Raw genomic sequence first — 40,569 nt, 5'->3', positions numbered from 1 at the left:
CAGTCCCAACTCACTCATCGCGTACAGGATGCGCCGGTGCACCGGCTTCAACCCGTCCCGCACGTCGGGCAGCGCCCGCTGCACGATCACGCTCATCGAGTAGTCGATGAACGACTCCCGCATCTCGTCTTCGATCATGCGGGAGACCACACGTTCCCTTTTCTGGGGCATCACCATCGGACCCGATCCTCCTCCACTCTTCGTCGCCTTCGGGCGGGGGTAGCTACGGCGCGGCGCGACTCGGCCGGGGAGGCCGGGCCGCTATCTTATTGTTCGGAGATTGGAGCGGTGGAGGCAAGCGGGGTGTGCGTAGCCGGGGCCGGCGGGGCTAACTTTGAAGGATCGGTAGGACCCACCAGGAGGAGGCGACGATGAACCCAACCCTGAAGAACATCGTGGCGGCGGTATTCGGCTACTTGGTGATGGTAGTGGTCGTGTTCGTGGCGTTTACGATCGTGTGGCAGATCCTGGGGCCGGACGGCGCCTTCGAGCCCGGCAGCTGGGACGTGTCGGGAGCATGGATCGCGGCGTCCATCGTGCTCGGCCTCGTCGCGGCCGTGGCGGGTGGGTGGTCGTGCGCCAGGATGGCCCCGAATCAGAACGCCCTCTACATCCTCATCGCCCTGATCGTGGTTCTGGGCGTCCTGTCGGCGCTGCCCGAGGCAGGGCTCGCGCTCGGCCCGCGCCCCGAGGACGTGAGCATGTTCGAGGCGATGGGCTCGGTGGCCCAGCCCCGCTGGGTCGCTTGGCTAAACCCGGTGATCGGCGTGATCGGCGCGGTGTTCGGCGCGCGTCTCGCCGGGCGCAAGGCGTCGGCCTAGCGGGGCCGCGTCGCGGTTCGCGCGGCGCCTAGACCAGCAGCGGGTCGGTCATCACCTCCACGAGGGCGGTACCCTCGTGGGCGATCGCCCGCTCGAGCGCCGTGTCGAGCTGGTCGGTCTCCGTGACGCGCATACCGAGGGCGCCGCACAGCTCGGCGTACTCGGCGAAGTTCGGGTTGTGCAGCGACGTCTGCCAGACGTCCCAGTTCCCCGCGCGCTGCTCCTTGGAGATCTTGCCCAGCTCGGCGTTGTTCAGCAGGACGTGCGTGACGTCCATGCCGTACTTCACCGCGGTGGTGAGCTCGCCCATGTACTGGCCGAAGCCCCCGTCGCCGGAGATCGACACGACCTTGCGGCCGGCGAACGGCGTGTCCGCCTCCTGCGTGGCGGCCCAGGCGCCCAGCGCCGCGGGCAGCGCGAAGCCGATCGACCCCAGGTAGCCCGACATCAGCACGGTCTGCCGGTCGCACTCGAAGTAGCGCCCGAACGAGTAGGTGTTGTTGCCCACGTCCACAGGCATGATCGCGTCGCCGGGCACGACCCGCGTCAGCGCCGCGAACAGCGACGCCGAGTCCAGCCCGCCGCCCCGACGTTCGTGCGAGCGACGTTCCTTCTCCTCGCGCCAGATCCGCCAGCGCTCGGCCACCTCGCCGGTGTGATCGACCGAGCCGGCGCCATCCGCCAGGGCCGCGCGCAGGGCCGCCACCGTGACACCGATTTCGCCCCAGACGGGCACGTCCACAGCGTGGAACTTGCCCAGGATCATGGCGTCGTAGTCGACCTGGATGGTGGGCTTCTTGGGCGTGATGCCGGTGTGGTTGGAGAAGCTCGCGCCCAGCACCAGCAGCGCGTCGGCCTCGTTCATGAACCAGCTCGCGATGGGGGTGCCGCTCCGCCCCAGCACGCCGCAACCCAGCGGGTGGTGGTCGCTGATCTGGCCCTTGCCCTTGAACGTCGTGATCACCGGGCAGCGCAGCGCCTCCGCCAGCGCGACGACGCCGTCCATGCGGAAGCGCGCGCCGTGCCCCACGATGATCGCCGGCCGCTTCGCCGTCCGCAGCATGGCGATGGCCGCCTCCAGCGCGTCGGCCGGCGGCGCGATGGTCCGTTCCGCCACCCTGCCCTCCGGCCCGCCCGGCTTGTCTCCTTCCGGCTCGGCCAGGTTCTGCACCTCGTCGGGGAAGATCAGGTGGCTGACGCCGCGGTTCAGGACGGCGCTCTTGCAGGCCAGGTTGACCAGCTCGGCGTGCTTGCTCGTGTGCAGGACCGTCTGGCTCCACTGCGCCACCTTGCCGAACGCCGCCACCAGGTCCACCTCCTGGAACGCGCCCGGCCCCAGCACCTGCGTGTCCACCTGGCCCGTCAGCGCGAGCACCGGCGAGCGGTCCACGTTGGCGTCCCACAGCCCGGTGAGCAGGTTGGTGGCTCCGGGACCCGCGATGCCCAGGCACGCCGCCGGGCGCCCCGTGAGCTTGCCGTAGGCGGACGCCGCGAACGACGCGGCGCCCTCGTGGCGGATGCCGTAGTAGGCCAGCGCGCCCTTCTCCTCCTGGATCCGGATGGCGTCGGCGAGGCCCAGGTTGGAGTGCCCGACCATGCCCCAGACGTGCCGGATGCCCCAGTTGACCATGGTCTCGGCCATGAGATCCGAGACGGTCCGGACGCGCTCGTCCTCCCGCTCGAAGCCCACGTACACGCCGTCGTCGCGCACCTCGACCGGGTAGGTCGGCACGCCGTCGTCGAAGCCGCCCGGGGCTATGCCGGTGATGGGGTCGAAGTCCCAGCCGTGCCACGGACAGCGCAGGCAACCGTTCTCGATCGAGCCTTCGCCCAACGGGCCGCCCTGGTGGGGACAGCGGTTGTCGAGCGCGGCGTACTGCCCCTCGAAATGCGTCATGCACACGGTCGCGCGATGGCACGTGACCGGCTTGACTCGCCCCTCGGCAAGCTCGTCCAGGTCCAGAGCCTTTTCCCACACGACCAACGCGCTCATCGGCTCTCTATCGCCCCCACCACGAGCGCCAGCAGCCCGTCGATGTCCCGCGGCGGGATCCAGCGCGCCACGACGACCAGGTCGTTGTCGGGGTCCACGTAGACGAGATTCGTGCCGTTGCCCAGGTGGGCGATGGAGGCCTCCGGGGCGCTCGGGTAGCGGCGCTGGCCCTCCTCGCCGGGCCGATTCAGGAAGTAGTTCATGAAGCCGTAGGAGGCGTTCGCCGGACCGGGGGTGGCGGCCATGTCGAACCACTCCTCGGCCAGCAGTTGGCGCTCGCCCCAGCGGCCGCGACGCAGCGTGAACAGCCCGAAACGCGCCTGGTCGCGCGCGCTGATGAACATGCCGCCGCCCCAGTGGCCGCCGCCGCTAACGACCTGGACCTTCTCGCCGTCCAGCGTGATCCAGGAATTCTCGTAGCCGTGCCAGCGCCACGCGGGGGAGGCGCCGATGGGGTCCATCACCCGTTCCTTCAGCACCTTCGGCAGCGCCCGACGCCACACGTTGGTGGCCGCCAGCGCGAGCGCGTTCACGCGCGTGTCGTTGTACTCGAAGACGGTGCCGGGTTCGGCGCGCTCGCGGGTCAGCCAGGTGGAGGCGTCCCGGTCCGGGCGGTCGGCCCAGTCGGGCTTGCCCCACAGCGTCCCCTCCCAGTCCGAAGACTGCCGCAGCATGTCGTCCCACGTGACGCGCCGGTTGTGCTCGGACTCGAACATGGTCGCCGGGTCCGGCTCACCGAAGGCCACGCGGTCGACGCCGGGCTCGCCGTCTCCCGCGGGCACGTCCACCGGCGCCATGTAGCGCAGGACGGGCTCGTCCAGCGCGATCATGCCGTCCTGCCAGGCCAGCCCGACCACGGTCGACAGGAACGACTTGGAGACGCTGTGGGTCATGTCGACGCGCCAGACGTCGCCCCACTCTGCCACGATGTAGCCGTCCTTGACGATCACGCCGGCGGGCCCCCCGCGCACCCTGAACGGGCCGACGCCGTGGCCGAACGGCTCGCGGCCGAAGCTCGCCGCCTGCGACTGCTCCTGGTCGCGGGGCACCGGCGACTCGTGCGCCAGCGCGTAATCGACCGCGGCCTGCACGCCCGCCGGGTCCAGGCCCAGCTGCTCGGGCGTCCTGCGCTCCCAGTCGTCGCCGGGACCCGGTACGTACTGGGCGGCGAGGGGGCCGGCGGTGAGGGCGAGCGCGAACGCGACGCCCAACGACGGCCGCGGCGGAATCCTTGTCATGGTGCCTCTCGAGGGGAATGAAGGCTCAGTACAACGCCGCCAACAGCATCCTGAACGCCTGGTGCGACTGTCCACGGAACGTCACCTCGGGGCCGAACAGCACCATGCGGCCGTCTCCGAGCTGGGCGTCCAGGATCGCGGCGCCGCCGCGCAGCCTTTGCTGCCGCCACGCCCAGCCGCTGCGCAGCGGCGCGCCGGTGTCGAACCAGCCCACCTCGCGTATGCCCGCGGCGCGCGCTTCGGGCCCGACGCGCCACACCGGGCTGCGCCGGAAGAGCGCGCTTATGCGCTCGGGCAGACCGTGGGCGAGCGGGTGCTCGGCGGCCAGGCGCACCCACACGACCGAGCCCGGTACGTAGAACTCGCTTCTGCGCAGGCTCCGTTCCTGGCCGTCATCGCCCACCGTAACCAGGTGGCTGGACAGCGGCAGCGCCGCGTGCTCCGCCAGTCGCTCTGCCGAGCTGCCGACGGCGACGACGGTTCCGCCGGCGCGCACGAAATCGAGGATGCGCGTGACCGTCGTTTCCACGCTGATCGGCCCGAGTCGGTCGTGGTACTCCTCGGGCACGTCGTCGGGATCGGGCAGGTCGAAATCGCCGTCGTCGGGATCCTCCTCGCGGATCAGCCCCGGCGGCACGATCAGGACGTCCGCGGAATCCAGCGCTCCCCCATCGACGTCCGGGCCGAACAGAACGTCGTGCTCGATCCCGAACTCGTCCAGAAGAAAGCGAGTCCAGCCGGACTCCATCGAGCCGCCGTAGCGATCGAGCAGGGCGATACGCGGTCGCTCGAGCGGGGCCGAAAGCGGGCCCGGCGCGGCCGCGAGTCCCGCGAACGAGACGCCCAGCGCGGAGGCCAGCTCCCCCAGACGCCCGTCGTCGCCGTCGAAGGCGTCGATCCAGAAGGCGCCCGCCGCGAAGCCGTCCTCGCCGGACGTCACGCCGCGAATCCGGACGCCGTCCGCCAGCAGGTCGTAGACCGCCGCGAAGGCGTCGTTGGACGAGCGCTCGAGCAGCCAGCCCGCCCTTCCCCCTTCGGCGTGCACCTCGCCAGATGGCAGGCACGGACAACTCCCGGCGACGCCCTCGGGACGAACCTCGTCGGGCAGCTCCTCCAGAGGCAGCGCGTCCGGGAGGCCCTCCAGGACCCGGTCGAAACGCACTCCCATCTGGTACGCCAGCGTCCAGCCGGCGTTGTCGTACGGGGCGACGGGGGGCGCCCCCTCGAACGGGATGTCGTCGGGGTGATCCTGCGGCTCGAACATGTCCAGCACCTGCGCGCGAAAGGCCTGACCGGTGAAGACCACGTAGCTGCCGGCCGGGTAGCTTGCGTCCACTGGTGCGTCTTGGGGGCCGTTGTTGCCGCCGGGAGCGCCGTCGCCGTCGTCACCGGCGTCGGCCACCGGATCCGGGGCGTCTTCCTCCCACGGCATGGCTCCGCCCGGAGGGATCGCGGGCGCGCCGATGGAGGACCCGGGCAGCTCGAAAGGCGCCGTCGCCCGATGGACCGCGACGCCGGTGCGTATCAGCGCGTTCACGAACCTGGTCGCCGTCAGGAAGTCGCCCTGATCGGCGGGGATCACGTAGGCGCGGGGGTCGCGCAGGTCGGGGTGCCGGAAGAACGAGTCGAAGGTGTCCCGGTCGCTCGCCTCCTCGTCGTCGCCGCCGGAGGAGGCCGCCCTGGCCGCCTGCCACCGGTGCGGGTACGCGGTCCAGGTGTCCGTCGCGCCGGCCTCGACCGCGTTCCTGCCCATGCGCCAGATGTTGTAGAGCAGGTGCTCGCGATTGCGCGCGGCGTAGTCCAGCACCGCGTAGTTGGCGGTCACCGAGTAGTCGACCGATTGCCGCATGTGCCACGTCTGCGGCTCGATGGGCAGCGGCGTGTCGTTGGTCTGGAGGTAGCGGTTCCACGCGTACGGGATGTCGATGGGGCCGGGCTCGCCGATGGTCTCGGTGAGGAGGCCGATCATGTTGTGGTAGTACGGCGCGGTGCGTAGCCCGCCGTTCCACCAGGTGGAGTAGCCCGCCGCCGAGCGCATCACGGTCCCCGGCTTGCGCTCGGCCAGAAAACGCAGGTGCATGGCGGATCCGAGCTGGTCGATCCCCAGCAGCACCATCGGATCCAGGTGGTAGTTGGCCGGGCCCCGGAACGGCGGCGCGTACATCACGGTCCCGCGCGGGCCCCTCTGGTGGTGGTTGTAGACGACCTGGGGGTACCACTCCCGATACATCACCCGATTCATGTTTCGCGTTTCGGCCAGGTTGGCCATGTAGAAATCGCGATTGTTGTCGTGTCCGGCGTAGTGCTGGTACAGGACCGGCAGGTCGGACAGCGACCGCTCCTCCTCGTCGTCGCGCCGCATGTACCAGTCGGCGACGAGCTGGTGGCCGTCCGGGTTCGCGTGCACGAACAGGATCACAACCTCGTCGAGGATCCGCATCGTCTCCTCGTCGGTGCGTGAAGCGAATTGGAATACCGTTTCAATTAACTGTTGAGCACCGAGGGTCTCGGTCGCGTGTAGTCCACCGTCGATCCACACCACTGCGCGCCCCCGTTGCGCCAGATTCGACGCATCGGTGGAGTTTTCCACATGCCGGCCGGAGGCCATGCTCGAGGCGATCTGGCGGATGTCATTGAGGCGCAAGTGGTTGGCCGGGGCGGTGACTATGGCCATGAGCTGTGGCCGCCCCAACTGGGTGGCGCCTATGGTGTCCAGGACCAGACGCTCCGAGGCGCCCGCGAGCGCCTCCCAGTACCGGCTCAGGCCCTCGTAATCGACGAGTTGGTAGTCGGCCCCGAGCTCGTGGCCGAAGAACTCGACCGGCGTGGGCACGGCCGCGGCGTCCTGGGCCGCGACGGTGACGGGGGCGAGGAGGACGAGCGGAAGCAGTCCGCGGAGTAAGCGGGGCGACATGTGATACCGGTGGCTGGTCAACGCTCGGGCGAACCCCGCAACCTACACGCGGTCCCTCGCGTCGCCAGCCGCCGGTGGGTGGGCGTCCGGCGCTAGTCCACGGCTGCCTCCGCGCCCGCCAGCGCATCGCGCAGGTCGTCCATCGTCCCGGGGCGGCCGTGGCCCGGCACAATCGTCGTGACGTTCAGGTCCAACTCACCTAGCACACGGGCGAAGTCCCGCAGGGTGGGAGACGGCGCTCGGTAGTCGCCCACGTCCGGGACGGTGAACAGGTCGCTCGTGAACAGGATGCCCTCCTCGGGAAGGTGGACGATGACCATCTCGTCGACGTGCGGCCCCGGCCCCACCTGGTACAGCTCCATCGTCCTCGAGCCGTCCGTGAGCGTCTTGCGCTTCTCGAAGACCCTCAGGCGCTCCTCCACGTCCACGTCGGCGATCGGGTTGGGCTGCAGCGTGTGCTGCGCCTGGGCGAGCGCGCGCACGTAGTCGGCCATCTGGGGGGCGACGACCGCGGTGGCGCCGTTCGCGATGTAGGCGCGAATGCCATTGGTGTGGTCGGCGTGATAGTGCGTCGGAACCACCCAGCGGACCGGCTTCCCGGGGGCGAGCGAAGCCAGAACGGGCGCGATCGCCGGATAGAGCAGGTCGGAGAGCGCCGCCTCGACGATCGCCAGGTGGTCGTCGAATTCCACGATCAGCATGTTGTAGCTGGCGTTGCCACTGGACCAGATCCTCAGCCACCATACGCCGTCGGCCAGCCGGTGTGGCACCCACCACTGGAGGGGCTGGTGCAGCTCGAGATCGGCGGGAGGGTCGAACGCGGCGCCGTCCAATTCGGCGTCGAAGGAGACCTCCGACACGGTCCACGACTCGAGCACCTCACCGGCTCCGAGGACCTCCACCGTATGGGGTGCCATGAGGCCATCCACCGCGCGATAGTCGCCGTAACGCACCTCGTTCTGAACGTCCCCGCGCACGGGGTCGCTACCCACTCGCTCCGCGGCCGTCGGCAGCCAGGTCGCGGGGTCGAGGACCAGCGTGGTGGCGAACCCGTCCGCGTCCGTGAATCCGATGCGCGGCGGTCCATCGCCCTCTCCGGCCCAGCGCAGCGACGACGCCGAGCCGAGCGCGGCGCGCGCCAGCAGCGCCGGCTGGAGCCGCGCCGGGTAGAAGGCGGGAACGACCTTCAGCAGGCTCACGTCGAGCGCGGACACCGGCTTCAGGCCGTTTCGCGCCAGGTCGTGCGCCCAGCCCTTGTCCGCGTCGAACACCCTGCGGAAGTGCTGGTGCAGGCCGCCCCTGAACCAGGTCTCCCATTCGGTGAAGGTCCGGTCCCCCGCCACATCGTAGACGAAGCGCGCTTCGTGAGGCTGCGCCTCGTACTCGCTGGTGGGCGACGCGCTCTGGCCGCGGCCGAAAATGGTGCCTTCGGTCGCGTAGGCCACCGACGTCAGGCCGCGCAGCCGGGCCTCGCCGCCCAGCGCCTCGACCACGTGGCCGAGCGCCGCCCGGGCGCGCTGGTAGCTGCCGAGCGCGTCCCCGTCGGAATGCTGCGCGGCGTCGGCGCCCGGAGGGCCGCCGCACGCGGCGACGGCTAGAACCAAGGTCCCGAGCAGCGCGATGAGCGCAGAATGCTTCGTCCTCATATGTGCGACTCCCCTGCGGATGTGTGAAATGCCTCCCTCCAACACCCGCCCGCGCGCCTGAGTGCGACAACGGGGCCTCGGCGAGTGGTCGCTGGGCTTCGGCGAACCGCCGCCTGGGGGCGTGGCGCGGCGGCGGCATCGAGGACAGCTTCAATGGGTGAAACGACTTCGCACGATCCTGCTCGTGGCTCTGGCGTGGCTGCCCTTCGCCGCGCTTTGGGCGCTTTTCATCCTGACCTACGTGGAGCGCGCGTCCTTCGCCGACGCCGTGGAGTCCGCCGTGAGCGAGTTCGGCGTCGCGGCGCTGTTGGGGATCGGCGTTTGGTGGTTCTCCGGACGCTACGCGTGGCCCGCGTACATGCGGGTGCGGTTCTACGTAGTGCACCTGGCCGCGGCAGCCGCGTACTCGGCGCTCTGGAACCTGGTAGGGTTCGCGATCGAAGCCCTGAGCATGGACACGTCCTTCTGGGGCGCGATCCAGGCGGCGGACGCCCTCGGCTGGCAGTTCCTCCTGGGGTTCATCCTGTACGGGCTCGTCGCGGGCGTGTCCTACGCGCTCCGGAATAGACGCAGGCTGCGCGAGCAGGAGGCCCTGGCGGCGCGCGCGGAGGCGTTGGCCGTCGAGGCGCGCATGCAGGCGCTGCGCGCGCAACTCAACCCGCATTTCCTGTTCAACTGCCTGCATTCGCTGGCGCACCTCATCCGCCAGGACCCGGCCAGCGCGGAGACGGCCGTGGAGCGGCTCGGCGGGCTCCTGCGTTACTCGCTGGACGACGCGGGCGGCGTGGTGACCCTCGCCGACGAGTGGTCCTTCACGCGCGACTACCTGGAGCTGGAGCGGCTGCGCTTCGGCGCCCGACTACGGGTGGAGAGCGACCTGCAACAGAAGGCGCTCGCCGCGTCCGTGCCGCCGTTCACGCTGCAGCCGCTGGTGGAGAACGCCGTGCGCCACGCGATCGACCCGCGCCCCGAGGGAGGCGTGGTGCGCATCACCGCCGGCGTGACCGCTGGACAGCTCAACCTGCGCGTCGGCGATGACGGTCCGGGCGCGGACCCGGGCGCGGTGGAGGCCGCTCCCGGCATCGGCCTGCGCGCGCTGCGTCAGCGCCTGCGCGCGAGATACGGGGGCGCCGCGCGCGTGGCGGTGCTCACCGCGCCGGGCGAAGGCTGCGAGGTGGTGGTGCGGGTGCCACTCGAGGACGGGGATCCGTGAGCGCCCCCGAGACGCCGCTGCGCGCGCGGGTGCTGATCGCGGAAGACGAGCCGCTGGCTCGGTCGCGGCTACGGACCCTGTTGGAGGACGTGGACTGGGTCACCGAGGTCGACGAGGCCGCGGACGGGCCAGCCGCGGTCCGCGCGATCGACGACCTGCGACCCGATCTGGTGTTCCTGGACGTGCGCATGCCCGGCGCCACCGGCCTGGAGGTGCTCGACAGGATCAGTCACGACCCGCACGTGGTGTTCACCACCGCCTACGACCGCTACGCGGTGACCGCGTTCGAGCTGCAAGCGCTCGACTACCTCCTCAAACCGTTCGGGGCCGAACGGTTCGGCTCCGCGATGGAGCGCGCGCGCAGCGCCCTCCTGCGCGAGCGCTCCGAGCGGGCCGCGGGCTCCGGCGCGGCGGACGAGTCCGGGGCGGGCGGAGCAGAGCGTTCGCGCGCCGCCCTCGGCGCCGAACCGCTGCGCCGCCTGTTCGTGCGCGAGCGCGGCCGCATCACCCCTCTGGCGGTCGATCGGATCGAGCGTCTGGAGGCGCGCGGCGACTACGTGCTCATCCACGCCGAGGGCGCCCGCCACCTGGTGCACGTGCGGCTGCGCGACCTGCTGGCCCGGCTCGACGCCGACCGGTTCGTGCGCGTGCACCGGTCCCACGTGGTCAACCTGGACCACGTTGAGGCGTTCGTTCCGTGGGACGGATCGCGGCTCCAGGTGCACCTGAGCAGCGGCGAGCGGGTCATGGCCAGTCGCAACCGTTCCCGCGAGTTGCGCGACCGATCGATCTGACGTCACATACGGACCCCGCCGGCGGCGCTGGACGGCCGGCGCCGCCAACCGCGTATTGTGATTCGATGACCAACCGCAGACCGACCATCGATCGCCGCGACTTCCTCTCGATCGCATCCGCCTCCGTCGGCGCGCTGTCGCTGGGCGCGTCACCCGCCGCCGCGAGCGCCGGCCGGCCCGTCCGCGCGGCGCGCATCGTGGGCGGGGCCTACGCGCTGGTTCTCGGCTCCGCCCAGGACGGCGGCATGCCGCAGGCGGGCTGCTACTCGGCCGCGTGCGAGAAGGCCCGCGACGCCGACCGGCCGCGCCTCGTGGCTTCGCTGGGCGTCGTGACCCGGCCGGGCGGAGCGGGCGTGTCCCCCAACTTCTACCTGGTCGACGCGAGCCCCGATCTGCCACGGCAGATGGACCTGTTGGCGGATCGGGAGCCCGCCTTCCGGGCGCGTGGCGGCGAGCGCCGGCCCTTCGACGGCGTCTTCCTGACCCACGCGCACATGGGACACTACCTGGGCCTGGCCCACCTCGGACGCGAGGCGCTCGCAACCGCCCGGACGCCGGTACACTGCACCCAGCGCATGGCCGACTTCCTGGCGGCCAACGCCCCCTGGAGCCTGCTCGTCGACGAAGGTCGGTTGGATCTGCAGCCGCTCGAGCCCGGACGCGTGCGCCGCGTCGACGACTCGCTGTCCGCCCGGTGCATCCTGGTTCCCCATCGGGAAGAATTCAGCGACACCGTGGCGTGGATCTTCGAGGGCCCCCGGGGCTCGCTGCTCTACCTGCCCGACATCGATCGCTGGAGCCGCTGGGACCGGGACATCGCTCAGGTGGTGGCGGAGGTGGACACCGCCATGCTGGACGGCACGTTCTACTCGGCCGACGAGGTCCCGGGTCGCAGCATCGAAGACATTCCTCACCCCCTGATCACGGATTCCATCGAGAGGCTGAGGGTCCCCGCACGGCATACTCGCGTGATCTTCACGCACCTCAACAACTCGAACCCCGCGCTCGACTCCGCGAGTCCCGAGGCCGCGGCCGTTCGGCAGGCGGGCTTCGAGATCGCCCGCGAAGGGACTGAACTGGAGTTGTGACACGCGGGTTGGCCGCCGTGCTGAACACCCCGCACAACCATTCACCCGCCTCGGATCACCTAGTGATCGAATGAGGCACACGTCGATGGACCTCAGCGATCGCGAGCTGGCGGACCGAGTCCTGACACACGGGGACGAGGTCGCGTTCCGCGCACTCTACCGGCGCCACACGCCGCGGGCGTACGCCATGGCGCTGCGGGCGGCCGACGGCGCCACCGACGTGGCGGACGACGTGATGCAAGACGCGTGGCTGCGCGCCGTGCGGTCGCTGGACCGCTTCGAATGGCGCGCGGCGTTCGGCTCCTGGCTGACCGCGATAGTGCTCAACTGCGCCCGCGAACGTCGGCGCTCCGGGGCGCGCCGTCAGGAGCGTGAAGCAGTTGGCGGCGGATTCGAGGCCGCGCTGGCGGAAGGAGCGCGGGCTACCGCCTCGGACGGGCCGGTGACCCACGCCCGGGTCGATCTGGAGCGCGCGCTGGCAGAGCTGCCTGCGGGCTATCGGACGGTGCTCCTTCTGCACGACGTGGAGGGCTACACCCACGCGGAAATCGGGGAGAGGCTCGGCATTTCGCCGGGCACCTCCAAGAGTCAGCTCCACCAAGCGCGCCGCGCGATGCGGCGGCTGCTCTCGGTAGGGGCCGAGGAGAGAGAAGATGTCGCGAGACACTGAGTCGGGACCGGAGCAGGTCCTGCCGGCGGCGACCCCGCCGCCCGAGCTGGAGGAGCGCGTGGTCGAGGCGCTGTACACGGAGGGGCTGCTGGGCGAGGTAGCGCCCGGCCGGACCGGCCGCGGAGCCGCCGTCGCGCCGCTCGAAGCGACGGGTTGGCGGTGGCGATCGCGCGGCCTGGTGCCGCTGGCGGCGGCCGCCTCCATCGCGCTCTTCGTCGCCGGGTTCGCGGCCGGCCAGTTCACCGGGTCGCGCTCCACCGCCGACGCGATCATCGCCTTTCGCGAGGCGGACTCGGAGGCGACCGCGGAGTTGGTCCAGCGGGCGGGCTCGGCCTACGTGCAGGCGCTGGCCGCGCTCGCCGACCGGACGCAGACGGGCGTCGGTGATCCGGTGCTGGACCAGGGCGAGGCCGCGGGACTCGCGGCGTTGACGGCTGCCGCCGTGGAGCTGACCCGACTCGCGCCGGAAAACGAGAGGGCGCACCAGGTCCTGTCGCTACTAACGGCGAGTCCGGTGGGCCCTAGCGGGGGGGGCGACCCCGCGACGCAGACGGTTTGGTTTTGATCATATGAACGCCGATGGCCGGCGCGGGGCCGGCGAGGAGCAGATATGAACTCGATTCGGACGGCGGCGTTGACCGTCATGACATTCTCGATCGCGCTCGGAAGCGACCTCGCGGGCCAGGATGCGCCGCGTGGCAGGGCAGGCGATTGCGTCCAGGTGCCGTCACTCGGTATCGCTTCGTGGCACATTCGCTCGGGAAACATCCGCACCGACGCCGACGGACGGGTCTGGTATGAGTTCCGGACCGAGCCCGCGGTCGGCAGGGTGCGCCTTCAGGGGCCGGCCGCCGGGCGACTGGCCAGGGGCGACGTGCTGGTGTCGATCGACGGCAGCCTGATCACGACGTCGGCTGCGTGGCGCCGCCTCGAGTCGGTGAAGGCCGGCGAATGGGTCGAGCTTCGAGTGCGTCGGGACGGCGAAGAGCGCGACATACGAATCCGCGCTGACGAGGAGTGCCTGCGGACGCCTCCCGCTCCGCCGGCGCCGCCCCGGGCGAGGTCCGGACGGGCGCCCAGCGCTCCGCCCCTTCCGCCCGTGCCAAGGCTGCCCAACGTGGGCGTCGCGGCGATCGCCCCGGTGCCGCCGGCGCTCGGACAGGATCGTGGCTTTCTGGGCGTCAGCTTTCGCTGCGGCGGGTGCGCGATGCGCATGGTGGAGCCGCCCGGCGATGGCGACGATGCACCTCCCCGCCTGACCTGGGAGTTCTCCGAGCCGCCTGTCCTCAGCATGGTTTCAAGGGACGGCCCGGCCTGGTTGGCGGGACTGCGCGTGGAGGACCGGATCCTCGCCGTGGACGGTGCGAGGATCACCGCCCCGGAGGGGTGGGAGCGCTTTTCGAACATCGAGCCCGGGAAGGCGATCGACATAACGTTCGAACGCGACGGCCGGAGTCGCACCGTATCGGTCACCCCCACCGACTCGCCCCCGGCTCCCCTCGAGAGCTACTCCGCCGCCCGCCTCGCCCCAACGCCTCGGCCGAGTCCGGAAGCACTGCGCGCGGCGCATCGTGCGTACTCGCGCGCCGCGGACGCCTACGTTCGGGCACAGGAAAGCGCTGCCCAACTGGCCGCGCGCGCCAGCTATGCCCAGGCGGCCGAGGCCTACTACAGCGCGCTCGGGAGCGCGTCCGGGATCGCGACGGCCACCTCCGACTCCCCGCTGCGCTACACGGGCGTGATCGGCGATGTGGGAGTGGAGGTACGCGGCGCGCCCGCGAACACATCCTACGACGCGGAAACAGGCGAACTGATCATCCTGTCCGCGGGTAGCTGGATTCGCCTGAAGCTTACGGAGAAGGGAAGCTAGTGTGCCGGCGCGGAAGTCCCGTGTGCACTGAGGCGCAGCGCGGGCCGAATGCCTACGGGACTTCTGCAACGGTACACTAGAGCGAGCCGGCGCTCGCTCCTTGCCACGTACCGGCGGCGCGCGTCTATTCGACGCCTCATGGACACGCGCCGCCCGACCAACCCCGCCGCCGAGGAGATCCTGGGCGGCTACTTCCCGGTCCTGGACCACGGATTCGTGTCCCTCGTCGACTACATGGGCGGGGACGACAGCGTCGAGCAGGCCGCGCGGGTCAGCTACGGGTACGGCACCCGCGCGCGCAGCCAGACGCGGGGGCTGGTCCGCTACCTGCGGCGGCACCTGCATACCACGCCCAGCGAGATGGTGGAGTTCAAGTTCCACTGCTCCATGCCGATGTTCGTGGCGCGCCAATGGGTGCGGCACCGGACCGCCTGCCTCGCCGGAGACACCGAGGTCTGGTTCGATCTTCCGGGTGGCATCGGTAGGCGGGGCCATCAGCTCTACAAGCTGACGCTCGAGGAGCTGTGGGCGAAGTTCCAGCCGACGAGGAACCGAACGCGGCCCGACAAACAGCGGGATCCGTACTTCAAGCGTAGCCGGGTGCGGGGTATGCGGGCCCGGAATCTGAACGAGTCCAGCGGCAAGCTCGGTCACACCAGGGTTGCGGACGTCTTCCGAAACGGCTCTAAGCCGGTGTTCCGCATGCTCCTCGAGGACGGCAAAGCGATCGAGGCTACGGCCGACCATCGCTTCATGTTCGCCGATGGCTGGAAGACCCTTCGCGAAGCCACCGGCCTGCACGAGCATGGCGGCAAGGCGGTGTGGACGGACGGGGAGCACCTGGTTCACGTCAACGGCACGCAGACGTTGGTGCCGGCGTTGTACCGGGACCCGGAGTGGCTACGTCGTGAGTACGTCGAGCGCGAACGCTCAATCGCCAGTCTCGCGGAGCAGTGCTCGTGCTCCTATCACACAATCCGGAAGTGGATTGCGCGGCACGCGCTGCAGCAGCCCGGTCGCGGCGGCGGCAACTTCTGGCGGGGCGGCACAGCGGATGGCCGGCAGTCGATAGGCCGGTGGACCACTCAGCGCGCCGCATCCGTGCACCGGCGTCACGGATGGACGTGCCAGCTCTGTGGCCAGCACCATCCGGAACTGCACTGCCACCACGTCGTTCCGGTTTGGGCCGATGTCGATCTGGCGCGCGACGAGTCGAATCTCACGACCCTCTGCGGCCCGTGTCACCGCGACATCGCCGGCCGGGAGTTGGATCACGTGAAGGCGCTCGGCGGTCCTCCGGTGAAGGCGGAATATCAGCCGCGCCCACGGATCGCCTGGAATCGCCTGACGGTGCCCCGCGTGGTCCGGATCCGTTCATTCGAATTCGTGGGAGTGAAGGAGACGTTCGACCTGGAGGTGACCGGCCCCCACCACAACTTCGTCGCGAACGGGATCGTCACCCACAACAGCATCAACGAGTATAGCGCCCGCTATTCGCTGCTCCCGCTGCTGTTCTACACTCCCGAACCGGAGCACTTCTCGCTACAGAGCCCCGACAACAAGCAGGGCCGGCAGGAAGGCGCCGCGTCGGCCGAGCTTCGACAGGAGGCGATCCAACGCTGGGAGGAGATCCGGCGCCAGGCGAGCGACACCTACGGCTGGCTGGTGGAGAACGACGTGGCGCGGGAGATCGCCCGCATCGACCTGCCCGTGTCGACCTATACCCAGTGGTACTGGAAGATCAACCTGCACAACCTGCTGCACTTCCTGACGTTGAGGGTGGATCCGCACGCGCAATACGAGATCCGGGCTTTCGCCGGCGTGATTGCGGGGATGGTCAAGCGCGTGGCGCCCCTGAGCTACGAGGCCTGGGTCGACTACGGGCTGGCGTCCGCGCCGCTCAGTCGGATGGAGCGCGCCGCGATAGCGCGGCTCGTCGAGGCGGACGAGGACACCGGCTTGCGCGCGGTGTCCGGCGCCGCGCTCTCCGTGGACGAACTCAAGGAGTTGGGGCTGTCGGCGCGCGAGCGCCGCGAGCTGCTCGCCAAGCTCGTCGAGCCCGCCCGCCCCGACTTCGAACTGGACATGTCCTCCATGCGGGACGCCGCCTCGGTGGAGGAGGAGATGAGCCGCGCGGTGCCCTCCGTGGATCGCCCCTCCTGACGTGATCGCCGTCGTCGGCGGCGGCCTCAGTGGGCTCGCCCTGTCACGAGAGCTGGACCTCCGCGGCCTGGACCACGTCGTCCTCGAGGCCGGCGACCGGGCCGGCGGGATCGTGCGCAGCGGACGCGTTCGAGACCGTGTCCTGGAATGGGGGCCGCAGCGCACCCGGCTGACCCAGCCGCTGCGCGAGCTGGTGGCCGAGCTCGGCATCGAGAATCAGTTGATCCCCGCGCCCGACGACCTGTCCGTGTTCGTTTACGCCAGAGGACGCCTCCGGCGGGTCCCCACCACGGCGCGGGAGGTGCTGCGCTCAGACCTGCTGGGCTGGCGCACGCGGATGCGCATGGCGCTCGAGCCGCTCACCGGCGGCCTGCGCCCCGACGAGACGGCGGGCGCCTTCCTGATCCGCAAGTTCGGGCGCGAGGCGTACGACGACATGCTCGGCCCGCTCTACGGCGGGCTGTACGCGTCGCGGCCCACCGACATGCCCGCCCGCTTCGCGCTCGCCCGGACGCTGAGCGAGTTCGGCGTCGGCCGCAGCGTGGTGCTGTGGCTGCTTCGTCGGAGCGGCGAGGTGCCCGCGGCCTGCTCGTTCCGCGACGGCATGCAGACCCTCACCGACGCCCTCGCCCGCAGCGCCGGGAGCCGGCTCGCGCTGCGCGAAGCCGCTGGGACGATCACGCGCGAAGGCGCCGAGCTGGTCGTCGGGACCGCGGGCGGGCCGGTCCGCTGCCGGGCGGTCGTCCTCACGTTGCCCGCGGACGTCGCGGGCGGCCTCGTCGCCAGGCTCGACCCCGAGGTCGCCTCCCGCCTGGGCAGACTCCGGTACAATCCCCTGGCCGTCGTCCATCTGCTCGCCGCGCACGGGGCCGACGCCGACGCGGCCGGCTCCGGCCCGCGGGGGCTCGGCTACCAGGTCTCCTTCAGGGAGCCGCTTGCGACCCGCGGCGTCACCTGGAACGACGCCCTGTTCCCGGGCGCCGATCGCGCCGGGGTGTACACGGCGTACCTGGGCGGCGCGGCTGCGCCGGACGTGGTGGGGCTGCCCGACGACCGGCTGGGGGCGTTGGCCAGCGAGGAATTCGAGCGCGTGACGGGCCTCGCCGCGGAACCGATCTCGGTGGCGCGCACGCGCATGCCCGCCTGGGACCACTCCTGGAACGCGCTGGATGGACTGCGGTGGCCCGAGGGGGTGCACGCGTGCGCGAACTGGGAGTCGCGTCCTGGCGTGCCCGGGCGCCTGGCCCAGGCGCGCGCCGTCGCCGCGAGCCTCGCCGAGACGTTGAAGCCGGGAAGCGGCGCTTCCTAGAGCTCCGGAAGCGGCAGGCTCTCGGCGCGCTCCAGGGACGCGTTCATGCAGCAGGTGTTCGAATCCGGCCTACACCGGCACTGCTGAAGAGGTAGCCCCGCCACTTCCTCGCCCGCGGCGGCGCCGCCGTGCAGGGCGCCCTCGACCAGATCCGCCAGCAGGCCAATGAACGCCGGGTCGGCGTGCGGAACGGGCACCCGGTGAAACGACAGGCCACGGCCCTCGGCCACCTCACGCAGCTCGTGGTCGAGCTCGGCGAGGGTCTCCGACTGCTCGTGCATGAAGCTCACGGGCACGACCACGACCGCGCTCGCGTCCACCTCTTCGATCACCCTGTCGATGTCCGGTTGGGTCCATTCCACGGGACGATTCGAGTGATTCTGAAATCCGAGTTCATATTCTGATACGTGGAGCGAGCTCGCGAGCTGTCGGCAGTGGTCGTGCACGTATACGTCGTAACGACTGCCCTCGCGCAGGTACTTCATGGGCGTGCCGTGGGCGGAGAAAACGAGGCGCGTGCCGGGGTCGGCCAGGCTCAGGCCGTCGCGCTCCAGCACTCCACGGACCGCGCGCGCCCGCAGGTCCGCGTACGCCGGGTGGCGGTGCCAGCCCGAGATGTGAGCGAGCCGCACGTCCCAGCCGGCCGCGTTCACCGCGCCGTCCAGCTCGTCGAGCGCCGCGACGCTGGTGGACGGACCGCACAGGGGGTAGACGGGCAGGCCGACGACGACGTCGACGCCGGCGGCGCGCGCGGCCGATACGGCATCCGCTATGCTCGGGTCGGTGAACTGGTAGCCGAGGTAGGTGGCGGCGTCGTGCCCCCTGCGGCGGAGCTCCTCACCCAGCAGAACGGACTGCTCCCGCGCCTGCGCGTGCAGGGGAGATCCGCCTATCGCCTCGTACTCCTCGATGAGGCCGGGCGCCCGGGCCTCCGCGAGCCGCCTGGCGCGAGCCTCGATCTGCTCGGGCGTGGTGTCGCCGGCGTCGAGGGAGCCGTTCATGCGGAAAATGCGCTCGAGGAACGGCACCACGGCCTCCATCGTGGGCGACTCGGGCTCCCCGAAGTTCAGCACCATTACGGCGACCTTCATGACTCTCCTCCGATGGCCGCTGGCCCCGACGCGACCCGCCCGGCCGGAACCTGGGACGCGGCGGTGCTCTCGTGCACGAAGTCTACCACCGCGCGCACTACCTCCGGGTCCGCGTCCGGGGTAAGCCCGTGACCCACGTTGAAGATGTGTCCCGGCCGCCCGCCCGCGCGGCGCAGCACGTCCGCGGCGGCGGCGAGCGCCGCGTCGCGCCCCGCGGCCAGCGTCGCGGGGTCCAGGTTGCCCTGGATGGCGCGGTCGTGGCCCACCGTGCTCCAGGCCTCATCCAGCGGCACGCGCCAGTCTACCCCCAGCCCGTCGCCGCCCGCAGCCGCCACGAGCGGCAGCAGCGCCGGGTTTCCCGTGGTGAAATTGATGGAGGGCACGCCCGCGGCCGCGAGCCGTTCCAGGATGCGCCGCGTGTAGGGCTGCGCGAAGCGCTCGTAGTCTCCGGGCGATAGGGCTCCCGCCCACGAATCGAAGACCTGCACGGCGCCGGCCCCAGCCTCAGCCTGGGCGACCGCGAAATCGCCCAGGTGGTCCGCCCAGAAGCCGGCCAAGCGGGCCCAGGCGTCCGGCCAGCGCCACATGAACGCCTTGGTCTCGTCCACGTTGCGCGCCTTGGCGCCCTTGATGAGGTAGGTGCACAGCGTGAACGGCGCCGACACGAAGCCGAGCACCGGGACGCTCTCCCGGCTCACGAGCAGCCGGATCTGGTCCATGATGTAGTCCATCGTCGCGCGCGGGTCGTGCGCGCGCAGGCGGCCCACGTCGTCCGGGCCCTCGATCGGCCGATCCACGACCGGCCCCAGCCCGGGGTGGATCTCAACGTCCAGGCCCGCCCCGAAGAACGGCGTGGAGATGTCGTTGTAGAGCACCAGCGCGTCCACCGGGAAGTACTCGAGCGGCAGCCGGGTGATCTCGGCGGCGGCTTCGGGATCGCGCAGGATCTCGAACATGCCGACGTCCCCGCGCAGCTCTCGGTAGCGCGGCAACGACCGGCCCGCCTGCCGCATGAACCACACCGGGGTGGCGTCGACGGGTTCGCGGCGCAGCGCGCGAACAATGCGATCGTTCATGAGACGCGCAGCATCGCGGCGCCGGAAGACCTCGTCAAGGATGCGGCCCGCTTTCGGCGAGTGACTGGCGCGACCCGCGTTCGTTCGTCCCGCTCAGCGGCGGTTTCATCCCAGGCGGGCCAGGATCCGGCCCCAGCACGGCCAACCTCCCCCGACACTTCGCGTCTTAGTGCGCGAGCGCTCCATCTCCGGCGCGCCGGCTACTTCCGTCACCGAACGACACAGAGGACCCATGATCTCGAATAGCTCGAGGCTGGCGCTGGCCGCCGCGGCCGTCGTCGCCCTGCCGCTCGCGGCGCAGTCCGCACCCACCTACCAGAGCGACGAAGCGCGCGCCGTCGTCGAGCGCATGGTGGAGGCGCACGGCGGCATGGCCGCGTGGGACCGCGTGGAGACGGTCGATTTCATGTTCTTCACGAAGCTCGTGGGCAACGCCAACTCGGCGTTTCTGTCGAGGGAGACCACCGACGTCCGCACCGGGCGCGCGTACCTGGACTGGCCCGTGCTCGGCTCGCGCGTGGGTTGGGACGGCCAGGAGGTGTGGAGCGTGGGGTGGCCGCTCCCGCTGCCGCCCGGGTTCTTCACGCGGCTGACCTACAGCTTCATCACGATGCCGTTCCAGACGCAGGTGGAGCCGTTCGTGATCGAGGCCCCCGAGTCGCACCGGCTGCCCAACGACGACACGGACTACGTAACGGTGCGGATGACCAAGGGCGCCCGGTCGGCGGTGATGCCGGGCGATTTCTACCGGCTCTACATCGACCCCGAGTCGCACCTGCTGCGGGCGATAGAGTTCAACATCACGCACCCCGCCATGATGCAGGTGCCCGGCCAGCCGCTGGGACCGAACGCCCACGTCTTCACCGAGTACGCGCGCGTGGACGATCTGGTGATCCCCACCTACTACGAGACCTACAGGCTGTTCGCGAACGAGACCCGAGCCACGGCCATTCACGCCGTGTTCGACCTGGACACCAACCGTGGCTTCGACGCGGAACGCGCGCGGCGGCCGGCGGAAGGCAACACGGACACCGCCACCATGGACTTCTGGGCGGTTTCGGCGCCCTGACCGGCGGCCTGTCGGTGGAAGCACGGCTCTAGCCGGGGCGATCGGCCAGACGATAGACGAACCGGAGGCCCGACCAGATGTCGTCCACCGCGCACACCTTGTTATCCACCAGGCCAGAGGCGAGGCCGGCCTCCCGGACGACCCCGTCCGCGAGGTCGGTGGGCACGCCCGACGACTTCTTCGGCCAGCAGATCCACAGCCCGCCGTTGGGCGCGAGCTTCGCCTTCGCGGCACCGATCCGCCGCGCCAGCCGGGACCGGCGATCGGCGAACAGCACCATCACGTCGTAGGGTCCGGCGGCCGCGCGCCGCGTGGTCCGCACCCTCTCGGGCAGGTTGCCGAGCGCCGCGGAGAAGCCTTCGGGCGCGCCCAGCAGCGCGACCCTGTGCCCTGGCTTGATGCCCAGCTTGCGCGGCAGCGGTGTGCCCGAGTAGCCCGCCATGTCGCTTGCTCCCTCCTCAGGCCCCGAACAGACCCAGTTGGCCCGCCGGATCCGGCACGCGGAACGCGGCCGCAGACAGGTCGGGCATTCCCGGGAGGCCCGCCTTGCGCACCGCGGCGTCGAAGAGCGCGCCGATCTGTTGGGCGTACTGTCCCGTGCCACGCTGCCGGCGGCCGAATTTCGGGTCGTTCAGGACTCCGTCGCGCACCTCGCGAATGCGGTTCAGCACGCGAGCCTTCCTGTCCGGGAGGTGGGCCTCGAGCCAATCCTCGAACAGCTCCTTCACTCCGTGCGGCAGGCGCAGCATTATCCAGCCGGCCGAGCGCGCTCCCGCGTCGGCCGCCGCATCCACTATCGCCGGCACCTCGTGGTCGGTCAGCCCCGGAATCACGGGGGCCACCATGACGCCGACGGGGACGCCGGCGGCGGCCAGCCGACGGATCGCCTCCAGGCGCCTCTCGGGGCTGGACGTGCGCGGCTCCATGGCGCGCTGCAGGGAGCGGTCCAGCGTCGTCACCGACAGGTAGACGCCCGCGGCTCCATGCACCGCGAGCCCGGCGAGCACGTCCGCGTCCCTGGTGACCAGGTGGTTCTTGGTGATGACCCCGACGGGATTGCGAAAATCCCTCAGCACCTCGAGGCACCCGCGCGTGATGCGCAGCTTTCGCTCGGCCGGCTGGTAAGGATCGGTGACGCCGCTCATCGCGACCAGCCGCGGCCGCCAGCGCGGAGACGACAGCGTCTTCCTCAGCAACGCCGGCGCGTCCCGCTTGACCAGGATCTTCGTTTCGAAGTCGAGGCCCGCCGAATAGCCCAGATACTCATGCGTCGGGCGAGCGTAGCAGTTGTGGCTCACCACTCCGTCGGCGATGAAATCGCCGGTGGTGGTGGTCACGTCGAACAGCTCGCGGCGGCCGAGCGGTTCGATCGATACGACCCCGAGGGGCGCCGAGCTCTTCAGCGCCTTCCCGGCGATCACCTGCTTGCGGCGGATCGCCGGTCCGGTGGCGTGGAAGAAGGCCAGGGCGCTCTTCAGTCCGCCGCGCACGCGGACCACGCGCAGCGGGCCGCGGGCCTGCCGGCCCTGCTCCCGCCGAACGTCCTCCACGACGTACGGAAGTCCGAGCCGGGAAAGGCCCCGCCGGGTCGCGTCGATTATCCGCGGGTCGGTGTTCGAAAAGCGAAGTATCCCACCCGAGTAGCTTCCTTCGGCATCGAAGATGCCCGCCAGGAATCCCGTTGACCAAGCTGGAGTCGGTTCCGCAGGCCACTCGATAAGGCGTCGAATGCGATCGACGAGGTCGCGGGAGCTGGTCCGTATGGCGTCGATCCGGCGCCTGGCCTCGGTCGCCGCGGAGAGGCCGAAATGAATGGTCGCGACTCCGAACTCTCGCAGAAACGATGCAGCCCTATCCAGGGCCTCATCGTCGGCGAGCGCCAGCCTGAACTGGTGCTGGTCGCCGTGCGCGCGGCCCTCGCGTTCGTAGTGGTAGCTCGCGAGGCGGCCGTCACCGCGAATCAGGCCCGCCAGGTAGCCGAGTCTATAGTCCTCGCCGCCGCCCGGTCGGTTGGAGAATCGACCTGTGCCGAGGAGCTTGTCGTTCGCTGTCAGATGCGGACGTCTTCCCGCACCCTGTGACCTGCCCGTAACGAATTTCCAACCCCTCAGGGTGAGAAACCGGTGGTCGGCTCCGGCGATCAGCTCCGTGCCATCGGCCAGGGTAACGCGGTGGGCCGCCTTGGTCGTCCTCCAGTGATCCGTCACGGAGGCCTCCACATACCGCCGGTACCAGCCGTCCCTGTTCGTCCCGATGATCGCGTCCCCGGGCTCGATCGCCGCCATGGGCTTGGTCGCGCCGTCTGCCATCAGGACCGGCGTGTCCCCGTCCACGCAGTAGACGCACCCATGCTCGCACCCCCTGTAGGGGTTCACGCTGGCGTCGAAACCTACGTCGGGGCTGTTGTTGGTCGAGACTATGCTTCGGGACGGGTCGTCGATCAGCTCGGTGGCCGGGCCGGGGCCGTCCGGGTCGATCGATTCCGGGTCTACCTCGAAGGCGTAGCGCTCGAAACGCCCGGCCGGGCTGACGTTGGTGCCGCGGCCCTTGATGACGGGCAGGTCGCGGCCTCGCTGGTGCCCGCCGCCCGAGCCGGCGCCTGCCGCCACCTTACGCCTCGCGGACGGGAGGCGCCGCGAGCAGCCAGGCGAGCACCGCGGCGCGCTCCGGAAGCGAGCTCGCCAGGACGTGCTCGTGCCGCGCGTGAGCGCCATCGCCCACCGGCCCGAGCCCGTCGATGGTGGGCGCCAGCGGGCTCGTCAGGTTGCCGTCCGAGCCGCCGCCCACGATGTCCGCCTGCTCCAGCGGCACGCCCACGTCGGCGGCGCGCCGCCGCAGGAGCTCCCACAGGCCGATGTTGGCGGGGGTCCGCTCCAGCGGCGCCCGGTCCAACCCGCCGGTGACGTGCAGGGTCGTCCCCGGAATCCCGGTCTCGAGGGCGCGCAGTTCCTCCTCCACCGCGCGGCCGTCGGCCAGCCGCGCGAAGCGCACGTCCAGCGCTGCGCTGCAGCGGGGGGCGACTACGTTGGTTCTCTCCCCGCCCTCTATCAGCCCGACGTTGAGCGTGACGCCTTCGCGCCCGTCGGCCAGCGCCCTGATGCAGGGGATGAGGTTCGCCATCTCGTGGATCGCGCTCGCCCCCGCCTCGGGATCGAGTCCCGCGTGAGACGCCCTCCCCTCCACCACGAGCCGGAAGTCGGCGACCCCTTTGCGTGCCGTCTTGATCAGGCCCCGAGGGCCCGACGCGGGCTCCAACACCAGCACGCGGTCGGCCGCGCGCGCCAGCCGCCGGATCCAGCGCTCCGATTCGTTGCTGCCCACCTCCTCGTCGCTCGTGATCATGAGCGCGGGCTCCACCTCGACCGGGACGCCCAGCTCCGCCAGAGCCCGCAGCGCGTAGACGCCGATCGCTATGCCGGCCTTCATGTCGAAGGTGCCGGGGCCGCGCACCACGTCGCCCTCCACCGTGACCGGCATGTCCACCAGCGTGCCGTGGGCCCACACGGTGTCGCAGTGGCCCAGGAGGAGCTGGTAGGGGGCGCAGTGGGTACGCTCCAGGCGGGTCGCCAGCAGGACCCCGCCGGACGACTTGCCCGCGCGTCGCCGGGAGCGCATTCGGGCGAGCGCCAGGGCGTCCGCGATGGCGTCCATGACCGCCCGCTGCGAGCCCGGATCGGTGGAAGGCGATTCCAGCTCGGCCAGTCGCACGACCAGCGCCACCAGCTCTTCCCGGCGCGCTTCGAGCCAGCGCCTGATCTCTGCCGGCCCGCTCATGCTTCGTGCTCCGGCGGGTCCGCGCTCCGCACGCGGCCTCTGCCACGCGCCGCTCCGCCCTTGGCGAGCAGCGCCACCCAGCCGACCACGGCGATCACCGCGAAGCTGAACCACTGCAGCGCGTAGCCCAGGTGCGGTCCTTCGTCGGGCTCCGGTACTCGGGCGGGCGCGGGGTAGGGGTCCGGGCCGGTGCGTTCTTCGGCGACGAGGTACACGGGGGCGATGGCGTAGGGGACTTGCTCCTCGATCCCGCCGAGCGAGAGCGCGAACCAGGTGGGCATGGCGCGCAGCGAGTCCGCGTGAGATTTCAGCGAACCCTGCCCGCCCTCCGTTGGGAGCGCCCGCAGGCGGCCGACAACGCTCGCCGCGCCCGTGGCGCGCAGCGGCTCCAGCGCGACGGTGGCCGCATCCGGCGCGGGTACGAATCCGCGGTTCACCAGCACCGCGCGGCCGTCTTCGGTCCGAAGCGGGGTGAGCACGTGCACCCCCGGCACCCCGCCTCTGCTGCGGGCGGCGTAAGCCATGGAGCGATCGTGATCCCAGACGCCGAGCAGTCGCGCGGCGCGGAAATCGAGGCCGGCCGTGTCGGTCGGAGCGCCGGACAGCTCGATCGGCTCCATGGCCACGCGCTGCTCGATGAGCTCGTTGGCCTGGCGGCGCTGCTGGAGCCGGTCCAACTGCCAGAGCCCCAGGCGCACGCAACCCGCGGCGACCAACAGCACCACGACGGTGCCGAGCAGTCCCGAGCGGGTCAAATTGGTGGTGGGCGAGGTAGGCATCGGCGACCCGAATAATCGCCGAAAGTCGGAGGTCGCGCAATCCTGGACAATATCCGCCGAGGGGGCGCGGGCACCCCCTCGGCGAGGTACCCGCGGACCGCCCTCAGCCGGCTTCTACAACCCCATCCAGTAGGTCGCCTTGATCACGAGCACGTTGGTTCCCTCGGCGGCGAACAGGGAGTCGAAGTCGCGGCGGAAGTCGAAGTCGCCTTGTGGCCCGACGTCGCTGCGCAGGTGCTGCCACACCACGAACAGCTCGGAGCCCGGCCGGTACTCCCAGCGCAGCACGGCGTTGGCCCGGACCGAGCGGAAGTTGAAGGTCCGCTCGGAGAACTGGAAGGACTCCGCGGGGCCGTCGCCGTCGGGATCGACGGTGAGCGTCTGGCCGTCGCGCTCAAAGGTGCCGCGGTCCTGGCCGTACACGTCGAAGTCGAACGTCTCCGGCTCGCGGAACTCCTTGTAGTTGGTGAACTCGTTACGGCTGATCAGCGGCTGCACGAAGAGCTGCAAGGTGAGATCGGGAGCGAAGGTCCAATCCACCCGCGTGTCCAGGCCCAGGGACGTATCGTTCACGTCTGCGAAGACGTAGCGGGTACCGAACGTAGAGGTCGCCAGCGGATCCACCTGTCGGGTCACGAACTGGTCGACGTCGCGCTCGAAGGAGAGGAACGGGTCGAAGCGGATCTGCACGTTCGGCCCGGGCCGGGCGAGCACGCCGCCGAAGGCCACCTTGTCGAACTCTCCCGCCTCGTCCTCCCGGTAGAAGAATCCCGCGTCGAAAGAAATCGTCTTGCGGCGGTCGGTCTCGAGCTCCAGCTCGACCCTCCACGCCGGGACTACTTCCATCAGCGGGCCGCCGCGCGTGAGGAACTGGCTGAAGCTCGCGCCGTTGTAGCCCCCGTCCAGCTCGATTTCCCAGAAGTTGTGTAGCGTGCCCTCGATGAACGCGCCGGCGCCGTTGAAGCGCTTCTCGTTGTCGGTGGTCCAGGCGAAGCTGTGGAACGCCCCCACGTCCCACTCCCGGAACCAGGCGCCGGGATCGGTCTCCTGATAGAAGACGAGCGTGGAGAACGAGCGCTGGTCGGTCTGGCTCATGAAGCCCAGGTCGTTCAGTTCCAGACCCGGGCTCGCCTCGCGATAGGTGGCCGACGCCTGGAAGTCACCGCTCGTCTTGGCGGCCGATATCTCGCCGACCCAGCCGCCGAGAGAGGTGCGCGTTGAATCCACCTCTATGTGGTCGGCATCGGGCCGCTGAAAGTAGCGGGCGCTGGAGGTCTGCGTGCGCAGCAGCACCTCCTCCGAGCCACGCACCAGGCTGGCGCCCAGGTAGCCGCTGACCGTGTACGCGCGGTCGCCCCAGGCATGCTCGAAGTCCGCGCCGCCGAAGTAGGAATCGGTGTGCAGGATGCCGTCGAACAGGTCCCCGCCCATGTCCCGGTTGGTGGCCGTGAAGATGCCTCCCACCACGGTGTTGCCCTCGCGCATGTCCTTGCGTACGCGGCTGAGGAAGTAGTTGGTGGCGGGCTCCACGGGCGTTTCACCGCGGACCCCGTCGCCGTCCACGAACGACGCCGTTTCCTCCAGCGTGACCGCGTCGAGCACGCCGATCGACCAGCCGCCGCTGGTCTTGCCGCTCAGCTTGGCGGCGGCGGCGATGGTGGTCTGGTCCGGTGCGTCGTCGAACGCCGCCCCGGGGACGCCCCGCTGAGGCTGGCGGCCGATGCGTCGCGAGAAGAAGACCGTCTGGCCGCCGAAGTTGTTGAACGTGCGCGTGCGGCCGAAGCTGTTGAAGATGTCGACGCCCTCCAGGAAGAACGGCCTCTTCTCCGGGAAGAACGTCTCGAAGGCGCTCAGGTTCACGACCGCCGGATCGACCTCCACCTGGCCGAAGTCGGGGTTGATTGTGGCCGACAGCGTCAGGTCCGGCGTGACGCCCCAGTTCAGGTCGGCGCCCACGTTGCCGCCGAAGTCGCTGCTCTCGAAGAAGGGGTTCGCCGCGTCGCCCGGCGCCCGCGTCAGGCTGGCCGAGGTGTACGGCTCGATCTCCAGGCGGCGCGGCGGATCGAGCTGCCTCAGGCCCACCAGGGTGCCCGAGCGCGAGACGAATCCGTCCACGTCCGGGAGCACGGCCGACCAGTAGGCCTCCTCGTCCTCGCGCGCGAGCTCCCGGTAGAAGTTCACGCCCCAGGTCGTCTCTTCGGTGCCCGTGGTGGCGCTGAAGCGAAGTTGAGAGAGCGGGATCCGCATCTCCGCGGTCCAGCCGTCCGAATCCACGGCGGCCGCGGCGGCCCAGACGGGATCCCAGCCCTCGTCGTCGTCGTTGTCGTTGAACAGGTACAGGTCGCGCCGCACCCCCCGCGGATTGACGTAGAACGCGAAGCCCGTGCGACGGTCGTGGTAGCTGTCGATTATGACCCCGGCCCAGTCGGAGTAGCCCGAGGTCGCGTCCCGCCTGGTCAGTTGCGACGCGATCGCGGCCGCATCGTCGTCGTAGAGGCGCATACCCACGTACAGGGCCTCGCCATCGAACAGGACGCGCGCTTCGGTGCGCTGAGACGCGGGCGATCCGGGGCGCGGCTGATTCTGCACGAAGCCGGTCGCCACCGAGGCGCTCGACCACGCGGCCTCGTCCAGGCGACCATCCACCGTGATGCCGCCCGCGACGGTCTCGACGCTGAGCGTCTTCGCGGCGGCCGCGGAGGCGCCGCCCGACAGGGAACGATCCACCTGCGCCTGGGCGGTCAGCCCGGCGGGGATCAGGGCGGCGAGCGAGAGCCACCGCGCGGCGCGTGTCATCGGCTTGGTCATGAATCCGGCTCCTGTGCTAAAAAACCTGCACACTTGGCGCAAAGAAAAGAGCCATTCGGCCCGCTACTCTTCGCCCCGCTTTTGTCCTACGGCCTTGCCGACTTCCGAGTTTCAGATCCTGGACGGACCGTCGGGGCCGGGCTGGAAGCTACTCTGCTTGAGATGCAGTCAAAGCTGCATTCGTTTGATTTCCGGCCCGGTCGTCTTCTACCGGCCCTCGTCTTTGGCTTCCTCTATCAGTTGGGAGAGGGCCGACAGCTCCTCGGCGGAGAGGTCGGTCCGGGCTTCGCCTAGCAGGGCTGCCACGGCCTGTGCTGTCGACCCGTCGAAGAAAGTGCGGACCATGTGCTTGAGAGCCGAGTCCCTCGCCTCGGTGCGCGGCACCGTGGGCAGGTATACGTAGCGCGGACCCTCTTCCTCGTGGCGGGCGTGGCCCTTGTCCTCGAGGACGCGCAGAAGCGCGCGCACCGCGGAGTAGCTGGGCGGGTCCGCGATGCCCGAGCGTACCTCGGCCACGCTCGCCCGGCCGCGCCGGTATAGCACGTCCATGATCTGCCGCTCGCGGCGACTCAGCCCCTCTAAGGGGTTATGCTGTTTTTTTAGCATACACCACTATGATGCACGATCGTCGGGCACTCGTCAAGAGCGTCGTGGGCGCGGCCGACCGCCCGACCGTCGGCAGGACTCAGGACGTCGGCTCGTCCGGAAACTCCAGCTCCGTCCGCGTTCGAATTTCGCCTCCACGCACGATGAGCCGCAGGTCCCTGACGTTGGCGATGTCGGCCGTCGGGTCGGCGCCGAGCACGATCAGGTCCGCCACCATGCCCGCCTCCAGCGTGCCGAAGTCGTCTCGAAACATCGCCCGCGCACCGTTGCGGGTCGCAGCCACGATCACGTCCGAGGGAGACAGGCCCGCCTCCTGGAGCGCCTCGAGCTCGGAGTTGATGGACACCCCGTGCAGCGTCAGCGGGTTGCCCGCGTCGGTGCCCGCGGCGATGGGCAGCCCCGCCTCGTGCATGAGGCGCACGTTGGTGGCGGCGAGCCGGAGGCTCTCCTCGAGCAGCGCGCGTTCCCCTGACGGCTCGCCGGGCACCGTGTCAGTGGACAGCACCTTGGCCGCGGTAACCGGGTCGACGCAGGGCATGTGCACGTCGTCGGACCGGAACCGTCGCATGGCGAGTTCGAGGTAGCCCTCGCGCACCGTCAGCGTGGGGGTCATGACAGCACCGGACTCGCGCATCAGGTCCAAGAACTCCTGGTCCACTTCCCGGTCGAAGACGCCGTGCACGAGCAACCGCGCGCCCGCGCGCAGCGCTTGCTTGGCCTGCCAGAGCCCGGTGGCGTGGACGATCAGCGGCACGCCGGCGGCGCGCGCCTCCTCACCGGCCGCCATCAGCGCGTCCAGGTAGCCCTGAGCCTCGGCTTCAGCCTGGAGGGCGAGGAACCACACCTTGATCGCGTCGGTGCCGCCGGCGATCAGGTAGCGTGTGCCTTCCAGCGTGGCGTCTACGCCGGCCATGTGGATGAACTGCCGCTCGGCGGGCAGGTTGAGCCAGTGGTCGAAGGTCGAGAGCAGCGGGCCGGCGATCGCCAGATGGGGAGCCCGGGTGCTGCGGGCTGCCCGCTCGCGCAGCGCCCAGGTCCACGGGAAGCCGCCCACGTCGAAGGTCGCGGTCACCCCGGAGCACAGGTTGGAGCGCCAAATCCGCTCGGGGTGCGCCTCGAGGTCCCGTATCGTCTCCCGGTATGGGTACTGCTCCCTGAGGTCCAGGGCGTCCGGGCGGCCATCCGCCCAGCCTGTCTGGCTGTGGTGCACGTGCGCGTCCACCAGCCCCGGCATGATCCAGTGGCCGGCCGCATCCACCACCTCGACGTCGTCAGCGATGGGGCACTCCGCGCGCGCGCTCACGCACTCGATCAGCCCCTCACGCATGACCACCACCGCGTCCGAGACCGGCGCCGCGCCGGTTCCGTCGACCACCGTGGCGCCCACCAGCGCAAACGGTGGTGGCGGTGTGGATGCGTCGGCGGGGAAGGCCGTGGTCACGGCGACACGCCAGCCCTCCGGCGTGCGCACGAGCACCCGCTCGCTCACGCCCCTCACGTCGGTGTCGCCCTGCACGAAGCGGTAGCGGTATGCGCCGTACGCCACGCCGTCGGCGAGCGGCGTCAGCCGAAAGTGCGTCGCGACGAGCGTGTCCGGCCACGCCCCGCCGGCGCCCTCCGCGAACGAGTCGTAGCCGAACTGCGGCCCGCCCACGCCAACCGCCGCCAGGCTGGGCGACCGGAGGTAGTGCTCCAGGTAGCGCGCCCGGTCGCGCTTGTGGATCGCGTCGATGTTGGAGCGGAAGGTCGCCATCGCGGCGGTGGAGTCGGCTGCGCCGCCGTCCTGGGTGGCGGCTGAGGCCGGGGTCGTGGTGAGGGATACGATCAGCACGCCGATGGCACTTGCGGCCTGGCGCTGCCTGCGGGCCCGAATCGGCCGACCCATGTCATCCTCCGTCAAGCTAGTGACCGCGCCCGCCCGGAGCCGGCCGGGGCGGCCTCCAACCTCGGAACCGCTGGCGGCGCGCGCCAGATCGGGGATCGGGTGCCTGCAGGGTCGACGGGCCTTCGGGGCCCTCGTGGCGGGGGAGGGGCCGGATGACCCGCCCCTGCCCCCGCCGTTCGCTGGCTGAGCGAACCAGCCCATCAGCCGAGCATCATCCGCCGACCAACCCGCCGATGCCGATTGTCAGTCCGAACTGATTGAGGTCCGGCGGATCGAATCCGTCCTCGCCGCCCGTGAACCACCTCTTGTAGCCGGCCTCCACCCGCAAGCCCAGCCCGGGCGGGACTATCCAGCGGTAGCCCACGACGGCACCCAGCGTGAAGTTGTTGTCTTCCGCCAGATCCCTCACCCACGAGGCGTTGCCGCCGAAGTAGGGTGAGCTGTCCGCCCCTCCGCGTGAGTGGTAGGCAATCTGCGCTCCGAAGCTACCCATCCAGTCGGTGGCCCCTCCGCTGGCAGCCACGAGCAAGCCGATCTGCGGCTCGATCGACACGTTGGGCGAGGGGAACGCTGTCACGTAGAAGGACGATGTGGGCAGCAGGGATCCGCTGCCCGGGGTGCTGAAGACCGTCAGCGCGTCGGCACCCTCGGCGGTGAACACGCTCAGGCCGGAGGAGACGCCGATCTCCGTGGACTGGCCGGCCAGGGGCGCGGCGGCGGCCAGCGCCGCGCAGGCCGAGACGAGAATCGTGCGGTACGACATGAGAACCTCCACGTAGGAAGCCCGGCCAGGGCGTGAGTCGCCCCGACTCGTGCTTCCACGATCGGCTTTCGACTGGCGCAAAAGGCTGCGTGGAGTATGTAGACGGGGCAGGGATTCTACGTAGATGCGAAGACGCCCCCCGACTCTCGGCCGCGGGGCGTCGTCCACATCGCCCGGCCTCCTATGGGGCCTAAACCACCGCCCCCGCCGGCTTCTCCTCGGACGCCTCGGTCCCACCGCCGATTAGGGCAGGACCACCCAGGTCGTTTCCGCGCAGCGCTATCTGGAGCACCTCGCCCAGATCGTCGGCCAGATGCACGGTCATGTCGTCGCGCACGATATCCGGCACGTCCTCCACCAGGTCGGCCTCGTTGCGGCGCGGGATGATGACCTCGCGGATGCCGGCGCGGTACGCGCCGAGCACCTTCTCCTTCACGCCACCGATGGGCAGCACGCGTCCGGCCAGGGTGATTTCGCCGGTCATGGCCAGGTCGGCGCGCACCGGCCGGTTGGCGAGCGACGACACCAGCGCCGTGGCCATGGTCACGCCGGCCGACGGGCCGTCCTTGGGCACCGCGCCCGCGGGCACGTGCACGTGGATCTCTATGTCTTTGAGCTTGTCCTCGGGGATGCCCAGGCGGTCGTGGTTGGTGCGCGCGTACGTGAGCGCGGCGCGCGCCGACTCCTTCATGACGTCGCCGAGTTGGCCGGTCAGGATGAGCTGCTCCTTGCCGTCGCTGTGGCTCGCCTCCACGAACAGGATGTCGCCGCCCATCGGCGTGTAGAACATGCCGGTTGCGACGCCGACCGTGTCGTGGGCGGCCTTCTGCTCCGGGTGCACGCGCGCGCGCCCCAGCAGGTCGCGCACGGCTGCTGCGTCGATGTCGACGCGCTCCACCTCGTTCGAGGCGATCTTGCGCGCGGCCTTGCGCGCCAGCTTGCCCAGCTCGCGCTCGAGCTGCCGCACTCCGGCCTCACGGGTGTACTCGCTGATCACGCGCCCGACGGCGTCGTCGTTCACCGCGATCTGCTCCTCGCCCAGCCCGTTCTCGTCGCGCTGCCTGGGAACCAGGTAGCGCTTGGCGATTTCCAGCTTTTCGCGCTCGGTGTAGCCCGAGAACTCGACCGTCTCCATGCGGTCCAGCAGCGGCGCCGGGATGCGCTCGCGGTAGTTCGCGGTGGCGATGAAGAGCACCTCCGACAGGTCGAAGGGCACGCCCATGTAGTGGTCGACGAAGTTGTGGTTCTGCGCCGGGTCGAGCACCTCGAGCAGAGCCGAGGACGGATCGCCCTGCATGCTCACGCCCAGCTTGTCCACCTCGTCCAGCAGGAACACGGGGTTCTTGGTGCCGGCCTGCTTGAGGCCCTGGATGATGCGGCCCGGCATGGCGCCCACGTAGGTGCGCCGGTGCCCGCGGATGTCGGCCTCGTCGCGCGCGCCGCCCAGCGCGATGCGCACGTACTTGCGGCCCAGCGCCCGCGCGATGCTCTGGGCGATGGAGGTCTTGCCGACGCCCGGGGGGCCCACGAAAAGCAGGATGGGGCCGCGCCCGACCGCGCGGGCCTTCGCCTGACAGGGGTCGTCCGCGTCGGCTTCCTTCTCGCCCCCTTCGGACGCGACCAGGTCGTCGTCGACGGCCTCGGTGTCCTCTTCAGCCTCGACTACCTCCGTGGCCTCGACCACCTCCGCACCCTCAGCGACTTCGTCGTCTTCGCACTCCTCGTCCCTTGCCGGGGCTTTCGCGGCCTCGGCGCGCGCTTCCTCCTCGGTGCGCTCCATCTGGAGCTTGCGCACCGCCAGGAACTCGAGCACGCGGTCCTTCACGTCCTCCAGCCCGTAGTGGTCCTCCTCCAGGACGGTCTGCGACTGGACGAGGTCGATCTCGTCGTCGGTGCGTTCGTTCCAGGGCAATTCGGTCACCCACTCCAGGTAGGTGCGGATGACCTGGTACTCGGCCGACTGTGGGCTCGTCCGCTCCAGCCTGCCCAGCTCGCGCTCGATCTCCTGCCGCGCGGCGTCGCCCAGGTCCAGCCCGGCGATGCGCTCGCGCAGCTCCTCGGCGTCGTTGCCCTCGGCCTCGCCCAGCTCCTTCTGGATGGCCTTGAGCTGCTCGCGCAGGACTACCTCGCGCTGCTTTTCGCCCAATTCTTCCTGCACCTGCGCCTGGATCTCCTCCTGCGCCTCGAGCCGGAGCAGGTCGCGCTCCACCTCGTACAGGACGCGCCGCATGCGCTCCTCCACCTGGAGCATCGCGAGCAGCTTCTGCTTCTCCTCGGCGGGCAGGTCCAGGTAGAACGCCACCAGGTCCGCGAAGTCGGACGAGGCCTCGACTCCCTGGATGAGCTGCTTCAGGGCCTCCGCGGGGATGCCCCGCCGGCGCCCGAGCTCGGCCGCGCGCTCGCGCAGCTCCCTGTCCAGCGCCTGGAACGCGGAGTCCTCGGTATCCAGGGGCTGCTCCTGCTCGACCGGAAGGATCACCGCCTCCAGCATGGCCTCGCCGGTCTTGTCGTACTCCAGCGCGACCGCGCGGTCCTCGCCGTGGATGATGAGCTGCAGCCCGCCGCGGATCTTCTGCACCTGGACGACGCGGACGACCACGCCCATTTCGTGCAGCAGCTCCGGGGCCGGGTCGTCCAGGTTCTCCTTCTGGCAAACGGCGAACAGCCGGCGGTCGCCGTCCAGGACGCTCTTGATGGCCTCGACGGTGCCGGTGCGGCCCGCCGAGATAGGGATCGCGACCCCCGGAAACACGACGGTGTCGCGCAGGGGTATGACGGGCAGGGTCATGCGTTCAGCCATTTTGTAACCTCCAGGTCCCCTCCAGGCCGGAGTCGGCCGGTCTGGCGGGACGCGTTGTCTCGGTCGCGCGTGATCCAGTCTATTGAGCAGGTAGCTTGCCAGCGCGCCGGTACCATCGTAGAAACCCAAGCGGCGCGTGCCGTTCCGGGATCGGACACCGGCGGGCCCGGCTGCGTAAGGTAGTCATCGAGGTCGGGTGCTGTCAGAACGGCAGCGCGACGCGACAGATCTGACGCAATAAGGGGGGACGACGTGAGGTTCATGGGAAGGGCCGCCGTGGCGGCGCTCGCCGCGCTGGTCGCGGGCCCGCTGAGCGCGCAGGAAATCACCATCGATCCGCGGGTCGGGATCGCGCTGCCGGTGAGTAGCCTGGCCGATGACGTCGAGGCGGGGCTTTCCTTCGGCCTCGGCGTGGCGGTTCGGGTGCACCCGAGAATCAGCCTTCGGGTCGACGGCGCGTTGGACGAGCTGGGCGGCGAGACGTTGGATCTGGGCGTGCTCCCGGGGAGCGGGGGCACCGTGTCGGTCGAACTGCCGAACGTGCGCCTGTGGCGCTTCTCGGTCGGCGCCGAGGTCGACGTGATCATTCCGGGCCTCGTGCCTCTCACCGTCGTCCTGAACGCAGGCGGGGGATTCGGCAGCTTCGTCGACCGAGAACTCGACCAGTCGCTCGACGGGTTCCCCGACATCTCCGAGATCGGGACCAGTGCCGCCGCCGAGGCGGGCCTGCGGGTCGGCTATGACTTTTCCCGGCGGCTCAACGTGTTCGTTGGCGGGCACGTGGTTGGGATCTTCGCCCGCACGAGCTCCGAGGAGCCGACGGGAGGCACGCTCTGGATGGTGCCGGTCACGGCCGGCTTCCGCGTCAGGTTCTTCTAGTGTACCGTCTTGCCCCGCGGGCGCATCACGCGCCTCGGTGCACACGGGACTTCCGCGCCGGCACACTAGGAAGGGCCGCGCCTACGGCGTGAGCGTGCCCCGCATCACCGTCACCGCCTGGCCGCCGAGCTCAACGCGGTCGCCGCTCGCATACACGCGCACCGTTCCTCCGCGCCGCGAGGCCTGGTAGCCGACCAGCCGGTCGCGCCCCAGCCTCTGCGTCCAGAACGGCGCCAGGCAGCAGTGCGTGGAGCCCGTGACGGGGTCCTCGGGCACGTCGAACGCGGGGGCGAAGTAGCGCGACAGGAAGTCGACCCCGTCGGTATCGGAGGGAGAGGTCACGACGACGCCGCGCATGCCGATGACGGCGAGCGCGGTCATGGCCGGCTCCAGCGTGCGCAGGCGGGCCGGATCCTCGATCGCGACCAGCTCGTCCAGGCGGTTGCGCCCCGTGTAGGTGACCTCGGTGGGGTCCAGGCCGAGCGCCTCCAGCAGCCCGTCGGGCGGCTCGCCCGCGACAGGTGGCTCGGCCGGGAAGTCCATGTAGAGCCAGTCGCCGTCGCGCCGCGCTCCGAGCTCGCCGCTCAACGTGAAGAAGCGGATCGCGGGTCCCGCGTCCAGGCCGTCCTCCAGCAGCACGTGGGCGGAAGCGAGCGTTGCGTGCCCGCACAGGTCGACCTCCCCCGCGGGCGTGAACCAGCGCAAGTCCCAGCCGTCGTCCCGACGACGCAGGAAGGCCGTCTCTGACAGGTTCATCTCGCGCGCGACCGCCTGCAGCCAGGCGTCAGCGGGGTAGTCGTCCAGGACGCACAGGGCCGCGGGGTTGCCGCCGAACGGACGGGAGGAGAAGGCGTCTACCTGGACGACCACGAGCGAGCGCGGGGCCTCAGCGGACACCGTCGAAGATCCTGCTCCAGCGCGCTTCGGTGACCAGAGGAAACGGCGCCAAAGCTTCGCGGTCGTAGCTGTAGTAGATGAACAGGACCCGCCCCTTCAGCTCCTGTTGGTCCAAGAAGCCCCAATAGCGCGAGTCGATGCTGTCGTCGCGGTTGTCGCCCATGACCATCAAGTGGTCTTCGGGCACCACCACAGGCCCCCATTCGTCTCGCGTGGGCCTGAAGTCGGCGGGCCTGCTGCCGGGCACGAGGAAGGGAAGCTGCCAGTCCATCTCCGGGTCACGGGGGTTGCCCGCGGGGTCCGAATGACGGACGTACGGTTCATCCATGCGCTCGCCGTTTCGGAACAACTCCTTGCCGTGCATCTCCATCGTGTCGCCGGGCACGCCGACGACCCGCTTGACCACGTCCAGCTCCGGGTTGTGGCGGCGGAAGACGATGATGTGATCTCGCTTTGGCGTGGAGTAACCCGGCGTCCGCGCCGATGTCCCGGGGATGCGCGTGCCGTAGGCGGCCTTGCTGATCGCCAGGAAGTCGCCCACCAGCAGCGTGCGCTCCATGGAGCCCGAGGTGATCACGAAGGTCTGGAAGAGGAAGGTGCGGAGCAGCAGAAACAGCGGGATGGCGATGAGCAGCGTCTTGACCCACTCCGTGGCCCACCGACGGCGGCCCTCCTTGGCGGCCGCCTGGTCCGCTCCGGCCGCCTTTCGCGGACCGCGCCTTCGCTCCTGCTTGTCCGGAGCGCTCTTCGCGGAGCCCTTGGAGCCGCCTCTGGCCGATTTCTTGGAACTCACGATCTATGGTTCTCCATCCGCGTACCCGATTTCGAGCCACCCCGATACACCGCTGGGGCGCCCGGGATCTCGCGCTGCCAGTTTGACCGCCATGGCGGAACCACGCCAGGGCGCCAACTTTCCGCCCCAGGTTGGATGCCGAGCGGCATGAGCACAGATACGAAGGCGACCCCGGATTGATTCGACCCAGGTTGCAGCGATCGTGGCTCAGCGGTCCGCGCGGCGGGCCGTGGTGGCTCGGCGTGGCCGCGAGTTGGGCGTGCGCGTCCGCCCCTCCGCCGGACCCCGAGCCGCCGGCGCCGCCTCCACCCGTCCTCGCGCACGCGCTGCCCCTGGGGGGGCGCGTCACCTACGAGTTTGCAGACACCGTGCGCGTCGAGACCGACGGCGAGCGCGTGCGCTTCGCCACGGAGGCCGGCTACCGCGGGCTGGCGCGCCTGCGCTACCGGAACGAAGCGGGCGAGTTGCGGGTGAACGCGCGCCTGCTCGAGTTCGAGGGCCACGTCTCGAACCCCACCACCGGCTCCACGCGCGCGTCGCTGGCCGACGTCGACGGCGAGTGGGACCTGGCGCTGAGCCGCGACGGGAAGCCAGAGACGCGTTCGGTCCCCGACCTGAGCGACGAGGTCCTGGCGGTCGTCGGCACCCGGGATCTGCTGCGCCTGCTGTTCATCCCCCTGCCCGACGCGGCGGCGGAGGTGGGGAGTGAGTGGGTGGACACCGTGCGGACCAGCGACGAGACGCCAGGGGTCAGCCAGTCCACGACCGCCGTGGTGCGCACGCGCGTCGCGGAGGCCGATGACGCCTCGGGCCGCGTGGTACTGACGCTGGAATCGGTGACCGAGACGACCGTGCGCGGGACCACCAGCGGAGGCGTGGACGAGCCGTCGACCCAGTCGCTGCGCGGCACCATCCGGCGCAGCGCGCTGTGGGACGTGGGCCTGCAGCGCCTGCTGCACTACCGTGCCAGCGGCCGCCTGACCGGGACCCTGCGCGTGGAGGGGCTGGGCGAGATCCCGTTGACGGCGGACGTGGTCAGGGAGGTGCGGGAGCGGTAGGAGTGGGCCCCGGTCGGATCGCCGGGGCGTCCAAGGTCTCTTGTCAACCAGATCGGCGTTGGCGTTGTACATCCGGTAGAGACCGTCGGCGGGAAGCACCGAACCGGATGAACCCAATGCACCGAATCACACGAGCGCTATCTCTAGCGATGCTGTCCCTGGCATTGGGGACGGCGCGCCCCGCGGCCGGCGCCCAATCCTCCGATGAGCAGCTCGCGGGCGAGGTCGATGCCCTGGCTGCCATGCGGCTGCAAGAACCGGGAGCCGTCGGGTTTTCCGTCGCCGTCGCGCGAGGCGGCAGAATGCTCCTCGCGAAAGGTTACGGACTGGCGGACCTCGAGCACGATGTCGCCGCTGACGCAGAGACGAGCTTTCGCATCGGCTCGGTCACCAAGCAGTTCACGGCCGCGGCCATCATGCGGCTGCTCGAGCAGGGCAAGCTCTCCCTCGATGACGAGCTGACCAGGTACTATCCCGACTACCCCACGCAGGGGCACACGGTGACCATCCGCCACCTGCTCACCCACACGTCGGGCATCAAGAGCTACACGGGCGTCGGAGAGTTCTGGGAAACCGGCGCGGCCCGGGATCTGAGCGCCGACGAGCTGCTCGCGTACGTCGACGACGCGGATTTCGACTTCACGCCAGGACAGCAATTCAAGTACAGCAACACCGGCTATTACATGCTCGGGGCGATCATCGAACAGGCATCGGGCGTGCCTTACTGCGAGTACCTGCAGAACGAGTTCTTCACGCGTCTGGGCCTTGGCCGCACCCGCTGCGACTCCAACGCGGACATCATTCCCAATCGAGCTCAGGGCTACGGACTGGAGGACGGCAAGCTCGTCAACGACGGCCTGATCAGCATGAGCAACGCCGGCGCGGCGGGCATGATCATTTCTACCGCCCACGATCTCGTGACGTGGGGCATGGCCCTGATCGGAGGCGAGGTCGTCGGCGCCGAATCGCTCGAGCAGATGATCACGCCGATCATTCTGCCCAGCGGCGCATCGACCGGGTACGGCTTCGGACTCAAGCGCGGAGAAACGAGGGGCCACCGCACGATCGGTCACGGCGGAGGCGTCTTCGGCTTCTCCGCGATGCTGGTGCACGTTCCCGACGAGGACCTGCACATCGCGGTCATCGCCAACGTCTTCGGCGAGGGGACCGCCCAATTGCTGGCGCGGGACATCGCCGCGGCGGCGTTCGGCGCAGACGAGTCCGTCGCCGACCTCACGCCGAGCGAGGAGGACGTCGCGCGGTTCAGTGGGCTGTACGCACTCGAGGGTATGGATCGCGAGGCCAAGATCTTCGAGCAGGATGGCTACCTCTTCATGCAGCCTACGGGTCAGCGCGTCACCAAACTGCTCTACCAAGGGCGGGGCGAATTCCGGGTTTCGCACGAACCGAGCATAAGGATCGTCTTCGATCCCGAGAGCGGGCAGGACTTCGTACTCCACCAGGGGGGCGGACGGGTCAAAGGCGGCCGTCTGTCCCTCGTCGATCTAGCCCCGAGCGCTGATGACGTAGCGCGCTTCGGCGGGACGTATTTTCTGGAGCGCTTCAATATCGAGGCGAAGATCTTCGAGCAGGACGGCCGTCTCTTCATGCAGCCAGCGGGCCGGCCCCCGACCAGGCTTCTCTATCAGGGTGAGGGCGAGTTCAGGTCCTCGAGCGACGCGAGCATCAGGATAGCATTCGAGGCCGGGCACGGACCCGATTTGGTGCTCCATCAGGGCGGCAGGAAGGTAAAGGGCAGCCGGCGGTCCGATGATTGAGCCGCTCTCGAGCATGTCCGTCAACCGGATCGACAACCTTGTTGTACATACGGTAGAGGTGTTCGGCCGCAGTCGACGAGCCGGCCCATCAGTTCTTCCAGGAAGGAGTTCTATATCGTGAGCGTTGCCAACCTGGTCCTTGCTCTTGGCATTACGGCAACTGTGGTCCTCATCGTCCTCGCCGTGAGTGTCTCGAATAGATTGCGGCGCAAGGCCACGCGCATGGGCTACCCCTCGGTGGGCTCGTATCTCAGGGCCGCTCCGCGTTCCGACGAGGAGAAGCGCGACGCGGTCGATCTCGCGCTCAAGGGGCTGGTCATCTGCTTGCTCGGCCTGGTATTCCCGCCGCTTCTCCTGATCGGGCCCTTCCCGCTGTTCTACGGAGCGCGCAAGGTCGTCTGGGCGTCGATGGGTCTGGGGCTCGTGGATGACGCCGATTAGCCAGGCAGGTGACTCTTTCCGATCCTGGCGACCCGGACGAGTCCGAGCGTTCCGCGGCTGACGCGATCGAGACCTCAGAGGGCTCCTCGGTGCGCGCCGCGGTCCGTGCGGTCCGCAGCGGCGATCGGGAGGCGTTCGGACGGCTGGTCGAGCTATACGAAAGGCGGCTTTTCGGCCTGACGCTGATGATGGTCCGCGTCCCGGAGGCAGCCGAGGAGGTGACGCAGGATGCGTTCATGCGAGCCTTTACGCGGCTCGACCTCTACGACGAGAAACGGCCGTTCTATCCGTGGCTCGCCACCATAGCGGTGCGACTGGCCCAGAACTGGCTGAGGCGCCACAGCCGCGCGAGC

At 70.0% G+C, this 40,569-nt stretch carries 33 protein-coding genes and 1 pseudogene; 16 read left to right on the top strand and 18 right to left on the bottom strand.

Annotated elements, in window-relative coordinates; translation table 11 throughout:
• The coding region (locus ABFS34_06535) for a DNA gyrase subunit A (GenBank protein ID MEN8375092.1) at positions 1–171 on the bottom strand (171 nt) is incomplete at its 3' end.
• A gap of 200 nt (positions 172–371) precedes the next feature.
• Between ABFS34_06535 and ABFS34_06530 the strand changes: the two genes are divergently transcribed.
• On the top strand, positions 372–821 hold the full coding sequence (locus tag ABFS34_06530; GenBank protein ID MEN8375091.1) for a hypothetical protein: 450 nt from the start codon (positions 372–374) through the stop codon (positions 819–821).
• Positions 822–849: 28 nt separating this feature from the next.
• Here ABFS34_06530 and ABFS34_06525 read toward each other — a convergent pair whose 3' ends face one another.
• The 4 genes from ABFS34_06525 to ABFS34_06510 all read right to left on the bottom strand — a co-directional run bounded on the left by ABFS34_06525 (position 850) and on the right by ABFS34_06510 (position 8,612).
• Positions 850–2,814 carry a thiamine pyrophosphate-dependent enzyme gene (locus ABFS34_06525; protein MEN8375090.1) on the bottom strand — a complete coding sequence of 655 codons (1,965 nt, stop codon included), beginning with the start codon at positions 2,812–2,814 and terminating at the stop codon, positions 850–852.
• Entirely contained in the window at positions 2,811–4,052 is a 1,242-nt protein-coding gene (locus ABFS34_06520; protein ID MEN8375089.1) for a serine hydrolase, read from the bottom strand. The genes ABFS34_06525 and ABFS34_06520 overlap by 4 nt, the downstream gene beginning before the upstream one ends.
• Positions 4,053–4,077: 25 nt before the next feature.
• Positions 4,078–6,966 carry a M14 family metallopeptidase gene (locus tag ABFS34_06515; GenBank protein ID MEN8375088.1) on the bottom strand — a complete coding sequence of 963 codons (2,889 nt, stop codon included), beginning with the start codon at positions 6,964–6,966 and terminating at the stop codon, positions 4,078–4,080.
• Between the two features lie 92 nt (positions 6,967–7,058).
• Positions 7,059–8,612: an MBL fold metallo-hydrolase gene (locus ABFS34_06510; GenBank protein ID MEN8375087.1), complete on the bottom strand. Its 1,554-nt coding sequence runs from the start codon at positions 8,610–8,612 to the stop codon at positions 7,059–7,061.
• 157 nt (positions 8,613–8,769) lie between these two features.
• Here ABFS34_06510 and ABFS34_06505 point away from each other — a divergent pair, with 157 nt between their 5' ends.
• From ABFS34_06505 to ABFS34_06465, 9 genes and pseudogenes are all read left to right on the top strand, one after another.
• Complete coding sequence (locus ABFS34_06505; protein ID MEN8375086.1) at positions 8,770–9,825, top strand: histidine kinase; 1,056 nt, start codon at positions 8,770–8,772, stop codon at positions 9,823–9,825.
• The gene (locus ABFS34_06500; protein MEN8375085.1) at positions 9,822–10,619 is read left to right on the top strand and encodes a LytTR family DNA-binding domain-containing protein; all 798 of its coding nucleotides are present in this window, start codon (positions 9,822–9,824) and stop codon (positions 10,617–10,619) included. Before ABFS34_06505 ends, ABFS34_06500 begins: the two co-directional genes overlap by 4 nt.
• Before the next feature lie 65 nt (positions 10,620–10,684).
• Positions 10,685–11,707, top strand: coding sequence for an MBL fold metallo-hydrolase (locus ABFS34_06495; GenBank protein ID MEN8375084.1), 1,023 nt, complete (start codon positions 10,685–10,687; stop codon positions 11,705–11,707).
• Between the two features lie 70 nt (positions 11,708–11,777).
• A complete protein-coding gene (locus tag ABFS34_06490) occupies positions 11,778–12,377 on the top strand; it encodes a sigma-70 family RNA polymerase sigma factor (GenBank protein MEN8375083.1) in 600 nt (199 codons plus the stop codon).
• Positions 12,361–12,942 carry a hypothetical protein gene (locus tag ABFS34_06485; GenBank protein ID MEN8375082.1) on the top strand — a complete coding sequence of 194 codons (582 nt, stop codon included), beginning with the start codon at positions 12,361–12,363 and terminating at the stop codon, positions 12,940–12,942. The genes ABFS34_06490 and ABFS34_06485 overlap by 17 nt, the downstream gene beginning before the upstream one ends.
• Before the next feature lie 45 nt (positions 12,943–12,987).
• The gene (locus ABFS34_06480; GenBank protein ID MEN8375081.1) at positions 12,988–14,247 is read left to right on the top strand and encodes a PDZ domain-containing protein; all 1,260 of its coding nucleotides are present in this window, start codon (positions 12,988–12,990) and stop codon (positions 14,245–14,247) included.
• Positions 14,248–14,385: 138 nt separating this feature from the next.
• Positions 14,386–14,679, top strand: a pseudogene (locus tag ABFS34_06475) (FAD-dependent thymidylate synthase).
• Between the two features lie 177 nt (positions 14,680–14,856).
• On the top strand, positions 14,857–16,410 hold the full coding sequence (gene thyX, locus ABFS34_06470) for an FAD-dependent thymidylate synthase (GenBank protein ID MEN8375080.1): 1,554 nt from the start codon (positions 14,857–14,859) through the stop codon (positions 16,408–16,410).
• Position 16,411: 1 nt separating this feature from the next.
• A complete protein-coding gene (locus ABFS34_06465; protein ID MEN8375079.1) occupies positions 16,412–17,719 on the top strand; it encodes an FAD-dependent oxidoreductase in 1,308 nt (435 codons plus the stop codon).
• Here the strand turns inward: ABFS34_06465 and hemH are convergent.
• Entirely contained in the window at positions 17,716–18,810 is a 1,095-nt protein-coding gene (gene hemH, locus ABFS34_06460; GenBank protein MEN8375078.1) for a ferrochelatase, read from the bottom strand. The two genes, ABFS34_06465 and hemH, sit on opposite strands and share 4 nt — an antisense overlap.
• Positions 18,807–19,886, bottom strand: a complete 1,080-nt coding sequence (gene hemE, locus ABFS34_06455; GenBank protein ID MEN8375077.1) for a uroporphyrinogen decarboxylase — start codon at positions 19,884–19,886, stop codon at positions 18,807–18,809. The genes hemH and hemE overlap by 4 nt, the downstream gene beginning before the upstream one ends.
• Before the next feature lie 232 nt (positions 19,887–20,118).
• Here hemE and ABFS34_06450 point away from each other — a divergent pair, with 232 nt between their 5' ends.
• Positions 20,119–20,955, top strand: coding sequence for a hypothetical protein (locus tag ABFS34_06450; protein ID MEN8375076.1), 837 nt, complete (start codon positions 20,119–20,121; stop codon positions 20,953–20,955).
• A gap of 28 nt (positions 20,956–20,983) precedes the next feature.
• On the opposite strand, the gene ABFS34_06445 is transcribed toward ABFS34_06450, so the two are convergent.
• The 9 genes from ABFS34_06445 to lon form a co-directional block, all read right to left on the bottom strand.
• A complete protein-coding gene (locus ABFS34_06445) occupies positions 20,984–21,397 on the bottom strand; it encodes a DUF3052 domain-containing protein (protein MEN8375075.1) in 414 nt (137 codons plus the stop codon).
• Between the two features lie 16 nt (positions 21,398–21,413).
• Positions 21,414–23,564 (bottom strand): PA0069 family radical SAM protein, encoded by a 2,151-nt coding sequence (locus tag ABFS34_06440; protein MEN8375074.1) that lies wholly within the window; start codon positions 23,562–23,564, stop codon positions 21,414–21,416.
• Between the two features lies 1 nt (position 23,565).
• On the bottom strand, positions 23,566–24,729 hold the full coding sequence (locus ABFS34_06435) for a M20/M25/M40 family metallo-hydrolase (GenBank protein ID MEN8375073.1): 1,164 nt from the start codon (positions 24,727–24,729) through the stop codon (positions 23,566–23,568).
• Entirely contained in the window at positions 24,726–25,508 is a 783-nt protein-coding gene (locus tag ABFS34_06430; protein MEN8375072.1) for an SURF1 family protein, read from the bottom strand. Before ABFS34_06430 ends, ABFS34_06435 begins: the two co-directional genes overlap by 4 nt.
• Positions 25,509–25,622: 114 nt before the next feature.
• Positions 25,623–28,316, bottom strand: coding sequence for a DUF5916 domain-containing protein (locus ABFS34_06425; protein MEN8375071.1), 2,694 nt, complete (start codon positions 28,314–28,316; stop codon positions 25,623–25,625).
• A 207-nt stretch (positions 28,317–28,523) separates the two neighbouring features.
• Positions 28,524–28,922: a BlaI/MecI/CopY family transcriptional regulator gene (locus ABFS34_06420; GenBank protein MEN8375070.1), complete on the bottom strand. Its 399-nt coding sequence runs from the start codon at positions 28,920–28,922 to the stop codon at positions 28,524–28,526.
• A gap of 79 nt (positions 28,923–29,001) precedes the next feature.
• Positions 29,002–30,807, bottom strand: a complete 1,806-nt coding sequence (locus ABFS34_06415) for an amidohydrolase family protein (protein ID MEN8375069.1) — start codon at positions 30,805–30,807, stop codon at positions 29,002–29,004.
• Between the two features lie 211 nt (positions 30,808–31,018).
• Positions 31,019–31,570: a hypothetical protein gene (locus ABFS34_06410; protein MEN8375068.1), complete on the bottom strand. Its 552-nt coding sequence runs from the start codon at positions 31,568–31,570 to the stop codon at positions 31,019–31,021.
• A gap of 190 nt (positions 31,571–31,760) precedes the next feature.
• The gene (gene lon, locus ABFS34_06405; protein ID MEN8375067.1) at positions 31,761–34,370 is read right to left on the bottom strand and encodes an endopeptidase La; all 2,610 of its coding nucleotides are present in this window, start codon (positions 34,368–34,370) and stop codon (positions 31,761–31,763) included.
• Positions 34,371–34,631: 261 nt separating this feature from the next.
• On the opposite strand from lon, the gene ABFS34_06400 reads away from it, so the two are divergent.
• A complete protein-coding gene (locus ABFS34_06400; GenBank protein MEN8375066.1) occupies positions 34,632–35,249 on the top strand; it encodes a hypothetical protein in 618 nt (205 codons plus the stop codon).
• A gap of 81 nt (positions 35,250–35,330) precedes the next feature.
• On the opposite strand, the gene ABFS34_06395 is transcribed toward ABFS34_06400, so the two are convergent.
• Positions 35,331–36,146 carry a PhzF family phenazine biosynthesis protein gene (locus ABFS34_06395; protein ID MEN8375065.1) on the bottom strand — a complete coding sequence of 272 codons (816 nt, stop codon included), beginning with the start codon at positions 36,144–36,146 and terminating at the stop codon, positions 35,331–35,333.
• Positions 36,136–36,939, bottom strand: coding sequence for a signal peptidase I (lepB, locus tag ABFS34_06390; protein ID MEN8375064.1), 804 nt, complete (start codon positions 36,937–36,939; stop codon positions 36,136–36,138). Before lepB ends, ABFS34_06395 begins: the two co-directional genes overlap by 11 nt.
• A 176-nt stretch (positions 36,940–37,115) precedes the next feature.
• Here lepB and ABFS34_06385 point away from each other — a divergent pair, with 176 nt between their 5' ends.
• The 4 genes from ABFS34_06385 to ABFS34_06370 all read left to right on the top strand — a co-directional run.
• Complete coding sequence (locus ABFS34_06385) at positions 37,116–37,997, top strand: hypothetical protein (protein MEN8375063.1); 882 nt, start codon at positions 37,116–37,118, stop codon at positions 37,995–37,997.
• 116 nt (positions 37,998–38,113) lie between these two features.
• Positions 38,114–39,775, top strand: a complete 1,662-nt coding sequence (locus ABFS34_06380; GenBank protein MEN8375062.1) for a serine hydrolase domain-containing protein — start codon at positions 38,114–38,116, stop codon at positions 39,773–39,775.
• 117 nt (positions 39,776–39,892) lie between these two features.
• A complete protein-coding gene (locus tag ABFS34_06375; GenBank protein MEN8375061.1) occupies positions 39,893–40,216 on the top strand; it encodes a hypothetical protein in 324 nt (107 codons plus the stop codon).
• An 8-nt stretch (positions 40,217–40,224) separates the two neighbouring features.
• Positions 40,225–40,569 (top strand): sigma factor (locus ABFS34_06370; protein MEN8375060.1); only part of this gene is annotated, 345 nt, incomplete at its 3' end.

Source organism: Gemmatimonadota bacterium (assembly GCA_039715185.1).
In the GTDB taxonomy this organism is placed as follows: domain Bacteria; phylum Gemmatimonadota; class Gemmatimonadetes; order Longimicrobiales; family RSA9; genus DATHRK01.
This window is presented reverse-complemented; position numbering and strand designations above follow the sequence as displayed.

Bases quoted from the DNA above. Each gene is read 5' to 3' on its own strand.
- hemH (MEN8375078.1), bottom strand. From the start codon at position 18,810: ATGAAGGTCGCCGTAATGGTGCTGAACTTCGGGGAGCCCGAGTCGCCC.
- ABFS34_06510 (MEN8375087.1), bottom strand. From the start codon at position 8,612: ATGAGGACGAAGCATTCTGCGCTCATCGCGCTGCTCGGGACCTTGGTT.
- ABFS34_06435 (MEN8375073.1), bottom strand. From the start codon at position 24,729: ATGAGCGGGCCGGCAGAGATCAGGCGCTGGCTCGAAGCGCGCCGGGAA.
- ABFS34_06515 (MEN8375088.1), bottom strand. From the start codon at position 6,966: ATGTCGCCCCGCTTACTCCGCGGACTGCTTCCGCTCGTCCTCCTCGCC.
- lon (MEN8375067.1), bottom strand. From the start codon at position 34,370: ATGGCTGAACGCATGACCCTGCCCGTCATACCCCTGCGCGACACCGTC.
- ABFS34_06400 (MEN8375066.1), top strand. From the start codon at position 34,632: ATGGGAAGGGCCGCCGTGGCGGCGCTCGCCGCGCTGGTCGCGGGCCCG.
- thyX (MEN8375080.1), top strand. From the start codon at position 14,857: ATGCGGGCCCGGAATCTGAACGAGTCCAGCGGCAAGCTCGGTCACACC.
- ABFS34_06415 (MEN8375069.1), bottom strand. From the start codon at position 30,807: ATGGGTCGGCCGATTCGGGCCCGCAGGCAGCGCCAGGCCGCAAGTGCC.
- ABFS34_06380 (MEN8375062.1), top strand. From the start codon at position 38,114: ATGCACCGAATCACACGAGCGCTATCTCTAGCGATGCTGTCCCTGGCA.
- ABFS34_06410 (MEN8375068.1), bottom strand. From the start codon at position 31,570: ATGTCGTACCGCACGATTCTCGTCTCGGCCTGCGCGGCGCTGGCCGCC.
- ABFS34_06430 (MEN8375072.1), bottom strand. From the start codon at position 25,508: ATGCCTACCTCGCCCACCACCAATTTGACCCGCTCGGGACTGCTCGGC.
- ABFS34_06445 (MEN8375075.1), bottom strand. From the start codon at position 21,397: ATGGCGGGCTACTCGGGCACACCGCTGCCGCGCAAGCTGGGCATCAAG.
- ABFS34_06525 (MEN8375090.1), bottom strand. From the start codon at position 2,814: ATGAGCGCGTTGGTCGTGTGGGAAAAGGCTCTGGACCTGGACGAGCTT.
- ABFS34_06490 (MEN8375083.1), top strand. From the start codon at position 11,778: ATGAGGCACACGTCGATGGACCTCAGCGATCGCGAGCTGGCGGACCGA.
- ABFS34_06480 (MEN8375081.1), top strand. From the start codon at position 12,988: ATGAACTCGATTCGGACGGCGGCGTTGACCGTCATGACATTCTCGATC.
- ABFS34_06425 (MEN8375071.1), bottom strand. From the start codon at position 28,316: ATGACCAAGCCGATGACACGCGCCGCGCGGTGGCTCTCGCTCGCCGCC.
- ABFS34_06520 (MEN8375089.1), bottom strand. From the start codon at position 4,052: ATGACAAGGATTCCGCCGCGGCCGTCGTTGGGCGTCGCGTTCGCGCTC.
- hemE (MEN8375077.1), bottom strand. From the start codon at position 19,886: ATGAACGATCGCATTGTTCGCGCGCTGCGCCGCGAACCCGTCGACGCC.
- ABFS34_06485 (MEN8375082.1), top strand. From the start codon at position 12,361: ATGTCGCGAGACACTGAGTCGGGACCGGAGCAGGTCCTGCCGGCGGCG.
- ABFS34_06420 (MEN8375070.1), bottom strand. From the start codon at position 28,922: ATGCTAAAAAAACAGCATAACCCCTTAGAGGGGCTGAGTCGCCGCGAG.
- ABFS34_06450 (MEN8375076.1), top strand. From the start codon at position 20,119: ATGATCTCGAATAGCTCGAGGCTGGCGCTGGCCGCCGCGGCCGTCGTC.
- ABFS34_06495 (MEN8375084.1), top strand. From the start codon at position 10,685: ATGACCAACCGCAGACCGACCATCGATCGCCGCGACTTCCTCTCGATC.
- ABFS34_06530 (MEN8375091.1), top strand. From the start codon at position 372: ATGAACCCAACCCTGAAGAACATCGTGGCGGCGGTATTCGGCTACTTG.